Below are 47,879 nucleotides of genomic sequence, written 5' to 3'. Positions count from 1 at the left end.
CCGACGTGCCGAGCTCGAGGATCGGGAAGAGGTCGGTCAGGTAGTCGCGCAGGACGTTGCCGGTGACCGAGATGGTGTCCTCGCCCTTGCGGATGCGCTCGAGCGAGTAGGCGATGGCCTCGGCCGGCGCCATGATCTCGATGGTCAGGCCCTCGGTTTCGTGCTCGCCGAGGTACTCCTTGACCTTGGTGATGAGGTTGGCGTCGTGCGCGCGGTCGGCGTCGAGCCAGAACACGGCGGGCGTGCCGGTCGCGCGGGCGCGGTTGACCGCGAGCTTGACCCAGTCACGGATCGGCACGTCCTTGGTCTGGCAGGCGCGCCAGATGTCACCGGCCGAGACGCTGTGCTCGAGCAGGGTCGCGCCCGAGCCGTCGACGACGCGCACGGTGCCGGCCTCGGCGATCTCGAAGGTCTTGTCGTGGCTGCCGTACTCCTCGGCCTTCTGCGCCATGAGGCCGACGTTGGGGACCGAGCCCATCGTCGCCGGGTCGAAGGCGCCGTTGGCGCGGCAGTCGTCGAGGACGACCTGGTAGATCGGCGCGTAGGAGCTGTCCGGGAGGACGGCCAGGGTGTCCTGCTCGTTGCCCGCGGCGTTCCACATGTGACCGGAGGTGCGGATCATCGCCGGCATCGACGCGTCGACGATGACGTCGCTCGGCACGTGCAGGTTGGTGATGCCGCGGTTGCTGTCGACCATCGCGAGGTCCGGGCCCTGGGCGAGGCCGGCCCGGACGGCGTCCTGGACGGCGGCGCGCTGGTCGGCCGGGAGGGAGTCGATCGCCTTGAGCATCGCCCCGAGGCCGTCGTTCGGCGAGGCGCCGGCGGCCGCGAGCTCGGCGGCGTGCTCGGAGAACAGGGTCGGGAAGAAGGCACGGATGACGTGGCCGAAGATGATCGGGTCGGAGACCTTCATCATCGTCGCCTTGAGGTGCACCGAGAAGAGGACGCCCTCCTCCTTGGCGCGTGCGACCTGGGCGGCGAGGAAGCGCTCGAGCGCGGCGACGTCCATGTACGTGGCGTCGACGACCTCGCCGGCCAGCACCGGGAAGTCCGGCTTGAGGACGGTGACGGTCCCGTCGGCGGCGACGTGCTCGATGCGGATGGTGCCGTCGGCGTCGACGACGACGGACTTCTCGTTGTGGCGGAAGTCGCCGGCGTCCATCGTCGCGACGTTCGTCTTCGAGTCGGCGCTCCAGGCGCCCATCGAGTGCGGGTGCCTGCGCGCGTAGCTCTTGACCGACGCCGGAGCGCGACGGTCCGAGTTACCCTCGCGCAGAACGGGGTTCACGGCCGATCCCTTGACCTTGTCGTAGGCGGCGCGGGCGGCCTTCTCGAGGTCCGTGGTGGGGTTGTCCGGGTAGTCCGGCAGGGCGTAACCCTGCGCCTGCAGCTCGGCGACCGCCGCCTTGAGCTGCGGGATCGATGCCGAGATGTTCGGCAGCTTGATGATGTTGGCCTCGGGTGTCCGGGCGAGCGCGCCGAGCTCGGCCAGCGCGTCGTGCCCGACGCCGGTCGCGGCCTGCTCGGGCGTCAGCACGTCCGGGAAGGAGGCCAGGATGCGGCCCGACAGGGAGATGTCGCGCGTCTCGACGTCGACACCGGCCTGCTTGGCGAAGGCCGAGACGATGGGCAGCAGCGAGGCCGTGGCGAGCGCGGGGGCCTCGTCGGTGTGCGTGTAGATGATGGTCGAGTCCAACGCGGGTGCTCCGTTCGGTGTGCTCTGGTCGTGCCGGTGGGCCGTCCGTCCATGGAAACCTGAGCCGGTCCGGCTGAGGCGCTGGGGCCTCGGCGTGGACCGCGACCACCCACCGGCAAGAAATCTTGACATCAAGATATCCGATGCGGCGCGGCCGTGGGGCCGCCGTCCCATCCTGCCGGGGTGGCCTGCGCCACGCCAGACGCCCGCCCCGCCCGACCCTCCTGCCGGGCGGCGTCCGTCGGGGATACCGTCCGCTGACGACGCGCGGTTGCCTCAGGAGTGCGCGGTTCCCGCAGCGGTGCGGCCTGCAGGCCCCACCTCTCGAGGAACCGAGCACTCCTCGGGCGAAGCCGCATCGCGGCGTCCGTGGGCGACACCTAGGCTCGGGCGGGTGAGCGCGAACCGCCCCTACCCGGTCGACCCTGCCACCGACCGCCACCTGACCCACCTCCTGGCGACCGAGCAGCGGACCAAGCGCCTGCCCTCGGTGGCGGCCGGCATCGTCCGTGACGGCGAGCTCGTGTGGTCCCGGGCCGTGGGCACGCTCGACGGACGGCCCGGTGGCAGTCCCGCCGACGCCGACACCCAGTACCGGATGGGCTCGATCACCAAGACGTTCGTCGCGGTCGCCGTTCTGCGTCTGCGCGACGCCGGCCGCCTCGGGCTCGAGGACCGGTTCGAGGACCACGTGCCCGGCACGGCGTTCGGCCACGTGACGATCGCCCAGCTGCTCTCGCACGGGGCCGGGCTGCAGGCCGAGACGAACGGTCGCTGGTGGGAGCGGACCCCCGGCGGCAGCTGGGAGGAGCTCGTCGCCTCCCCCGTACGGCAGCGGTTCGCGCAGGGGCGGCGCTTCCACTACACGAACGTCGGCTATGCGGCCCTCGGCGAGCTCGTGGCCCGCGCCCACGGCACCGCCTGGTTCGAGGTGGTCCGGCGCGACCTGCTCGAGCCGCTCGGGATGGACCGCACGACGAGCCGCCCGACCGGAAAGGCGGCGCAGGGACTGGCGGTGCACCCGTTCGCCGACGTCCTGCTGCCCGAGCCGGAGCACGACGCCGGCGCCATGGCTCCCGCCGGGCAGCTGTGGTCGACGACGCGCGACCTCGCGCGCTGGGCCGCCTTCCTCGCCGGTGACACCGGGGACGTCCTGTCCGGTGACACCCTGGCCGAGATGTGCGAGCCGCGGACGCTCAACGACCTGCCCGGCCAGGCGTGGACGGCGGCCCACGGCCTCGGCTGGCAGGTCTGGAACGTCGACGGCGTCCGGTACGCCGGCCACGGCGGTTCGATGCCCGGCTTCCTCGCCGGCCTGCGGGTGCGCCTCGACTCCGGCGACGGGGTCGTCGTCACGGCGAACGCCACCACCGGCCTCGGGCCGTTGGGACCCGCGCTCCTCGACGCGTTCGTCGAGCGCGAGCCGAAGCCGGTGCAGCCGTGGCACGCCGACCCGACAGGGCCCGCCTCGGAGCACGCGCGCCACGCCGAGCTCGGGGGCATCTGGCACTGGGGCCCTGCCGTCGCGACGGCCCGGCTCGACGGGGAGCACCTCGTCCTCGGCGAGCCGGGTCAGGCGCGCGGCTCACGCTTCGCCCGCGCCGCGGCCGACGGGCCCGACGCATGGGTGGGCCTCGACGGCTACTACACGGGCGAGCCGCTGCGCGTCGTGCGTCGGCCCGACGGCACGGTGTCCCACCTCGACCTCGCCTCGTTCCGCTTCACCCGGACGCCGTACGACCCCTTCGGCGACGTGCCGGGCGGTGTCGACGAGGGCGGCTGGCGCTGATGTCGCCCCCGGACGTGCCACCATCCGACCTGTCGCCGCCCGACCTGTCGCGGCTCGTCTGGCCCCGGCGCACCGAGCGTCTCGTCCTGCGGCCGCTGCGTCTGGAGGACGTCGATCCGATCCACGCCTTCCGCAGCCTGCCCGAGGTCGTCGTGCACCTGAGCCACGACGTCCTCAGCCCGGACGAGGTGCGCGAGCGGGTCCTCACCCGGATGGCCGGTGGGCGCCCCGACGCCCTCGAACCGACGCTGGGCCTCGCCGTCGAGGAGCAGGCCACCGGGCGCGTCGTCGGTGACGTCATGCTCCGCCTCGAGCCCTCCCACTCCATCTCGCGCACGCCTTCCCCGGCCTGGGAGGGCACCATCGGCTACGCCCTGCACCCGGACGTCCACGGTCGCGGGTTCGCCACCGAAGCCGCGGCCGAGCTGCTGCGGATCGGGTTCGTCGACCTCGGGCTGCGCCGCATCACCGCCGACGCGTACGCCGAGAACGTCGCCTCCAACCGTGTGCTCCGTCGGATCGGCATGCGCCACGAGGCGACGATCCGGGCCAGGTCGCTCGGCAAGGACGGCACGTGGCTCGACGACAACCTCTGGGCCGTCCTCCGAGAGGAGTGGCCCGGCCTCCCGGAGCCGACGAACAACGCGCCCGGGCTCGACCCCTGACGCGGCGTCCGCCGGTCGACGGCACGCGGGAAGGCGGAGCGGAGGCGGCGAGGCCCCGATGCGGCGATCTCAGTGGGCGCCGTGGTGCTCGGCCCGTCGGGGCAGGAGGAAGACGAGCAGCCAGCCGACGGCGACCATCGCGAGCGCGACCCACAGCGAGGACTGCGTCGCCGCCGTGAACCGTTCGGAGGTCGAGCCCTTCGTGGGGTCCTCGATGCCGCTGAAGAAGACCGTGCCCAGCACCGCGATGCCGAGCGCGCCGCCGATCTGCTGCACCGCCGTCAGGGTGCCCGACGCCGAACCGGACTCCTCCGGCGAGACCCCCGCGAGCACGATGTCGAAGAACGGCGCCATGAGCATGCCCATGCCGGTTCCCATGAGGACGAGCGCGGGCGCCATCGCGAGGATCGTCACCGATGCCCCAGCCGAGCCGACGACGGCGACGAGCAGCACGAGGCCGCCGGCGAGGACGATGCCGCCGAGGTGCATGAGGTGCCGGCCGAGCCGCTCGTTGAGCCCCTGGGCGATGCCGAAGCCGACCGTCATGCCGATCGCCTGGGGCAGGCCGGCGAGACCGGCGTGGAGCGGGTCGAAGCCGAGGCCGAGCTGGACGAAGAGGGTGAGCACGAGCGAGCTGCCCATGAGGGAGCCGAAGAGGGCGAGCCCGGTCAGCAGCCCCGAGGTGAAGGCCCGCTTGCCGAAGAGCGAGGGCACGACGAGCGTCGCGCGTCCGACCCGGTCGCGTCGCCGCTCGAGCACGGCGAAGGTGACGAAGGCCCCGAGCGACATGGCGAGGAGGCCGAAGCACCACGCGGGCCAGTGCTGCTCGCGGCCCTGGATGAGAGGGACGACGAGGGCCACCATGCCCGTGGTCGCGAGCAGCGCGCCCGGCACGTCGATGCGCAGCGACCGGTCGGGCCGGGAGGCGGGCAGGTAGCGCAGGCCCGCCACGAACCCGGCCAGCCCGATCGGCACGTTGATCGCGAAGATGGCTCGCCAGCCCAGGCCGAGGAGGTCCGCGTCGACGAGCCAGCCGGCCAGCACGGGGCCGCCCACCGACGACAGGCCCATGACCGGCCCGAAGGCTCCGAACGCCCGACCCATCTCGGCGGGCGGGAACATCTCCTTGATGAGCCCGAGGCCCTGCGGGATCATCGCGGCCCCGAAGAACCCCTGGACGACCCGGGTCACGACGAGCATCTCGGGAGAGACGGCGGCTGCGCAGGCCAGAGAGGCGAGGGTGAAGCCGGCCATCCCGACGAGGAACAGCCGCCGCCGGCCGAACAGGTCGCCGAGACGTCCACCGAGCAGCAGGCCCGAGGCCATCGCCACGGTGTAGGCCGCCGTGAACCACTGGACGAGGGTGGCCGAGCCGCCGAGGTCGCGCACGACCGAGGGCCCGGCGATGACCGTGACGAGGGCGTCGAGCAGGTCCATCACCTCGGCGGCGAGGACGACGAAGAGCGCGGCCCAGCGGAACGGGTGCGCTGCGAGAGCGGGGACGGCGCCGGACGTCGGGCTGACGCCGCTCGCGGGCGGAGAGGTCGTGGTCGGGGTGCTCATGGGGCCCTCCTTGGGTCCGAAGAAGACGAACGCTGTTCGTGACGAACACCGTTCTACTAACGAACGATGTTCGCGTCAAGTACGATGTTCGTCAGGGCTCGGGACCCCGGGCCGGGTGCGAGACGAGGGAGCTGCATGAGGAATCCCGGAGCGGCCGACCTGCCCGAGGCGCCGTGGCGGCCTCGCCCGCGGACGACGCGGGCGCGCACCCCCATCTCGCTGGCGCGCATCGTCGACACCGCGCTGCGCATCGTCGACGCCGAAGGCACCGACGGCGTGACGATGCGGCGCGTCGCCACCGAGCTCGGCACCGGCCCGGCCTCGCTGTACGCCTATGTCGGTTCCCGCGAGGAGCTGCTCGTGCGGGTCCACGAGCGCGTCATCGAGGAGGTCGACTTCCCCGACTGGCGGGCGCTCGGCTGGCAGGAGGCGATGCGCGGGTTCGCCACGAGCATCCACGACGTCTACCGCCGTCACGCCGACATCGCACTGCTCAGCTTCGCCGACGTCCCGACGACCGAGCCGGCGCTGCGCGGGGCCGAGGACCTCCTGGCGGCCATGCTCGAGGGCGGCGTGCCGATGCGCGTGGCGGCCTGGTCGCTGGACCGGCTCTCGCTCTACATCGGTGCCGACGCCTACGAGGGCTGGCTCATGCAGCGCCGGTTCGGCGGTGCGACACCGGAGGAGTCCGAGAGGCGCGGGCGGGCCTACTTCGACCAGGTGGGGCAGTTCTTCGCGGCGCTGCCGCGCGACCGCTTCCCCGTCATGACGACGCACGTGGACGAGATGATGGACGGCGACGGGGAGGAGCGGTTCAGGTTCGGGATCGACATGTTCATCGCCGGCATCGCGAGCACGGTGCCGCCCGGCGCGAGTCCTCGGGCCGGGGGCAGGCAGCCCTGAGGTCCACCCGGACGTGTGAGCTCCTCCGAGCGAGTGCCGCGTGGGCCACGGGCCGGGGTGGCTCGTGGCCCACGCGGGTTCCCGTCGGGCGGGAGCGCAGGACGCCCGACGGAGCCGGTGGCGAGGGCGGCGGCGTGGCGCCGACCGGCGCTCAGGACGGCGTGGTCAGCACCAGGGGTAGACGAACAGGCTGGCGCTGCCTGCGCGGTGGTCGGCGAGCAGGAGGCGCAGCGGGATGGGGTCCGGCACGCCGCTGAGGTCGGCGCCCGAGCGGGGCGTGACGCCGACCGCGAGGGCCGTGGAGACCGGTAGCCCCTCCCGGGCGACCTGGGGGAGGACGCCGAGCGACCTCAGCGTGCCGAGCCCGGCTCGCATGCAGCCGGTGTCCTCGGCGGCGGCGGCCGACCCGGCGCTCGTGAGGGCCGCAGCGGCGACCAGGGCGAGGGTGGCGGTGGCGGTGGCGATTCTCATCGGTGACTCCTGTGTCTCCCCGAGCGTCCATGGTTTGTCAAAGGTTGACCGCCCCACTGTCGACCCGTCTCGGTAGCGTGTCAATGGTTTGTACAGGGTTTGTCGCGCCACCGCGCCGCGGCCACCAGAACCGGTCGCCGAGCGCGACCGCGATCGCCGGCACGAGCAGGGTCCGGACGACGAGCGTGTCGAGGAGCACCCCGAGGCAGATGATGACGCCGATCTGGGCGAGCACCACGAGAGGCAGCACGCCCAGCACGGCGAAGACGGCCGCCAGCAGGATGCCCGCGCTGGTGATGACGCCTCCCGTCGCCGCCAGACCGCGGAGCATGCCGAGCCTCGCCCCGTGCTGCCGCGTCTCCTCCCTGGCCCGGGTCACGAGGAAGATGTTGTAGTCGACGCCCAGGGCGACGAGGAAGACGAACGCGTAGAGCGGTGCGCTGTCATCGAGCGCCTCGAACCCGAACAGCGTCGTGAACAGCCACCATGACGCGCCGACGGCGGCCAGGTAGGTCGCGACGACGGTCGACACGAGCACGAGCGGTGCCACGACCGAGCGAAGCAGCAGCCCGAGGGCCACGAGCACGAGCGCGAGGACGATCGGCAGGATGACGAACCGGTCGCGCGCTGACGCCTCGGCCTGGTCGAGGGCCACCGCCTCGGTGCCGCCCACGTGGGTCTCGGCGATGGGGGCGACCGCGGCTCGGAGCGCTCGCACCGTCTCGGCAGCATCGGGCGTGCCCGGTGCCGCCGCGATGACGGCGTCGACCTCGGTGACGCCGTCGCCGCGCGCCGTGACACGCGCGCTGGAGACGCCCTCCACGCCGGCTGCGGCATCCCGCACGCGCTCGCCGTCGCCGGTGGTGACGACCACCGCCGGATCGGCGCTGCCGGCCGGGAACGACCGCGCGAGGCGCTCGCCGGCCGCGATGGCCTCGGGCTTGGTGAGGAACTGGTCGGACTGCTCGAGCCCGGTGTCGACCGCGAGCAGGCCGCTCGCCATCGCGGCGAGGACGACGAGCGTCACGGCGATGACCCGGCGGGGGTGCGCGGCGACGCGGTCGCCCACCCGCCGCCACAGCGAGCGCGCGTCGGCGAGGGACTCCTGCCCGACGCGCGGGACGCGGGGCCAGAAGACCCAGCGGCCGAGACAGACCAGGGCGGCCGGCAGGACCAGCAGGACGAACGCCGCCGCGACGACGACGCCCACGGCGCAGGCCAGCCCGAGCCCCCGAGTCGCGGGGAAGAGCGAGAGCAGGAGGGTCAGGAGGCCGACGACGACGGTGACCGCGCTCGACACCACGGCCTCCGCGGTGCGCCGCAGGGCGAGCGACATGGCATCGCGGCGGTCCTCGTGGTGACGCAGCTCGTCGCGGTACCGGGAGATCAGCAGGAGCGCGTAGTCGGTGCCCGCGCCGAAGACGAGGACCGACAGGATGCCGGTGGTCGACGCGTCCCAGGCCAGCCCGAAGGCGGAGAGCACGTGCGTCGCGAGCACGGTGGCGACGCGGTCGGCGACCCCGACGACGACGAGCGGCACGAGCCACAGCACCGGGCTGCGGTAGGTCAGCACGAGGAGCAGCGCCACGACCGACGCCGTCGCGACGAGCAGCCGTGTGTCGGCGCCGTCGAAGACCTGTGCGAGGTCCGCCTCGACGGCGGCCGGCCCGGTGACCTGGGCGGTGAGGCCCGGCGGCAGGTCGGCGCGGGCCGTGGTGCGGATGGCCGCGACGGCCCGGCCCGTGGCCGCGGCGTCGGTGGCGGAGACGGGCACGACCACGAGCGCCGCCGTGCCGTCGTCGCTGCGCTGCACCGGGACGCGTCCGCCTCCGGGCAGGGCGGCCGCGCGGTGCGAGACCGCGACGAGGTCGGCGTCGTCGAGACGGCCGTCGTCGCGGGAGAACACGACGACGGCGCTCGAGCCCCGGACCTCGGGCAGCCGCTCCCGCAGCGCAGCGGCCGCCGCGCTGTCGGAGCCGGTGGCCAGCGCGTCGGACGTCGACGCGGTCCGGGTCGCCTCGCCGACGGCGGCGACGACGCCCGCGGCCCCGGCAAGCGCGAGAATGACGATGGCGACGGCCCACCATCGCCGAGTGATCGTGTCGGTGAGACTCTGCACCGCACACCCTCCCGACCAAGGATGAGTAACTTGGTTACTCAGAAGATTACTAAGTTGGTGAGTGACATTAGCATGAAGCGACGCGTCGCCCCGTCGACCCCCGCCGCGGGAAACCCCGACGTACCCGAAGTGGGACTCGTGCCCGGCGTGCCGCAGTGGCGCACGACGCCGACCCTCGCGGCGCTCCAGGAGCTCGTCGAGGTGTCCGAGACCGTGCCCGGCGTCGTCGCGCGTCAGGCGGGCCTCTCGACCTCGGAGCTGCACTCCCTGCGCCACCTCATGCGTGGACCCCTGGGGCCGGTGGAGCTCTCGCGTCTGCTCGGGGTCACGTCGGCGGCGTCCTCGGGCGTCGTCGACCGGCTCGTCTCACGCGGGCACGCCGAGCGACGCTCGCACCCGGGCGACGGCCGGCGCACCGAGGTCGTCATCACCGACAGCGGGCGCGCCGAGGTGCTGGCCCGGATGCGGCCCATGTTCGAGTCGCTCGCCGCGCTCGACGCCTCGCTCGCCGACGACGAGCGCGTCGTCGTCGAGCGCTACCTCCGCGGCGCCATCGACGCCATGACGGCGCTGACCCGCTGACCGCTGACCCGCCGACTCGCCGACCGTCCGACCCGAGCGACGTCAGGACAGGTGCGCGTCGACGGCCTCGGCGGCCCGCTGGCCCGACACGAGCGCGCCCTGGATGGAGGCGGTGTCCCGGTGGTCGCCGCAGACGAACAGGCCGTCGCCGAGCTGGACGGGGGAGCGCACCTCGAGCGGGGGAGCCGTGAGCGGGAGTGCGGCGTCGACGCGGTGCCGGGTCACGGTGCGCCACCCGCTCGTGCCGCGACCGTAGATCTCGCCGACATGGCGCAGCACCTCGGCCTCGGACGCGTCGCCGTCGGGCCGGTCGAGCAGGCACGTGGCCTGGACGAGGTGGTGCGTCGGTGGCGCGTAGCTCGGGGCCGTGGCCGACAGGACGGCGGTGTTCCACACGGGCCCCGGCGACGTGTTGTCCTTCCGGCGGCCGTCGAGCGCGACGAGCGGAAGGTCCGTGGGCGGCTCGGGCGCCTCGAACCACCAGGTGACCAGCCCCCGGGTCGCCGGCTCGGGCAGCGGGGTCAGATGCGCCGCGCCACCCGGGTCGGTCGCGACGACGACCGCCCGTGACGCCAGCCGCGTGCCGTCGACGCGCACGTCGACGCCGCCACCGGCCGCGTCGATCGACTCGACGTGGCTGTGCAGCCGGACCCGGTCACCGAGCGGGCTCGCGAGCTGCCTGGGCAGCTCCTGCATCCCCGTCGCGGGGACCGCCGGACGCCCGAGCGCGAACATGCGCACCAGGAGCTTGGTGAAGTTGGCCGAGCTGATGCCGTGGCTGTCGACGAGGACCCCGGCGAGGAACGGGTCGATGACCTCGTGGCGCAGGCGTCCCGTGAGGCCGGCGTCGTCGAAGGACTGGGCCAGTGTGGTGTCGGGCTGGCGCAGGACGGTCTTCGGGTCGGCCATGACGCGGGCCGCCCACCGGGTCGCGCCGGCGAGCTCGCGCGGGTGCAGGTAGCCCGAGCGGATGGTGCGCGCGAGGAGCCTCGGCTCGCGGACGGGGTCGGCGACGACCTGCAGGCCGTCGGTGCGGCGCACGAGGACGCCGGAGCCGAACGGCTTGAGGTCGAGGGCGGCGACGTCGACCCAGCGGCGCACCGCCGGGTAGGCAGGGTTGAGCACCTGGAAGCCACGGTCGCAACGGAACCCGTCGACGACGTCGGTGCGGACGCGACCGCCCACGGCGTCGCTCGACTCGAGGACGATGACGTCGCGACCGAGCTCGGTCAGCCGCCGTGCGCACCTGAGGCCTGCGAGTCCAGCACCCACGACGACGACGTCTGCGTCCACGGAAGGATCACCCCACTGCTCGAGTCCGGTTCCCCGCTCGGCAGCCTAGACCTGCACGACGGGCGAGCCGAGGCCGGACCCGCTCGCCCGGTCGGCCCGGTCAGCCCGGTCGGCCCGGTCAGCCGCGGTCAGCCGCGGTCAGCCCGGTCGGCCCGGTAAGCCGGTCAGCCACGGTCAGCCCCGGAGGCGGACCGACAGGCAGGTGACGCAGCCCTCGAGCTTCTCGAACTCGGAGATGTCGACGACGGTGACGTCGAGCCCCCGCTCCTCGAGCTCGTGGGCGGTGCGCGGAGCGGCCGCCGACATGAGCACCGACTGGCCACCGAGCAGCACGACGTGGGCGCCGGCCTCCTCGCGGACGGGCACGAACGCGTCCCAGACCGAGGGGTCGTCGACGAGCGGGGGATAGCCGATGACGCTGCCGTCCGGCAGGGCGGTGACGGCCGACTTCAGGTGCAGGACGCGCGTCACCGGTACCGGCACCACCTCGACGCGGTTGCCGGCCAGCGCCGCCGCGAGCTGCCGGACACCCTCGTGGTTCGTCCGGCCGCCCACCCCGACCCACACGTACCGCCCGTGCTTGAGGACGTCGCCGCCGTCGAGCGTGCCCGGCGCCGTGACCTCGACGACCCGGTAGCCGTGCACCTCGACGGCCTCGCGGACCCCGAGGCGCTCGGCGCGTCGCTCGACGGCGCCCGAGCGGCACAGCACCGCGACGTCACCGTGGACGACCACCTGGTCCTCGACGAAGACGCCGTCCGGGGCATCGTCGACGGGCGCCACCTCCTCGAGGCGCCAGCCGCGCCGCCGCAGCACGTCGCAGTACTCCTGCCACTGGAGCAGCGCGAGCCCGGCATCGACGCGTGGTGCGCGCTCGATGTGCGTCACGAGGCCGTCCGCGAGTCGGGGCGAGGGACGGCGGACGAGCGCGAGGCGACGATGCACGCGCTCACCCTAGGGGGCGAGCGTCGGCTTCTCCTCGGACAGGGCGCTGCGCCACCACTCCTGCGTCTGGGCCGTGTGGGTCAGCTGCTCGCGGTAGGCCGACCCGGCGGCGCGTGCACAGCGCTCGACGTCGGGTTCGTCGAGGGCTCCCCGACGCCACCGCAGCACCCGCCGGGCGGTGATCGGCTGCCCGGTGAGGGGACGCAGCACGCCACCCGGAGGTGCCGACGCCGTCGGCACCGCGAACGAGACGGCCCGGCCGGCGACGACGGCCGGCCACAACGGGCCGAGGTCGTGGGGACCGTACGTCGAGCGCAGCCTCATGCCGAGGCGCGCGACGACGGCCGCCGTCGCCGCGCTGCCCGGGTCGATCTCCGAGGGCGGCAGGATCCAGTCCTCGTCGGCGAGGTCGGTGATGTCGACGCACCGTCGACCGGCGAGGGGGTGCGAGGCGGACAGTGCGACGAGCAGCGGCTCCCGCTCGACGACGGCACGCTGGCCGAGCATCGGCAGGTCCGACGGCGGCGCGGCCGCCAGCACGACGACGACGGCGACGTCGACGCGGCCGTCGACGAGGGCCTCGGTGGTCGTCGTGCCGGGCAGCGGCGGCACGGGCATGAGGGGGCGCTGGATGTCGGTGGCGTACGCCTGGCCGACGAAGGAGCTGAAGAAGCGCATCGAGTCCGAGGAGATGCGCAGCGGTCCCCGGGCCGACGCGCTGGAGCGGATGTCCTCGCGCAGCCCGGCCAGCTCGTCGAGGACGGCCCGCGCCCGTGCGACCACGCGCTCGCCGACCGCCGTGCACTCGACGCCGGACCCGGTCGCCCGGAAGACGGTGCAGCCGAGGAGCCGCTCGATGCGCAGCACCTCCGAGCCGAGCACCGACTCGGCGACCCCGAGAGACGCCGCCGCTGCGGGCACGCTGCCGTGCCGGGCGACCGTCGCGACGACGCGCAGGTGACGGACCTCGAGCTCCACGCCCCCGAGGGTAGGGCGCGCGCCGACCTCGTGGTCTTCAATGGAGTTGACCCTCACGTCACGTGAGGCACCACGCTCGACCCATGACCACGAGGACGAGGCAGGAGATGACCACCTGGACCGTGGGCCGGGTCGCCGACGTCTTCGGCGTGACGGTGCGCACCCTGCACCACTACGACGAGATCGGCCTGCTCGTGCCGAGCGAGCGGTCGGCGGCCGGATACCGGCTCTACACCGACGCGGACCTGACGCGCCTGCAGCAGGTCGTCGTCTACCGACGCCTGGAGCTGCCGCTCGAGGAGATCGCCGCGCTGCTCGACGGCGGCGAGGACGCGGTCACCCACCTGCGTCGTCAGCGCGACGCGGTCATGTCCCGGCTCGACGAGCTGTCCGGCATCGTCGCGGCCATCGACCGAGCACTGGAGAGAGAGATGAGCAACCAGCCCGCCACGCCCGAGGAGATGAAGGAGCTCTTCGGCGACGGCTTCAGGGACGAGTACCAGCAGGAGGCGCAGGAGCGCTGGGGCGAGACCGACGCGTGGAAGCAGTCGGCGGCCCGGACCAGGGGCTACACCAAGGCCGACTGGCAGCAGGTCAAGGCCGAGATGGACGCCGTCAACGCGGCCTTCGTCGCGGCCATGGCCGCCGGGGAGCCGGCGACGAGCGAGGCGGCGATGGACGCCGCCGAGCAGCACCGTCGGCACATCGCCGATCGCTTCTACGACCTCGACCACGACGTCCACCGCGGCCTGGCCGACATGTACGTGGCCGACGCGCGGTTCACGAGGACGTACGAGGACGTCGCGCCCGGCCTCGCGCAGTACGTCCACGACGCGATCCACGCCAACGCCGACCGGCACGCGTGACCGAGGAGTGAACGCGGCCCGGGCCCCGTGGGCCCGGGCCGTAGCCTTGTGACATGCGAGTCGGTGTCTTCGGTGCAACTGGTCAGGTCGGCGGGGTCATGCGCACCCTCCTCGAGGAGCGTGACTTCCCCCTCGACGACGTGCGGTTCTTCGCCTCGGCGCGTTCGGCCGGCACGACGCTGCCGTTCAAGGGCCGCGACGTCACCGTCGAGGACTCCGCCACGGCCGACTTCTCCGGCATCGACATCGCGCTGTTCTCCAACGGCGGCGCGGCGAGCAGGGAGCTCGCGCCGAAGGTGGCGGCGGCCGGCGCGGTCGTCGTCGACAACTCGAGCGCGTGGCGCAAGGACCCCGAGGTCCCCCTCGTCGTGTCCGAGGTCAACGCGTCCGACCTCGACACCATCCCGAAGGGCATCGTCGCCAACCCCAACTGCACGACGATGGCCGCGATGCCGGCCCTCAAGCCGCTGCACGACGCGGCCGGCCTCGTGCGCCTGCACGTGAGCAGCTACCAGGCCGTCAGCGGCTCCGGCGGCAAGGGCGTCCAGGAGCTCGACCGCCAGCTGCGGGGCGCCTACGCCGCCGGCGACCCGGCCGGGCTCGCGCTCGACGGCCGTGCCGTCGAGGTTCCCGAGGCGCAGGTCTACGCCGTGCCGGTGGGCTTCAACGTCGTGCCGCTCGCCGGGTCGGTCGTCGACGACGGGTCGCTGGAGACGGACGAGGAGCAGAAGCTGCGCAACGAGTCGCGCAAGATCCTCCACGCCCCGGAGCTCCGCGTGTCCGGCACCTGCGTCCGGGTTCCCGTCTTCACCGGCCACAGCCTGGCGATCCACGCCGAGTTCGAGCGCGACATCACCCCCGACGAGGCCCTCGACCTGCTCAAGAACGCGCCCGGCGTCGTCGTCACCGACGTGCCGAACCCGTTGGAGGCGGCCGGCCGGGACGAGGTCCTCGTCGGCCGCGTCCGCGCCGACCAGGCCGCGCCCGAGGGCAAGGGGCTGGTCCTGTTCGTCGTCGGCGACAACCTGCGCAAGGGTGCGGCCCTCAACGCGGTCCAGATCGCCGAGGAGCTCCTCGCGCGCCGCAGCTGAGGCCTGCGAGCCGCGGGGCACCGACCGGCCGGGTGTCCCCGGCCTCGCATAGGCTCGGGGCCGTGACGGAGAACCTCGCGGCCGCGACCCCGGTCGGCCCGGACGGCCCGCACGCTCGTCCGGACGGCACGGACGCCGGGCTCTTCGTCTGTTTCGAGGGTGGTGACGGGGCCGGCAAGTCGACCCAGGTCCGGCTGCTCACCGAGGCGCTCGAGCGACGCGGACGCCGGGTCGTCGTGACGCGACAGCCCGGCGGGACCCCGCTCGGGCAGCAGATCCGCGACCTCGTCCTGCACGGCGACCACATGTCGGCGCGGGCCGAGGCGCTGCTCTTCGCCGCCGACAAGGCGCAGCACGTCGAGACGCTCATCCGCCCGGCGCTCGCCGAGGGCGCCGTCGTCATCACCGACCGCTACGTCGACAGCTCGGTCAGCTACCAGGGTGCCGGCCGCGAGCTCGGTGCCGGTGAGATCCGCGACCTGCAGCACTGGGCGGTCGGTGGTGTCCTGCCCGACGTCACCATCGTCCTCGACGTCGCGCCCGAGGTCGGGCGTGCCCGACGCGGCGACGTCCACGACCGGCTCGAGTCCGAGGCCGACGCCTTCCACGCGGCCGTCCGCCAGGGCTACCTCGACCTCGCCGCGGCCGACCCGGCCCGGTACCTCGTCCTCGACGCGTCCGACCCGGTCGAGTCCCTGCACGCGGCCGTGATGGCCCGCGTCGACGTCCTGCTCGAGAGCCGCTCATGACCGTCTGGCGCGACCTCGTCGGCCAGGAGCCGACCATCGAGACGCTCTCGAGGGCGGTCCGCGACGAGTCGGCCATGACGCACGCGTGGCTCTTCACCGGGCCGCCCGGGTCCGGGCGGTCAACGGCCGCAAGGGCGTTCGCGGCCGCGCTCCAGTGCCCGCAGGGCGGCTGCGGTGAGTGCGTCGAGTGCCGCACGTCCCTCGACGGCACCCACGCCGACGTCAAGGTCGTCGCCACCGAGGGTCTGTCGATCAAGGTGGCCGAGGCGCGCGCCCTGGTCCAGGAGGCGGCCCTGCGCCCGTCGGTCGGGCGGTGGCGCATCATCATCATCGAGGACGCCGACCGGCTCACCGCGTACACCGACGCCCCGGCGGACGCCCTGCTCAAGGCCCTCGAGGAGCCGACGCCGCGCACGGTCTGGATGCTGTGCGCCCCGAGCCTCGAGGACGTCATCGTCACGATCCGCTCGCGCTCGCGACACGTGCGCCTGCGAACCCCGCCCGTCGAGGCCGTCGCCGAGCTGCTCGAGCGGCGTGACGGCGTCGAGCCGGCCATGGCCCTCTACGCGGCGCGTGCGGCGCAGAGCCACATCGGCCTGGCCCGCCGCCTCGCCCGCGACGAGCAGGCCCGCATCCGGCGTCGCGACGTCATCGGCATGGCCACCAGGATCGTCGGCGTGGGTGATGCCATCGGCGCCGCCGCCGACCTCGCGCAGATCGCCGAGGAGGAGTCGTCGGCCTCGAGCACCGAGCGTGACGCCGCCGAGCGCGCGCGGCTCATGGAGACCCTCGGCGCCGACCCCGGCGCCCGCGTCCAGCCGCCGCACATCCGCGCGCAGCTGGCCGCCCTCGAGCGAGAGCAGAAGACCCGCGCCACGCGGCACGGGCGCGATGTCATCGACCGCGCGCTCGTCGACCTCGCGTCGGTGTACCGCGACGCGCTCGTGACGCGGCTCGGCTCGGACGTCGGTCTGGTCAACCCCGACGCAGCCGACCGGGTCCGGGGTCTGGCCTCCGTCTTCACGGCTGAGCAGCTGCTCGGGGCGATGGACGCGATCAGCGAGGCGCGCGAGCGCATCAACGCCAACGTCCAACCGCTGCTGGCCCTCGAGGCGATGGCGCTGCGGCTGCGGCTGCCGCGCGACCTCGGCATGTGAGCCCTGCCACGACGGCGCGTCCGGCCCGCGCCCACGAGCCGGACGCGACCGCCGGTCGCTCCCGCGGGACCGGTTACCGTTTCGGGCATGACGACACGCCCTGCCGCCATCGCCCGAGCCCTCCTCGCGACGACGGTGGCCGCGGCGCTCGTCCTCACCTCGGCGGCGTGCGACCGGTCCGAGCCGCCGGTGCCGGGGTCGACCCGGTCCGGGCTGGCCGAGGCGACCGCCGCCCCGTCGCCGCAGCTCTCGCGCTACTACACGCAGAAACTCGACTGGACCACGTGCGGCTCGGCCCAGTGCGCCGACCTGACCGTCCCTCTCGACTACACGGCGCCCGACCCGTCGACCGACCTGCAGATCAAGGTCGTCCGGGTCCGGGCGCGTGACCAGCAGCACCGCATCGGCTCGCTGCTGGCCAACCCCGGCGGCCCCGGCGCCTCCGGCGTCGACTACGTGCAGCAGGGCGCCGACACCATCGTCGGCCCCGAGGTGCGCAAGTACTTCGACCTCGTCGGCTTCGACCCGCGCGGGGTCGCCCGGTCAGAGCCCATCGACTGCCTCAGCGACAGTGCCATGGACGCCTACCTCGGCACCGACACGACGCCGGACGACGCGGCGGAGGAGCAGGCCCTGCTCGAGCAGAACAAGGCGCTCGCCGCCGGGTGCGTCAAGGACAAGCCGCAGCTCGTCAAGCACATGTCGACCGCCGAGGTGGCCCGCGACATGGACGTGCTCCGCGCGGCCGTCGGCGACCGGCAGCTGAACTACCTCGGCAAGTCCTACGGCACCTTCATCGGCTCCACGTACGCCGACCTGTTCCCGCAGCGCGTCGGCCGCGTCGTCCTCGACGGCGTCGTGCCGCCAGACCTCACGGACAAGGAGCTGGCGGCCGGCCAGGCCAAGGGCTTCCAGATCGCGACGAACGCCTACCTCGCCAGCTGCGTCTCGGAGGGTGACTGCCCCCTCGGCGACACCGTGCCGGCCGCCGCCAAGGCCCTCGACGCGCTCTTCGCCCGGCTCGACCGCGACCCCCTGCCGACCGGCGACGCCACGGTCCCGCACCTCAACGAGGCGTGGGCCCGGCTCGGCGTGGCATACGCCCTCTACGACCAGGGAGCCTGGGGCATCCTCACCCAGGCGCTGCAGGAGGCAAGGTCGGGCTCGGGGCAGACCCTGATGCAGCTGGCCGACGGATACGCGAGCAGGCACCCGGGCGGCGGCTACGACGGCAACCTGCTCGAGGCCATCAACGCCGTCAACTGCCTCGACCGGCCCGACAGCCCCGACCTGTCGACCTACGAGGGCTACGCCAGGGAGTTCGAGAAGACGGCCCCGACGTGGGGCGCGTCGCTGGCCTGGGGCGCTCTGCCGTGCGGCATCTGGCCGGCGAGATCGGCCGACCAGCCGCACGAGGTGCGGGCGCCCGGCGCCGACCCCATCGTCGTCATCGGCACGACACGCGACCCCGCCACGATCTACGAGTGGAGCAAGCGCCTGGCCGACCAGCTGGAGAACGCGTCGCTCATCACCTTCGACGGCGACGGCCACACGGCCTACGGTCGGAGCAACGCGTGCGTCGACACGGCCGTCGACGCGTACTTCGTGCAGGGACGCGTTCCCGAGGACGGACTGAGATGCTGAGCGACACCCCCGGCGGGCCCGACGCGGCCGGTGCCCCGGTCCCCGAGGACCTACCGGAGGCTCCGTCGCGGCCCTTTGCGGCGCTGCCGGCGGCCTATGCGGCACCGCCACCCTCGGACGCACCGCCACCCGCAGACGCACCCGGTGGCCCCGGTGATGCGGGCGCGCCCCTGCTCGTGGGGCCGCCTGCCGCGGGCCGCTCGCGAGCCCGCGTCGCGGTGGCAGCGGTGGCCGTGGCCGCCCTCGTCGCCGTCGTCGGCCTCGTCGCCTGGCGCGTCGCCAACCCCGTGGCACCGAGCGCGCAGCAGGTCACCCCGCCCGTCGCTGCGGGGTCCGCCTCGCCGACGTCGGGAGCGCCGCCCGGCGCGACCCGACCGGCTCCGGGCAGCTACCCCGCCCGGCTCGCCGCGTTCTACACCCAGCAGGTCGCGTGGAAGGGCTGCAGCGACAACCCGCGTCAGCTGTGCGGGACGATCGAGGTGCCGGTCGACTACGCCAAGCCGCAGGGTGACCGCTTCACACTCGCGCTGCGCAAGGCCCCGGCGACCGACCCGAGCCGACGCGTCGGGTCCCTGCTCATCAACCCGGGCGGCCCCGGGGGCTCCGGCGTCGAGTACGCCCAGTACGCGTCGTTCGTCTTCTCCCCGAAGGTCCGGGCCGTCTACGACATCGTCGGGTTCGACCCGCGCGGCATCGGCCAGTCCGACGCGGTGTCGTGCCTGACCGACGCCGACATGGACCGGCTCTTCAGCACCGACCCCACGCCCGACACCCCGGCGGAGCAGAAGGCCATACGGACCACGGCCGACTCGGTGGCGCGCAGCTGCGTGGCCCGTGGTGGCGAGCACGCGCTGCACATGAGCAGCACCGAGGTGGCCCGTGACATGGACGTCATGCGCGTCGTCTTCGGCGACGCGAAGCTCAACTTCTTCGGCGGGTCCTACGGGACGTTCCTCGGTGCCATCTACGCCGACACGTTCCCGGACAAGGTCGGACGCATGGTCCTGGACTCGGCGGTGTCGCCCAACCAGACCGACGCCGAGGAGATGACCTACGACATCCAGGGCTTCGAGGCCTCGATCGACGCCTTCATCGACTGGTGCGTCGCCCGTCCCGACTGTGCCCTCGGCTCGGACAGGGCGGCGGCCCGCGGCCGGATCGCCGACCTGCTCGACGCGGTGGAGCGGCGCGGCCTGGCCACGAGCAAGCCGGGCCTGACCCGCATCGGCGAGGGTTGGGTCGGCTTCTCCATCTTCATGTGCCTCTACAGCGACTCGTCGTGGCCGACGCTGAACCGGGGTCTGGCGCAGGCGTTCTCGGGGCGTGGCGACATCCTGCTCGCCAAGGGCATGTCGGTCGTCGAGCGCAGCGCCACGGGCAGGTACGCGACGAGCAGTTACCTGCAGGCGATGCTGCCGGTGCGTTGCGCCGACTGGCCCCGCTCCAAGGACACGCCCGCGTCGCTCGCCGAGCAGACCCGGCTGAAGAAGGCCCATCCGCTCTGGGCGAAGATGACCGGCGCGATCTACGACAGCTGCGCCGCCTGGCCCACACCGGGTCGGACGCCGAAGGGGACGACGCTCGCGGTCGGCGCCGCGCCCATCCTCGTCATCGGCAACGAGCGCGACCCCGCCACCCCGATCGGCGGGACGAAGCAGCTCGCCAAGGACCTCGACTCGGGCGTTCTTCTCACTTCCGACCACGACGGACACGGCACCTACTACGCTGGCAACTCGTGCGTGGACCGGGCCGTGGACGGCTATCTCGTGCAGGGGACGGTGCCCAGGGACGGCACGACCTGCTGAGCCGACTCGTCGCCCCCCTCACCGCGGCCGCGGTGCTGGGGGCGATGTTCTGGTCGGCCACCGGCCCCCAGCCGCCGAAGCCAGCCCCGAAGGCCCCGAGCCAGGCGCACCCGGCAACGTCAGCATCGTCGACGAGCCGCCCCGCCGGTGCCGACGGTCCGGGGCCGGCCGCCGGCTCGGACGTGTCCCTCGGCGTCGGGACGGATCCGACGAGCACCCCCATCTCCTTCTCCGGCCCGGTCGACCCCGACCCCGCCGAGCTGGCGGCGTTCTACGGCAAGGCGGTGTCCTGGCGGCCGTGCCCGGACGACGAGGAGTTCGACTGCGGCACCGTGCGCGTCCCGGTCGACTACCGCAAGCCCGCCGGGGCGACGACGACGATCGCCCTGCGCCGCCTGCCCGCGGGTGACCCCGTCCGGCGCATCGGCTCGCTGTTCATCAACCCGGGCGGGCCGGGAGGCTCGGGCATCGACTTCGTCCGCGCCGCGCCGGACGTCTTCGGTGACGCCGTGCGCGAGCGCTATGACGTCGTCGGGTTCGACCCGCGGGGGATGGGGGAGTCCGATGCCGTGGACTGCCTGTCCGACGCCGACCTCGACGCCATGTACGGCTCCGACCCGACGCCCGACACGAAGGCCGAGCGCCGGGCGTGGCGGCGTGCGCCGGCCGAGCGGAACGCGCGATGCCTCGCCCGCGGTGGCGCCCTCGCCGCCAACATGGGCACCGAGGCGGTCGCGCGCGACCTCGACGTGCTGCGGTCGGCGGTCGGCGACGAGCGGCTCAACTACTACGGCGTCAGCTACGGCACGATGATCGGCGCGATGTACGCCGACTTCTTCACGAGCCGTGTCGGCTACATGGTCCTCGACTCGGCGGTGCTGCCCGATGCGCTGGCCGAGGAGGCCCCGACGCAGGATCAGGTCGACGACGCCGCCCGGTCCTGGGCGCACGACTTCGACCAGCTGGTCGACGACTTCGTCACGGACTGCGGCTCGAGCATCGCGTGCCCCCTGGGCGCCGACCGGGAAGCCGTCTCCGCCCACCTGGTCCGGTTCCTCGACCGGCTCGACCGCGCGCCGCTGCCCACCGACATCGACTCGCTGCCGCACCTGACGGAGGGCTGGGCGGTGACGGCACTCGAGTTCGGGCTGCGCGACAAGGACTCCTGGCCCGAGCTCGTCGACGCGCTCGACAGCGCCCTCAACGACCACGACGGCACCGACCTCGCGTGGCTCGCCATGGAGGAGGTCGAGCGTGACGAGGACGGCTCGTACCCCTCCGCGTCCATCAGCCGCTCACACCTGCTCGTCTGGTGCGCCGACTGGCCCGTGACGCCGTGGGACTCGGTGCTGCCGAGCCGCAGCGTCCTGGCGAACCACCCGCTGTGGGCGCGGGTCGAGCCGGCCACCCCGGCCCGGTGCGCGGGCTGGACCGGCCAGAAGCGGGAGACGATCCTCGTCGGGGCCGAGGTGGCGACGCCGGTGCTCGTCATCGGCAACGACGTCGACCGCACGACCCCCATCGAGGACACCGAGGCGCTCGCCGGTGAGATCGTGCGGTCGCGCTTCGTCCGCGTCGAGGCCGAGGGCCACGGCGCCTACGACTCGGGCAACGAGTGCGCGGCGCGCGTCGTGGACGAGTACCTCACCGAGGCCAAGGCGCCCGAGGACGACTACTACTGCACCGCGTCGTGACGACCCCGCGCGAGAGAGGTGCCGGGTCGGCGGCCGATTTCTCCCGGACCCGGGCGATGCGTATACTCAAGCACCGTGCCGGGCCACCTCGTGTGGCGCGACGCGACCTGCCGCTTTAGCTCAGTCGGCCAGAGCGATTCACTCGTAATGAATAGGTCGTCGGTTCGATTCCGACAAGCGGCTCCAGCAACGCCCCCGGCTTCTGCCGGGGGCGTTTCTGCAGGTCAGAGGCTTGAAACGCCTCATTGAGCAGGGTGCTGCCAGCCCGGCGCGGGGTCCCCTCGGTGGCGGATTGCCTCCGGGAGACCAACTATGTCGCTTGGCGCACTCCCGCCGCCGCGCACCACCAGCCGGGCCAGGTCTCCGAGACGACGTGAAGTCTGACCCGGGCTGGCGGACTGGGGGAGGCCGCCAGCATTCGTGAGCGTCCGGATCCGCCGATGTGCGGACGTGCGTTTCGATCGTCAGCAGCCGGTCTTGAAGCCGCCGTTGCTGTACAAGATCTGACCCGTGATCCAGGACCCGGCATCGGACAGGAGAAAGCGGACCAGGTCACCCGTGTCCTGCGGTGTGCCGAGCCGGCCGGCCGGGGTCTGCTTCGTTCCAAGGTCACGGATCTGTGGTGTCATCCAGCCGGTGTCGATGGGCCCGGGGTTGATTACGTTGGCTCGGATCCCGCGGGGGCCTAACTCGACCGCAGCGGCGATCACCAGGCGGTCGAGGGCGCCCTTGCTGGCGCCGTACGGGAGGTTGTGGGCCGTGTGGTCGCTGGTGAGCGCGACGATCCGCCCGGTCGCCTCGGTGGTCTGCCGGACGGGGAGCCGCTCCGCGAAGGCCTTGATGAGCAACCACGCAGCGCGGGCGTTCACGGCGAAGTGTCGTTCCCAGCTCTCGACGCTGGTGTCCAGGATGGAGCTGTTGACGCTCTCACAGTGGGACATCACCAAGCCCGCGAGGTCACGGCGTGCTGCCGCTGCCTGGACCAGCCGGCCCGGTTCCTCGATTGCTGCCAGGTCCCCGGGGTAGAGGTCGACGCGCCGCCCCAATGCCCGGCACTCGTCGGCGACCGCTTCGGGGTCGCCCTCCCGGCGTTCGAGGCCGACGCGCTCGTCGTAGGGCGCCCAGTAGCTGATCGCCAGATCCCATCCATCCTCGGCCAGGGCCAGCGCGATTCCGGCACCGATCGACCGCCGGCGCCCGACGCCGGTCAGCAAAACGGTCCCTCGTCCTTCCGACACAGCAGGCCCCCAATCTCTCGCCGGTGCTGCCACGGACAACCTCAGCCTCCGCCAGCCCATCCCTGCAACCGAGTTTTCCGATGCGTCAGTGCGCTCTAATGCTGCTGGCCGGGAGGCCGAGGCGCACACGGCCTGTCGGGCCAGCGGTAGGTCGCCTTGCGTGCTGGGATGCACGCATGGTCCATTCGCAAGCGCCCAGGTTGGAGATGCTGTGGGAGGCACATGATCCCCACGGCGTCCTCGTGGAGCGGTTCGGCTTCACAGACCCCGCATCGGCCGACAGCTGGGTCGCCGCGACCTTGGAGGAGCAGTGGGGTGTTCGGATCGAGTCCTGCGAACGCATCGTGATGAGCGACCGCAACGCGTTGGCTTGGATCACCACCCCCGCCGGTCGGCTACTTGCCAAGTGGTCGGTCGCCCCAGAGCGGTTCACCCGCCTATCGCAGACCGCCCGACTCACCCAGTGGCTTGACGGGAAAGGGTTGCCGGTGTCAGCGCCGATTCCGTCGCTAGCCGGGCAACTTCAGGTGGAGGTTGACCAGGTTTCGATGTGCCTCCAGCGTGTCATCCCGGGCGATCTCCTTGACGTTGACGACGATGATCAGGTGCGAGCCGCTGGCGCAACACTCGCCCAGCTTCACCAAGCGCTCCATGGGTATCCGGACGCCGATCGGGTGGCCCCGCGCGAGCCGCGACCGCAACCATTGGCGGCTCGTGTCACCGAGTGGATGGACACCGCTGGCCAGCGTGTCCCGAAGGCGGCCCGGGACTCCTTGATGCGGCTCGTCGCCGACGCGCCAGATGACGCGCTGCCCACGCAACTCGTCCACGGCGACTTCCGTTCATCGAACGTGCTGTGCGCCGGGCCCAAGGTCACGGCGGTCATCGACTTCGAGTCCGCACGGGTCGACCACTGCATCAACGAGATCGCTCGCTCGGCGGTCATGCTCGGGACACGCTTCCGGGGCTGGGGACCTGTATCTGCTGAGGTCCACGCCACGTTCCTATCCGGCTACCAGTCCATCCGGCATCTGACGCCCGTTGAGGTGAGCTGGTGGGACGTCCTCCTGCTCTGGCACACGTTCGCCCAAGTGCCACCCGGCGACGACCCGACAGGCTGGCGCGCATCAGCACTCCGCCAACTAGCCAAGCTGCGCGGGAGCGCTCCCGACTCCGCAACTCCGCCCTGCCTCTCGGAGGACCGTGCGAGCCTCAGGTAGACCAGCGGGTGCCATGTCGACGACCGCGAGTTCAGCGGACGCGATGTCTTGGCGGACAAGCTCAAGTGCATCGTCAACCTCCCGGACCCGAACTGGGGGATCGCTTTCCGATGTAGTGCCGACCAGAGCGGCGCCCACGGCCACCTCGACCGTCTCGACCACCGACCGCATGCTCATGTTGCTGATGATGCCCGACAAGACATCCGCCACATGCCGCTGAGCGCGCATCGGGCTGGGACGACGCAACGACTGCCGGACTACAGGCCGATCGCCGCAGCCGCAAACGCATACCGCTCGGCCTCGAGCAGCAGGTCGGCAGTGGGTGGACCGGAGCCGACACGCTCGTTCGTCGTGGCCATCCGGAAGAGCAGGGCGCGCGCCACCGCTGGAACCGACACGCCCGCCTGGACCAGCAGGCCGGCGTTCGCGCCGTGCCAGCAGAGGGCATCGGCAACGACAACGCCCTCGGCGTACGTGAGCGGGCGCCAGTACGGCGAGATGTCGATGACGGCCGGTGCCAGCGTGGGATGGAACAGGACATTGCCGGTCAGGTCCCCGTGAACGACCTGCGGGGAGCCCAGCGGCTCCAACGCCGCAGTGACCCGGCGGGCAGTTGCCGCGAGCTCCGGTCGGAACCGGAATGCTTGTTCGCCCCAGACGGCCCGGTCGGCGATCGCCCACCAGTCCTGGCGTGCATCAACACAGGCGGGGCGAGGCAGATGGGCGACCGCGCGGTGGAACTCCCGACCGGCTTCGAGGATCCGGACCCACGTTGATGTCGCCGACAGGTCGGGGTGGCGGCCGTCGACCCACCGAGTGGCCGACCACCCCGCGCAGGCCCAGGACCCGTGGAGCGTGCGCACCGGCGGCGCTATGCGCACCCTGTCTGGCATCACGTCGACCAGGGCTTCGCCGAGCCACGCGTGCACTGGCCCGCCACCGGGCTTGAACACGAGGTCCCCGGCCACCCACGAGGTGCCCTGACCCCCGGACAAGGGCCGCGGCGAATCTTCGACACCGAAGGCGCGCAGGACGCTCAACGGGGGCGGCTCGGACGGCATGGTTGCACGGTAGGCACTGCTGGCGGCGGTGTCGAAGCACTTCTGCGAGGCCCGGCGCTGCTCTTCGACTGAGTGGCGCATCGAGCCTGCCAACGGCTTCGGTCCCCGCTAGCGACGCCAGATCGCTTCGAACTGAAACCACTGCCTTGGCCCGTTCTTCCACCTCCTTGAATCGACCTCAGCCCCAACTCCTTCACTCGGGGACGGTCGGTGGCACAACTCGGCGGACCCTTGACCCGAGAAATTCAAACGGGATCACACGGCGCTTCCTGAGGTGCCAGACCAGCTCTAGAACGTCCGCTTCTGCCGCTCTGAGGGCGGCTACGATCGCCGACCATGCCCGGGTTGAGCATGTCGCCCGTACCGACTGGCAGTCCTGTTCGGGTCCGCCAATTACGTCCGGATTAGGCGCCCTCTAGGCGTGCCACCGGCCGACACACGAACCTCCTGACGCCGGCGGGTCACGCTCCCGGTCTGTTCGCCAACGCCGATAGCGAATGATGGCCCAGACGACCTGACCCACAGCAACAGCGAGCAGCACGACCACCCACAGCACTGGTGCCCCGTGGTTTAGCCACGTCTTTGCGAAGACCGCAAAGAACACGAGGATCCCCGCGCAGACCGCCAGTACGGTCCGCGGATCGTCCCTATCGGTCAACCACCTGACGTCGCGCATGGCGGCGAACCTACATTGGGACGTTCACACAAGGAGCTGCCCGTGCGTGTCCGCGGACAGGGACGCGCGACGCCCCGTGTCGTGAGTGTCGTTGGGTCTCCACGCTCATGCCGCCGCGCCTGCCCGTCCGGTGGGAGACGCCGTGCCACACTCGCCTGTGCCTACGACTCCTGCCGAATCCGCTGAGCAGACAGCAATGTCGCCGCGGAGGCGGCTGTTCAAGATCTGGGTTGCCCTCGCGTCAGCGGTCCTGATCGCGGCAGCCCTGTTCGGATGGAACGTCTGGACGGACCGCCAACCTACGGTCTACTCCGCCGTCGACGCATACGGCTCCGCCGTGGAGTCCGGTGAGCGCTCTGCTCTCGAAGCAATCATCGCTGAGGGTCCTGGACGAGATTCGCTCCTCGAGCGTCACGTAGGAAAGCCGAGCACGGTCACCGGCGTCACGATGGACATGACCGTCTCAGCCGTGTGGTGGGAGGTCGAGGTGACGTACGAACTACCCGGTCAGGAACGAGCCAGCGAACGTCTGTTGGTGCACCCGCGAGGTGATTCACCCGACCGGCTTATCGACTACGCCGTCAGCCCAGCACCCTGATGAACCGGCCTGTGGTGCGGTTCCGTGCGCGACGCGCCCTCATGCCGCCGACCGCTAGACCGTGCCGATGTGCTCGCATCCGGGTCAGCACGCCCCGTTGTCCGCGAACGGTGGAAAGACAGGCAGCCGATCGTGGCGGCGGTCCCGGCGAAGCGTTAGTAGACCTCGTCTGCCCAACCCACTCGCAAAAGGATCTCTGTAGCGACGTCGGCAGCGGCGCGGTCATTGGTCACCGTGAAATCCTCAGCAGCGGTCGTGGTCGACAGACGCTTGTGCTCATTCAACCCGGCGAGGTGCTGCTTCAGCTGGTGTCCCGTGTCTCGTTGACGCAGGCGCGTGCGTAGCGTGTCCTCGTCTGCGGTCAACCTAACGAGTCGGACCTCGCAGTCCGCGAGGCTCTCGGCATACAGCTCGCGCACGGGCAAGCTGTCGATGACCGCAGCGACCACAACGAACCGGGCGCCGGCGACCTTGAAGTTGGCCCATAGCGCTGCCAGGTTCGCGCACTTGAGCTGGTCATAGAACCCACCACCCGCAGGATGGGTTCCCGGGGCCGGTCCGAACTGGGCAAGCATGTCTGTGTCGACGACGGCGGTGACGTGGCCCGCAGCACTGAGAACACGCCCCGCCGCGTTGGCCACCGTGGATTTCCCGACCCCGGCGACCCCGGTGAGAAGCAGAGCCCGATGCACAGATACTCCTGAATGTTCCGTACGAGAGATCGCAGGCCGCGCTCAGCTCGTCTCGATTGCCACGGAACCAGATGCTAGGGCCACGTGAACAACTGCCTTACCCGAGCACGCTCGTGCCGAGGACGGGCAAAGCTCGGTCCGGCCGATGAGCGCGCTTCGCGGCTGGGTCTTCGACGGACTTCTGCCAAGAGAGCACGAGGTGGGAGTTACGCGTGCAACTTGAGGGCCAGAAAGATCGGCGCGGAGCGCAGGGCGTCGTAGCGGTCAGGCTCGACCTCACGAAGCGCTGGGAGGGGCTGGGGCTCGACCATCTGGTCCAGGATGAAGCCCTCCTCGAGGAGCTCGTTCACCAGAACGCTCATCGGCATCAACCGGTACTCGAACGAATGATCGTCCCCCAGGGAGCGAGTGATCCAACTCTGGTCGAAGTACGAGCGGCCGAACCGGCCCCAGTCCGCCGTCGGGTGCGTCGTTGAGACGACGAGCCAGCCACCCGGCCGCAGGATCCGCCGGCACTCGCGGAGGAACCCACGTCGGTTGCTGAGGTGGTGCAGCACCAGTGCCGACAGCACGCCATCTTGGCTGTGGTCGGGCAGGAACGACAACGGCTCTTCGAGGTTGTGTTGCACGATCCGGGCTCGGGAGCCGACGGCCGTCCTCGCGCGCTCGGCCAACGAGCCACTGCCCTCGACACCGATGACGTCCGCGCCCCGCCGTACCAGCTCGACGATGTAATCTCCAGCGCCGCAGCCGAGGTCAGCGACCCGCTGGCCCGCCACGTCACCAACCAGCTCGAGGACAGCCGGTCGATCGTGGAGCGAGTTCAGACCGGGCTTGGCTGCTCGGTCTGCGAAGACCTCTCCGGCACGACCATGGTACGAATGATCAACTGTGCTCATCGAGCGATCCTAGGATCCCCGTCAACATCTTTGGTTGCAGCAAGATCCGGCGTTGGACGTCGCCGTGGCAGTCACGCCGAGAGCACCATCCCGACCTGCGCGAGCCCTCCGGCGCGATGTGCCTGTCGCAACGTCCGCGGCTGCGGCTACTGGCGCAAGAGGTAGTGGTCCCGGAGGGCACCATCAGGGGCTGGCTCCGCGGGCCCGGCCGGTTCCATGCCGCACCGTTCGTACAGGCGTCGGGCGGCCTTTCCGCCCGGGGTGGCGGCGGTGAAGGTGACCACGTCGATGTCGCCTTCCGGCCACCGCTCGATGGCGGCACGCACGAGTGCGGCGCCGAACCCGCGGCCGCGTGCGACCTCGGCTACGGCCAGCCAGTGGATACGGTGCGGTTCGTCGTCGCGGCTCAGCAGCATCCCGCCGGTGATCGCGCCCGGCGGTCCGGTCACGAGGGCAGTTCCGCGCTGAATACCTCGTGTGATCGCCTGCTCGATGCCGGGCATCGGGCCGAAAAGCGGCTCGACCTCGCGAGCCAGTACTAGCCAGGCGGGGACGTCCTGCGCTGTGGCCCTGCGAACCGGGGGAAGCACGCGCGCGACACTAGCGCCCGAAGAGCAACGGCTCAGCATGACACGCCTACCGGGGCCGCCGGTCGTGCCCGGACGCGCGGCTGACCGTGTCTCCTCGCCAGATTGCGGCCTGAGGCCCAAACGTGCGCCGGCTCCGATTCATGTCATTTTCTGAGTGAGTTGGATGAGGGCGGCCACCCGGTGAGCTGCCTCGATGGGGTCAAGGCCATCGGTGTCGATCACATGATCGGCCGGGGTTGATTGAGCTTCCCCGTATCGAGCCCGGTAGAACTCGGTCGGCTCCGGCCGAGCCGTCGCGAAGCGTTGGCGCCACGTGTCGTCACGTGCGCGCAGTTGGACGGATATCGTCGTCGCCCCGGACGGGAGTAGGGCGGCGACGAGGTGATGCATTTCTGTGGACTGGAAAACCCAGGTGATCAGCAGGATGTCGACGTCCGCCTGAGCGGCGTGGCTGGCGACGGCACGCAGGTTCGCCTGCACCATCTTCTTCATTCGCTCGTCAACACGCCACGGCTGGTGAAGCCAGAGGTCGTCGACGTCGACCCACTGGACAAGATTTGGCCCGCTCTCCGCGAGAGTCAGTAGGTGTCTGGCCACGCTCGACTTGCCGACACCATGAGCTCCACCAAGCATCACCGTCCGCATCGGAGGATGGTACTTGCGAAGCAACCGCACGAGAATCTGAGGCCGCTGAACGGAACCCACATGAGGAACATCGTCATCGTCGCCCATCCGGAGGCGAGCCATCACACCGACGGTGTCGTCGGCGGGTGGTTCGACTCCCACCTCACCGAGCGGGGCGCACGCGATGCCCAGAGCATCGCGCGAGCGTTGAGCAGCCGGCTGGACGGCAGGAGCGCGGAGATCTTCTCCTCCGACCTGCTGCGCGCCCGGCAGACGGCCCACGTCATCGCGGGCGCCCTGGCGACCGGCGTGACCACCGACCCCGACCTGCGCGAGAAGTCCTTCGGCGTGGCGGAGGGCAAGCCCCAGAACTGGCTCCGGGTGCGCAGCATCCCGCTGCCCGACGACGGTGAGCGCCTTCGTCACGACGAGGGCATCCCGGGCGCCGAGACCCGGTGGGGCCTGGCCGAGCAGTCCTACCGCGCCATGGGCCGCATCCTGCAGTCCCCGGAGGAGAACCAGGTTGTGGTGACGCTCGGCGGTCCGATCACGCTGCTGATTGCGGCCTGGATCGGATGCCGATCGAGGCGTCCGGCCGCGTCCAGTTCCCCGTCGACTCCGGCAGCATCACCTGGCTGCGCAAAGACCCGCGCAACTTCAGTCACCAGCTGGCGCAGCTCAACGACGTCAACCACCTGCTGCGAGGCTGACCTCGTGTTCAGACGCGACAGCCGTGCGCCCGGACGCAGGAAGTGCGCGTGTCGTGCGCTGAATGACACTCACTCGCTGAACCGATGACAAAATGACAGCCCCGGCGACGAGCACCGGCTGACTCGAGCCTCAACATGAGGTCACCGGCCCCGCTTCTCCCTCTCGGACGCACCGAACCAACGAACATGAGGGCAATGCCGAGAACCATGACGACAGTTCCCATCGGCGTGACCGCAGCTTCCTCGGGGCGCATGGGCCAGCTGGCGGCCCAGTCGTCGTCGAGGCTCTGCGAGGCCGCTCACGCGATCGGTTTCACGGCCGAGACGGCCACCATGGTGGGGATGCTGGCGAACCACCGCTCATAGTCGCTCCATTGCTCCTCGGACCGGTCGTGGTGCGGGAGCGTGGGCGGTTCAACGAGGCGTCGCAGGAGCAGCCCGTGCCTGAAGAGCGCCTCGACGTACTGCTCGAGCGGGCGGTGGTAGTGGCGGTGACCGCCGAACGACTCGATCCACCACTCTTCCGGCTCCAGGTATCCGGTGACCCTGCGCGACCACGGCGACGGACTGTCCGGGCGCGAAGTTTCCTGGCGGAAGAACGCGGGGTGCAGGATCGTGAAGACGAACCGACCGCCTGGTCGAAGTGCTCGTGCGACTGCCGCCACCACTGGCTCAAGGGCTGGGAGATCCATCAAGACCATGTGGCAGACGACGGCGTCGTAGGAGTCGCGCTTAACCGGGATGTCGACCGCAAGGTCGCGGACCTCGAATCGGATCTCCGGGTAGGTGCGACGCGCGGTGCTGATCAGTTCCAGGCTCCCATCGACGCCTGTGACACGCGCACCGCCGGCGGCAAGCAGCCCGGACAGCCACCCGTGCCCGCACCCGAGGTCCCAGACGTCCATCCCGGCGGGGTCACCGAGTTCCTCGTCGAGGAAGGGCGCGACGCGCCGAAAGAACGAGTCTGTCGGGCCCCCGACGAGGGCGGCGTACGACGCGGCCGCCGCATCCCATCGGTCGCGGTCGACCCTCGATCGATCGGCGGCGCTCATCGGCTCAGTCTCCTGTGCTGACGATTCAGCAGGGTATGGCGGCGGCTCTGGACCGTGCTCCGAGAGGCCATCAGCGAGGAGGATCGGCCGAACTGTCGGCACCACGTGGTTCTGGCCGCGGTGCCCTGTCCCTCGACTGCCACGATCACCAGACCAACGCTAGCGCCAGCCAACGTGCAGCCCTCATCCGATCGCGCTCGGACAGGCGAACAACGGGCGCATCGAGTCCGGGCACACACGGATGGTCCGTGCGCTCAGACGGCTCGAGTCACTCCCACACGGCACTGCTGCGTTCTGGTGAGGGTTTGGGAACTCGCTCGACGAGTGCTTCCGAGTGATCACCAGTGTGATCAGGTGTGGCAGGTGGCGTCTCTGGAGCGGTCGCTCGAGCGGGTGTACGGCGGTGTCTAGGCTGAGCCGGTGCGCACCCTCGAAGTCGTTCGGCATTCGCTCACACGCAAGGGTGCGGACAAGAGCAAGGCGTCGCAGCTGTCCCCCGAGGGCGTGCGCATGGCTCGGCGGTTGGGCGCCCGTCTTGCTGAGCCGTCGTACGTGGCGGTGGGAGACCAGCCCCGGCATCTGGAGACAGCGATCGCCATGGGGTTCGCCGTCGACGAGCAGACGTCATGGCCCTCCGGATATGTCGACGGAGCGGTCAAGCATCACGACCAGTGGAGGTGGCCTGAACCCTTCGTTCGCTACGGCGAGCTCCTGGGGCGTGAGTCCCGGCTTGCACGAGTAGCAGAGGCCCACTTGGCGCACTGGCGGCGGATCCTCGATCACGTCCCCGAGGGTGGGTCTGGCCTGATCGTGTCCTCGGGCGGATCCATCGAACCGGTGCTCGTCGCCGCCTTTCCTGACGCCGATCATGCGTCGTGGGGTGGGGCGTTCCACCAGCTCGAGGGCGCCACCCTTGTTGCCGATGGCTCGGCGTTCACAGGCATCACTCTCCGCCGACGAGACGCCGGCACAGGTCCGATGTGAGCCGCCTGCGACCCGCCGGAAGGGACTCGTCTGAGACGAGCCATAGGAGCGTGAGTAGGCCGGATCGTCCGACGTGCGGATACAGCTCCACCTGTGGACGACTGGTAGGAACGGGAGAGTTGCTGAGCCGGGAGTTCACGCGCTCCCGACGAGTTTGGCCAGACGGACCCCAGCTGATGACGCCGACCAATCAACCGTCGCCGTAGCACAGATGGAATCGGATGCACCGGTCTCGCGCGGAGTGGAAGAGTCGGCAGCGTGAGTTGGCTGGACGCACACGCTGCTGCCACCCGGTGAGGTCCCGCAACCCGCGGACCCCTCGCAGCCCGCGCTTGTCCCCTCGCGCGTGGCGGGGTTACATGGTTGGTGCGCCTGTAAGGGGTCGCAGCGCCTGGGCTCCGGGCGATCGCGAGGAGGGCGCACCGCTCGGAGCCCTGTTCTCTGTCCACCCGACGTGCGCTCGGTCGAGCGATGCGGTGGGACCGCCCTTCTTACCCGTGTGCAAGCGCGTGCAGCCGCGTACAGTCAAGGAGATGGAAGCGGTGCAGCCACACGCCGCCACGACCTATCGGCTCCAAAGGACCACAGTGGGCGACAACGCCGTCGTACCGAGCCACATCTGGGGAGAGGCCGGACCAGATCCGGCCGGCCTCGCGGCCCAGCTCGCGGCGGAACGCAGGGAGTCCGAGAACCTGCGCCTGGCCCTCCGGAACAGCCGGACGATCGGCATGGCCATGGGCATCGTCATCGAGCGCGAGAAGTGCACTCCCGACTGCGCCTTCGCCATCCTGCGCCGGATCAGCCAGCACGAGAACCGCAAGCTCCACCTGGTCGCCGCGGAGGTCGTCGCCACCGGGGTGATCCCCGAGCACGGCTGAACCCGTCGGGAGCAGCGACACCGGTGTCCGCCGACCTGTGGAGTTGGCCGATTCCGAGGACACCGGCCTCGACGCCTGCCAGCGTGGGATGCGGTTCTATCGACCGGTCGAGTCCGCGGCGGTGGTGTGTTGAGCATCCAGCGCGCGCCGCCGGGCTCGGCATCGACCGCCCTACGGACGCCGGAGGGCAAGAGACCTGCGCGCATCGGCTGCAGTCTCCCGAGCCGATGAGTCCCCGCCGCCCGGGCAGCGCGGCGGGGACTCGTCACTCCACGCGACGGCCACGCGGCATCGGCCGGGCAGATTGATGGGGCTCCCGCACGTGGGAGGCGGCGGGAGCCCCGAGCGCGCCTGGGAGGTGCGCAGGGCGGAGGGCCGTCGCCGGGCAGGGGTTCCCGGCGCGACCCTCCGTTGGCGCCCATGGTGTCAAAGGGTGGTGTCGTCGCGTGGGGAAATCGGCAAACCCCGGGCCGTATGACCGATGCCACCGGCCCGGACCCCGGACCGCGGGGCCGGCCGGCGGCGCTCGTCTCGGATCGGGCTGCCGAAGAAGTTGTCGATCTCGCGCAGAAAACGTGTCATGAACGGCGAGCCCGGTCGTCTCACAGGAGACGGCGGCGCGCCCCCGAACGCGCCGCCGTCGCCCGGGGCTTCGGACGGTCGTGGAGGGAACGTCCGAAGCCCCACCCCCGGTCGACGGGACCGGGGAGAGGGTGGCACGTCAGCCCGCCGAGGGGGCGGGCGACGGGCCGCTCCCCGAGGGGCGGGACGTCGTCGGGGACGCAGCAGCCGGTCAGGGCCTGGTGCGTCCCCGACGCCACACCATCGCGTGCGAGGCTGGACCCGTGCGCCCGTTCCGCTTCCACCACACGTGGCACGTGCCGGCCGACGCCGCGACGACGTTCGCGGCACTCGCCGACGTCGACGCCTACCCGCGCTGGTGGCCCCAGGTCCGAGCCGTGGCGCGCATCGACGCCGACAGCGGCCATGCCTACGTGCGCAGCCTCCTGCCCTACACGCTCGACCTCGTCCTGACCCGCGAGGTCGAGGACGCCGACGCCGGGCTGCTGCGCGTGCGCATCGACGGGGACCTCGAGGGGTGGAGCCAGTTCCGCCTCGAGCCGGGGACTCCTGTCGGCCCTGACCGCACGGCGGTGGCGCCGCGCCCCGTACCGCTCACCCGCGCCTCGTACTCGCAGGAGGCGACGGTCACCACGCGCGGGCTCGATCGGCTCGCGCCGGTGGCGGCCCCGGTGCTGCGGCTCAACCACGCCTTGATGATGCGTGCGGGCGAGCGCGGCCTGGCCGCCTGGGTCCGCGACGCCGCCGACGCTGCCGACCCCGGCACGGTGTCCCGGTGACCGATCCGACCCCCGACCTCGTCGCCGAGACGCTCGAGGTGGCCGGTCGCCTGCTCGGGGCCGCTCTCGCGGCCGACGGCGACATCTTCCCGGGCAGCCGCCGCACCCTCGTGGTCCGGGCCCGTGAGGCGTCCGGTCGTCGGGTCGTCGTCAAGCGCTACCTCACCGACCAGGTGGAGGCACCTTATGCCCGAGAGGCCGCCGCGCTCGCGGCGCTGACCACCGTGCCGGGGGCGCCGGCGCCGCGGCTGCTGGCCGAGTGTGGTGACCCGCGGGTCGTCGTGCTGTCCGACCTCGGCGACGCGCCGCACCTGGCCTCGCACCTGCTCGGGTCCGACGCCCACGCGGCCGCGGCCTCGCTCGCCGACTGGGCCGAGGGGCTCGCCCGTCTCCACGTCGCCGGCCGCGGCCTGAGGGACGCCTTCGTCGACGGTGTGCGAGCACGGGCGGGTGACTCCGTGGTCGTCGACTACCTCCCCGCCCACCTCGCGGGGGCCGCCCGGGCGTGGCCGGGGCTCGCGCGGGCGCTGGGCGTCGAGGTGCCCGACGACGCGTGGCAGGTGCTGCGCGAAGTGCCGTCACGCTTTCGCGTCGACGCCGCCAGCCTGTCGGCGGCCGACATGTGCCCCGACAACAACCTCCTCGACGACGCCGGCGTGCGCCTGCTCGACTTCGAGTTCGCGATCTGGCGGCCCGTCGCGTGGGACGTCGCCTACCTGCACGTCCCGTGGCCGACGTGCTGGTGCGCGTGGTCCCTCGACGCGTCCGCCGCGGATGCCGCGCTCGACCGGTGGCGCGGCGTCGCGGCGACGGCCTGGCCCGGCGTCGCGACGCCTGCCTTCGACGTCGACCTCGCCCTCGCGCGGGAGGCGTGGGCGTGGCTCGCCGGGTCGTGGTGCGTCGCCGAGGTCGTCGAGGGCCGCCGCCGGACGCCCAACCCCGCCAAGCCGATGCCGCGGATGCCCGACCGGAGCCTGCGCCTGCTGCGAACCGCAGCCGAGGGGGTGGCGCTGCCCGAGCTCGCCGACGTCGCGCGTCGGCTCGCGGACGCCGTCGCCGACGCGCACGGGGCGGTCGCGGTGCCCCTTGCCCCGGCCTTCGCGGCGGGGGCCTCGTGAGCGGGCGGGCCGACGGCTGGACGACGCGTCGGGCCGGTCGAGGCGACATCGAGGCGGTCCTCGACCTGCGAGCCCTCATGTTCTCGGCCATGGGCGTACCCGGTGTCGGTGACCCCGGGTGGCGCGCTGCGGCCCGCGAGTGGTTCGAGGCCGAGATCGAGGGGCCGCGCTGCTGCGTCGTCGTGGCCGTCGACGCGGCCGGGCGGGTCGGGGCCGGCGCCATGGGCGGGCTGCGCCTCGAGGTCCCGTCGCCGGTCAACCCGAACGGTGTGTGGGGACTGGTCAACAACGTCGCGACGCACCCCGACGCGCGGCGCCGCGGACTCGCCCGCGCGTGCGTGGAAGGCGTGCTCGCGTGGCTCCGGGACGACACCGAGGCCTGCGTCGTCGAGCTCTTCGCGACAGGGGAGGGCGCCGGTCTCTACACCGAGCTGGGCTTCGCCCCGACGGCGTGGCCGGCGATGCGCCTGCGCATCGACCGGGGCTGACCTCGCCGGGTCAGGGCTCAGGCCGGCGTCAGGGCCCGCGTCAGGGCACGCGTCAGGACTCGGTGGGCACCCCAGGCGAGCAGCACCGCGAGGCCGCCGGCGACGACGGTGACGGCGTAGGCCGGGGTGTGGCCGCCCCAGTCGGCGAGGCGGCCGGCCACGGCCGCACCGATGGCGTACCCGAGCCCCGTGGCCGCGGCCAGCGCGGTCATCGCGGCACCTGTGCGCGAGGCTGGTGCGACGCGCTCGGCGAGGGTGAAGGTCGTGATCATGTACGGCGCGACCGTGAACCCCAGGACGACGAGCACCGGCGCGAGCCCGGCGAGCGAGCCGACCGCGAGCAGTGGCACCGACAGCGCGAGGAGGCCGCCGGCGAACCAGCGCAGCCGTCGGGGCAGGCCGACGCGCGGTGGGAGCATCGCCACGGCCAGCCCGGCGACGACGCTGCCGACGCCGAGCAGCGCGTGGAGGTAGCCGGTGAGCCCGGGCGACCCGGCAGCCGTCGCCAGCACCGACGTGCCGGTCTGCACCGAGCCGAACACCGACCCGATGAGCAGCTGTGCGACACCGAGGACGACGAGGGCCGGAGTCAGCAGGCGGCCGCCCGCCGCGTCGGCGCGGGCGGTCGTGCGGTGGGTGACCACCGCGGTCTCGTGCAGGGCGAACCACGTGCCGAACACGGCCAGGGCGACCGCGGCGAAGGCCAGGGCGGCCGTCGGGCTCGCGACCGAGACACCGAGACCGACGATGGCCGGACCGAGGACGAACGACGCCTCGTCGGCGGCTCCCTCGTAGGAGAACGCGGCATCGACCAGACGCGGCTGGTGCCCGCCGGCCGATGCCGTGATCGGCCGCCAGCGGACCCGTGCGAGCGGACCGACCTGCGGCAGAAGCAGGCCCGCGACGCCGCTGACGAAGGCGGCCACGCCCCAAGGCAGCCCGGTCTCGACGACGACGAGGACGGCACCCACCGCGGCCGCACCGGCGAGCGACTGTGTGGCGACGACCCGACGCTGCCCGAGGCGGTCGGCGCGGGCACCCCAGAACGGCGCACCGACGGCGTTGGCGACGGCGAGCGCTCCGGCGCAGAAGCCGCCCGCACCGTAGCTGCCGGTGGCCCCGGCGACGAGCAGGAGGGTGCCGAGCTGGGCCATGGCCAGCGGCAGCCGGGCGAGGAAGGCGACGACGATGTACGTGGCGCCGGTGAGGCCGAACAGGCGTCGGTACGACTCGATGGGTGACACAGGGCGACTCCGGTGGTGGGCGCGCGGGTAGCGCGCAGCGGGTGCGCGACCTACCCGCCCATCAGGCCGCGCGGAGTCCCTGAGCAGCCTCCAGTGTACGGGCGCGGGCGAGGGTGGCCGGACGCCGCCCGGGGACCCCCGTTACTGGCCGGTCCTCGGACGGTGGTGAAGCGGCTTCTCGGATCGTGGGACGATTGGCCGGTGACTGAGTCGATCCAACGTGCCCGCGCCACCACCGCCTCCTACTCGATCACCATGCGAATCCACACCGGCACCGACCCGGCCGTCATCGGCACGCTGGCGGTCAAGGTGGCCGAGAGCGGCGGCATCACCACCGCCCTCGACATCGTCGACTCGCACCCGGACCGGCTCGTCATCGACCTCACGTGCTCCGCGAGCAACGCCGAGCACTCGACCGAGATCGTCGCCGCCGTCGAGACGCTCGAGGGTGTGCGGGTGCACAAGGTCTCCGACCGCGTCTTCCTGCTCCACCTCGGGGGCAAGATCTCCGTCGAGTCCAAGGTGAACCTGCGCAACCGCCAGGACCTCGCGATGGCCTACACCCCCGGCGTCGGCCGCGTCAGCCAGGCGCTCGCCGACCACCCCGAGGACGTGCCCAAGCTGACGATCAAGGGCAACTCGGTCGCCGTCGTCACCGACGGGTCAGCGGTGCTGGGCCTCGGCAACATCGGCCCGATGGCCGCGCTGCCGGTCATGGAGGGCAAGGCCGCGCTGTTCAAGCGCTTCGCCGACATCGACGCGTGGCCCATCTGCATCGACACGACCGACGTCGACGAGATCGTGCGCACCGTCGAGCTCATCGCACCCGGCTTCGGCGGCATCAACCTCGAGGACATCGCCGCGCCGCGCTGCTTCGAGATCGAGGCCAAGCTGCGCGAGCGGCTCGCGATCCCCGTCTTCCACGACGACCAGCACGGCACGGCCATCGTCGTGCTCGCGGCGCTCAAGAACGCGCTTCGCATCATCGACAAGAAGCTGCCCGACGCCCGCATCCTCGTCTCGGGTGGTGGCGCCGCCGGCTCGGCCATCGTCCAGCTGCTCCTCGCCGCCGGGGCCACCGACGTGACCGTGAGCGACCGGCCGGGCCTGCTCAACAAGGCCGACGAGTCGCTGACGCCGGCGTGGCGCGAGCTCGCCGAGAAGACCAACCCGCGCGGCCTCACCGGCACGCTCCGCGACGGCCTGCAGGGCGCCGACGTCTTCATCGGCGTGAGCGCGCCGCGCATCCTGCACCCCGAGTGGATCGACGAGATGGCCGACAAGCGCATCGTGTTCGCGCTCGCCAACCCCGACCCCGAGGTCGACATCCACGAGGCGACGCAGCGCGCCACGGTCGTGGCCTCGGGCCGCAGCGACTACCCGAACCAGATCAACAACGTCCTCGCCTTCCCCGGCGTCTTCCGGGGCCTGCTCGACGCGCGCGCCACCGACGTCACCACCGAGATGCTCATCAAGGCCGCAGACGCCATCGCCTCGGTCGTCACCGACGAGCAGCTCAACCCGAACTACATCATCCCGAGCGTCTTCCAGCCGGACATGAGCAAGACGGTCGCCAAGGCGATCGTCGACTGCGTCCCCAAGGCGCCGGCGGCGTCGATCCCGATGACGGGAGCCAGCTGACGGCATGAGCGGCACGCCCCCCTCCGGTCTCCGGTTCCCGCTCGACGGGCGTCGCGCCTGGGCGGTGTGGGCGGCTGCCATCGCGGTCTACGTCCTCGCCGTCTTCCACCGGACCTCGCTCGGTGTGGCCGGCCTCGAGGCCGCGCACCGGTTCGGCGTCAGCAGCTCGCAGCTGTCGACCTTCACGATCCTGCAGGTGCTCGTCTACGCGGCGATGCAGCTGCCGGTCGGGGCGCTGCTCGACCGGTTCGGCTCGAAGCGGCTCCTCGCCGTCGGGCTGACGATGCTCACGGGCGCCCAGCTCGGCTTCGCCTTCGTCCACTCCTTCCCGGCCGCGCTCGCGTGCCGGGTGCTGCTCGGCATGGGCGACGCCATGGTCTTCATCTCGGTGCTGCGCCTCGTCGCCGTGTGGTTCTCCTCGCGGCGCACGCCGATGGTCACCCAGCTGACTGGCCTGTTCGGCCAGCTGGGTGCGCTCGCCGCCGCCGGGCCGCTCGCGGCCGCCCTCGACCGCTTCGGGTGGACGCCCTCGTACACCGTCGCGGCGTCCATCGGCGTCCTGACCGGCATCGCCCTCGTCGTGCTCGTGCGCGACTCGCCGTACGCCGACCACCACCGCGAGGACCTGCGGATGCGCGCCCTGGCCAGGGCGCTCCGCGAGGCCTGGCTCGTCCCCGGCACCCGCCTCGGCCTGTGGTCGCACTTCACCGCGCAGTTCGCGGCGAACATGTTCACGATGCTGTGGGGCTTCCCGTTCCTCGTTGCCGGAGAAGGGCTCTCGCCCGGGACCGCCAGCACGCTGCTCATGGTCATGGTCGCAACGACCATGACCACCAGCCCACTCGTCGGCTCGCTGACGATGCGGTACCCGTTCTCGCGCAGCACCCTCGTCCTGTGCATCGTCGGCGGCGCCGTGGCGGCCTGGACCGCCGTCCTGCTCTGGCCCGGTCCCGCGCCGCTCTGGCTCCTCGTGCTCCTCGTCGTGGTCATCGCCGTCGGCGGGCCGGGGTCGATGATCGGCTTCGACCTCGCGCGCACCTTCAACCCGCCGACCCGCCTCGGCAGCGCGTCCGGCATCGTCAACACCGGCGGTTTCGTCGCCACCCTGACCGCGGTCGCGCTCGTCGGCGTCGTCCTCGACCGCGTGGCACCGGCCGGCCCCTCGACCTGGGACCTCGACGCCTTCCGCGCCGCCATGGCGGTCCAGTACCCCGTGTGGGCGCTCGGTGTCGTCCAGGTGCTGCGCTACCGGCACCGGGCCCGCCGCGCGGCGCTCGAGTCCGACCCCGAGGCGTACGCCGCGATGCGCGCCGGTCGGTCGGTCACCTTCCACTGACCTGCCGCCGGAAGGAGGCTGTGATGGCGACGTGGTCCGACGTGGACGAGCTGGCCGGACGGCTGCCCGGCGCCGAGCCCATCCGGACCCGCGAGGGCGAACCCGCCTGGTACGCCGGCCGCCACCCGTTCGCCCGGCTGCGTCGGGACGACGCGGGTCGCGAGCTGGTCCAGGTGTGGACCGGCGAGATGGACACCGAGCCTGCCCTGGCGGCCCGACGCGACACCTTCGTGCGCGTCGACACGTTCCGGTTCCGCGTCACGATGTGGGCCCGGCTCGACCGCCTCGACCGGGCCGAGCTGGCCGAGCTGCTCCTCGACTCCTACGACGTGCGCGGCGGACCCCGACGCCGGGGCGCCACCGGGCTGGCCGACCTGCTGCGCTGAGGGCCGCGGAGGCGCCGTACGACGACGCTCAGGGTTTTCCCAGACGCCAGGTATGTGGTCGAAGACGGCACGACGGAGACCCCGCCGTCCCTCGACCACAGGGAGGACCAGATGGCTGCCCACGCACCGACCCGCACGCGACTCACGTCGGACCAGCGCAACTCGTTCGTCGCCGCCTACCTCGGGTGGGCGATGGACGCGTTCGACTACTTCCTCGTCGTCCTCATCTACGCCGACATCGCGAAGGACTTCCACAAGTCCCTGCCCGAGATGGCCTTCATCACCACGATGACCCTCGTCATGCGTCCCGTCGGCGCGTTCGTCTTCGGCTTCTGGGCCGACCGACGCGGCCGCCGCGTCCCGCTCATGACGTGCGTCGCCTTCTACAGCGTCGTGGGGTTCGTGTGCGCCTTCGCGCCGAACTTCGGCGTCCTCATGGTGCTGCGGATGCTGTACGGCATCGGCATGGGCGGTGAGTGGGGACTGGGTGCGGCGCTCGCCATGGAGAAGCTGCCGACCGACCGCCGGGGGTTCTTCTCGGGCATCCTCCAGGGCGGCTACTCGATGGGGTACCTGCTCGCCTCGCTCGCCTTCCTCGTCGTCAACACGTGGCTCGGCCTGTCGTGGCGCTGGATGTTCGCGCTGTCCATCATCCCGGCCGCGATCACGTTCATCATCCGCTCGCGCGTCGTGGAGTCGGAGGTGTGGCGCGGTGCCGACGAGCGCATCCGGCAGACGAGCACGTCGGTGCGCCAGCTGCTCGCGAACCGGGCCATCTGGCGTCGGTTCGTCTTCCTCGTGCTGCTCATGACGGCGTTCAACTGGATGAGCCACGGCACGCAGGACGTCTACCCGACCTTCCTCAAGGCGACCGACGAGGGCGGCGCGGCGCTCGCGAAGAGCACCGCGTCGTGGATCGCCGTCATCTACAACGTCGGCGCCATCGCGGGTGGCGTCGTCGCCGGGACGCTGTCCGAGCGGTACGGGCGCAAGGTCGTCATCATCGTGTGCGCCGTGCTCGGCCTGCCGATCGTCCCGCTCTTCGCGTACTCGCACACGGCCGGCATGCTCGCGCTCGGCTCGTTCCTCATGCAGGTGATGGTCCAGGGCGCCTGGGGCGTCATCCCGGCGCACCTGACCGAGCTGTCGCCGGACGAGATCCGCGGGTTCTACCCGGGCGTCACCTACCAGCTCGGCAACTGCCTCGCGGCCTTCAACCTGCCGATCCAGGAGGCGCTCGCGACCTCGCACGGGTACCCGTTCGCCCTCGCCGTGACGATCGTGCCGGTGTTCGTCGCGGTCATCGTGCTCACGGCACTCGGCAAGGAGCGCCGCGGCGTCCGGTTCGGCACCAGGGAGACGAGTCTCCTCGAGTCCGGCGCCGCCAGTCTCGCGGCGGCCCGGTAGCGGTCCCCGCCGCCACGTGTCGCTCAGGCGTCACCGATGGTGAGGGCCTGTGCCTCCGTCTGGGACGTCACCGGCTCGGCGCCGTGGCCGGGCGCCTCGTCGAGGGTGCCGATGATCCGGCGGGCCGTCGACAGCACGAGGACGGCGAGGACCACGGCCACCGAGCCGACCCAGAACGGCAGGTGGATCGACCGCTCGCCGAGGGTGCCGGCCAGCCACGGGGCGACGGCGCCGCCGCTGAAACGCACGAAGCTGTAGGCCGCCGAGGCGACGCCGCGCTCGACCGGGGCCACCTTCATGACGGTCTCCGTGATGAGCGTGTTGTTCACGCCGAGGAAGGCGCCGGCGAGGACGACACCGACGACCAGGACGGTCCGGTTGCTCGTCGCCACCGCCATGACGGCGAGGATCACGGCGAAGCCGAGCAGCGCGCCGACGATTCCCGTCATGGTGCCGAAGCGTCGCTGGATCATCGGCGCGACGAAGACCGACGTGATGGCGAGCAGCAGGCCCCAGCCGAAGAAGATGAAGCCGATCTCGTGGGCGCCCATCGCGAGCGGGAACGGCGTGAAGGCGAGCAGCGTGAAGAAGCCGAAGTTGTAGAGGAGCGCGGTGAGACCGACGGTCAGCAGGCCGCGGTGGCCGAGGGCCCGCAGCGGCGCGGTGATCGACGTGGCGCGTCCCGCTGCTGGTGTCGCCGGCAGCGTCGTGACGGTGGCGAGGAAGGCCACCGCCATGAGGATCGCGACGCCGTAGAACGGCCAACGCCACGAGATGCCCCCGAGCCAGCCGCCGAGCAGCGGGCCCGTGGCGATGCCGACGCCGAGGGCGGCCTCGTAGAGGATGATCGCCTGCTTGACCGAACCCGATGCCGCGTTGACGATCGTCGCGAGCGCGGTGGCGATGAACAGCGCGTTGCCGAGCCCCCACAGCGCGCGGAAGGCGACGATGCCACCGACGGTGTCCTGGCTGCCGGCGAGGGCCGAGCCGACGATGATGAGCGCGAGGCCGAGCAGCAGCGTCCGCTTGGCGCCCACCCGGCTGCTGACCCAGCCGGTGCCGAGCATGGCGACGCCCATGACGGCGAGGTAGCTGGTGAACAGGAGCGAGACCTGCGAGGGCCCGGCGCCGAGCTCGTCGGCGATGGGCTTGAGGATGGGGTCGACGAGGCCGATGCCCATGAAGGAGATCACGCAGGCGAAGGCGATCGACCAGACGGTCTTGGGTTGGCGCCACATGGCGGTGGTCATCCGTCCTCTCGGGTGGGGTGGGTGTCGGTGGCGGCCGCAGCGGCGGCCAGCAGCTCGTCCATGACGTCGATGGCGACGCGGACGCGGTCCAGGGCGGGGCCGTCGAGCTGGTCGAGGGCAGGGGACAGGACGGCCAGCCTGGCGCGGCGCACGCTCTCGAGGGCCCCACGGCCCTCCTCGCTGAGGGAGACGACCGTGGCTCGGGCGTCGCCGGGGTCGGGGGTGCGGTGCACCCACCCCGACGCCTCGAGGCGCTGCAGCTGGCTCGTGATCGTCGGCTGGCTGCTGTGGTCGGCGGCGGCGAGGGCGCTGACCCGCGAGGGTCCGAGCTCGTCGAGGAGCGCGAGCAGGCGGGCCTGCGCGAAGGGCACGTCGAACGACGCGTGCCGGCTGGCCCAGCGCGAGAGCCGGGCGGCCGAGCGCAGCAGGTCGTTGCCCAGCGAGGTCGGTTCGGTCACCCGGACCAAGTTACATAGATAACCTATGCAAATCAAGCCGGGTTGGTGACACCGGCCGACGATGGGTCGGGTGCCCTCAGGACAGCTGTGAGACGACCGTGGCTGCGACCTCGGACAGGTGGTCGAGGTCCGCGAGGTCGAGGACCTGCAGGTGGAGATGACCGCGAGCTGCTCCTCGAGCCGGTCGAAGCGCTTGCCGACGGGCGGAAGGGGATGCCCTAGGCGGTGTGCTCGGCCTCGAACCACCCGGCGCCCAGGCCGAGCTCGACGCGTCCGCCGCTCATCTGGTCCACGCCGGCGACCTGTACGGACAGCGGCCCGGGCAGGCGGAAGGTGGCCGACGTGACGAGCGGGGCTCGGAGGTTGCGCAGGTCGAGGCCCATGACCCTGCAATCACCGGTCAGTCGCGAACGATCCCGTCGACGATGACCTCGAGCATCGGGCGGACGTCGAGGTCGGCGTGGCTCGTGTCGGCGACGCTCGCGACCCCGCTCACGAGCCGCATGACGTTCGCGGCGTCAACGCCGTCGCGCAGCTCGCCGCGCTCGCGCAGGAAGTCGACGACGCGTCCGTTGGCCTCGCCCATGACGCGGCACTTGCGGTACATCGGCGACCGGGGGTCGTCCATGGCGGCACAGATCTTGCTCGCGGCGCCTCGATGCAACGTGATGTGGTCGATGAAGTGCTCGAACCAGCCGAGCAGCATCTCGTGGGCAGGGGCACCCGTGGCGATCGCGCGGTCCGCATCCGCGGCGACGCGGTCGGTCCAGTCCTGCATGAGGGCGTCGACGAGCGCGTCCCGGTTGGGGAAATGGCGGTAGAGCGTGCCCGGACCGACGCCGGCACGCTTGGCGATCTCGTCGAGGGAGCAGTCGGTCCCGCGCTCGGTGAAGACGATGCGGGCCGTCGCGAGGATCTTGTCGTAGTTGCGACGGGCGTCGGCGCGCTTCGGGCGGACGGGTTTCGCGCGGGTCTCGGGCGTGGTCGTCGTGTCCGGATCGGGCTGGGCCCCAATGGAGCCCGGCGACGGAGCGAGCGTCGCCTGACCGGTGTCGGCAGGCGTCACGGGAAAACCCCCTTGCGAAAACGGAGACTGTCTCCGTATTGTGGGTCGAGCAGAACCGGAGTGGTTCTCCGCTAATAGTAGCGCCGACTGACGTCCCAGAGGAGTCCGGCCGCATGACGACCACGATCCGACCCACCCGCCAGGCCCTGCGCCTGCACCAGTCCCACCTCGCGACGACGCACCGAGCCCCGCTCGTGACGCGCAGCGAGGGCAGGGAGGGCAGCGTCCGTACCCGCGCCACGGCCTTCACGCCGCTGCGCCGCGACCCGCTCAGCATCGAGCGCCACCCGTCCTTCCACCCGTCCTCCCACCCGTCCTCCCACCCCGACGAAGCCTGAGGTCCTGATGTCGACCGTCACCAACACCACACCCCCGACCACGACACCCACGACACCCACGACACCCGCCGCCCCAGCAGCGGGCACGGCGGCCCGGCGTGCCTCCATCGGCATCGGCATCGTGCTCGTCGCGCAGCTGATGCTCGTGCTCGACGCCACCGTCGTCAACGTGGCGCTTCCGCACATCGCGACCGACCTGGGCTTCACGCCGGCGGGCCTGTCGTGGGTGCTCAACGCGTACACGCTCGCCTTCGGCGGCCTGCTCCTGCTCGGTGGACGCCTCGGCGACATCCTCGGGCGCCTGCGCACCTTCGAGATCGGCCTGGCGGTCTTCACCGTGGCGAGCCTCCTCGGGGGCCTGGCCACGACGCCGGGCTGGCTCATCGCCGCGCGGACGCTGCAGGGCGTCGGCGCCGCCTTCGCCGCCCCCGGCGTCCTCGCCCTCGTCACGACGAGCGCCCCGGACGAGGCCGCCCGCAACCGCGGCCTGGCCCTGTTCACCGCCGTGTCGTCGGCGGGGGCGTCGATCGGCCTGCTGCTCGGCGGCGTCCTCACCGACTTCGTCAGCTGGCACTGGACCCTGTTCGTCAACGTGCCGATCGGCGCCGTCGTCCTCGTCCTGGCCCGCCGGTTCGTCACCGAGACCCCGCGGGTCCGGGGCCGCTTCGACGTCGTCGGTGCCGTCACCGCCACGCTCGGCTCGGTGGCCGTCGTCAACGGGTTCATCAGCGCCCCGGACCACGGCTGGACCTCGCCGCTGACGCTCGGCTCCTTCGCCCTCGGGCTCGCGCTGCTCGCCCTCTTCGTCCGGACCGAGCGACGCGTCGCGAACCCGCTGCTCCCGCTCGGGCTCGTCCGTTCGCGCTCGCGGGCCGGGGCGCTCGTGCTCATGGCTCTCGTCGTGGGCGCGCAGTTCTCGACGTTCTTCCTCGTGACGCAGTACCTGCAGCTCGTCCTCGGCTTCAGCCCGGTGGCGACGGGTGCGGCGTTCCTGCCCCTGAGCCTCGCGATCTTCGCGACGTCGCGGGTCAGCGCCCGGCTCGTGGCCAGGGTCGGTCCGAGGCCGCTCATGCTCGTCGGCACCATCGGCCTGACGGCCAGCTTCGTGTGGCTGAGCGGGATCTCGGAGTCGAGCACGTACGCCGCGCACCTGCTCGGCGCCCTCGTGCTCAACGGCGTCTCGGCGGCCCTGGTCTTCATGCCGGTGACCGTCGTCGTCCTCGGCGGTGTCGACCGCGCCCAGGCCGGCACCGTCTCGGGTCTGCTGCAGACCGCGCAGCAGCTCGGCGGGGCCGTCGGCCTCGCGGCCATCGTCAGCGTCTACGCCTCGCAGGCCGTCCCCGGACGCTTCGTCCCCGGGGTCGAGCCCGCGTTCTTCACCTCGGCGGCCTTCACGCTCGTCGCGCTGCTCGTCGCCGCTGTCCTGCTGCGGACGCGTCGGGCTCCGGAGCCGTCGCGCGAGACGGTGGCCGTCGCGGTAGCCGACCGCGCCGAGACCGCCTGACGGACGCCCGGCCTCGGCGGCTCGAGGCGCCCGACATGGCCGACCCCCGGTCCCTCCAGCGAGGTGACCGGGGGTCGCGCGGTGGCCGCGGGTCGAGCCTGCGGCTCAGTGGCGTCGAGCCTGCGGCTCAGTGGCGTCGAGCCTGCGGCTCAGTGGCCCTGCGGCATGGCCCAGCGGGCCGTCGAGACGCCCTGCTCCTTGGCGCGCTCCAGGGCCTCCGTGATGATCTTCTCGGCGTCCGCGCGGTTGCCCCAGTCCGAGGCCTCGACGTGCTTGCCCGGCTCGAGGTCCTTGTAGCGCTCGAAGAAGTGCTGGATCTCCTTGAGCGTGAACTCGTTGACGTCCTCGATGTCCTGGAGGTGGGCGTTGCGGGGGTCGACCGGCACGCAGAGCACCTTGTCGTCGCCGCCGGCCTCGTCGGTCATGTGGAAGATGCCGATCGGGCGGGCCTCGACGACGACGCCGGGGAACAGCGGCTCGGGCAGCAGCACGAGGGCGTCGAGCGGGTCGCCGTCCTCGCCGAGCGAGTCCTCGATGTAGCCGTAGTCGGCCGGGTAGGCCATGGGCGTGAAGAGGTAGCGGTCGAGGCGGACGCGGCCCGTCTCGTGGTCGATCTCGTACTTGTTGCGCTGTCCGCGCGGGATCTCGATGGTGACGTCGAACTCCACGTCTTCCCCTTCACACGGTGGTGGGCGGCCGGACCGCACCGGCTGGCGCGGGAGCCGCGGTGCCGGCGTGGGAGCCGGCGGCTGACAGAATCTTCCGCGACAGTCTGGCAGCAACAGCGGCCCGCGCGCGAAACCGGTGACCCGCGCGAGACGGGCACTCGGGACGAGGCACGAGAAGGGGTGGGCGTGATCCGCGGGATGACCTACACGATGGCCGCGATCTGCTCGGCCGTCGCCATCGTCCTCGGCTACGCGGTGCTCGACGTCGCCGGCGCCGCACCCGGCATCCTCACGACCGCGCCCGTGCCGCCCCCGCCGCCGACCGAGACTCCCGGTACCCGCACCCTGTCTCTTATACACATCTGACGCTGCCGACGACGGA

Annotated in this window: 44 protein-coding genes, 1 tRNA gene and 1 pseudogene; 26 read left to right on the top strand and 20 right to left on the bottom strand. The window is 71.9% G+C overall.

Annotation, left to right across the window (positions count from 1 at the left end; all coding sequences use genetic code 11):
• Positions 1–1,696: NADP-dependent isocitrate dehydrogenase (locus tag ACPYOM_RS03120; protein WP_481344853.1), on the bottom strand; the 1,696-nt coding region annotated here is incomplete at its 3' end.
• Between the two features lie 394 nt (positions 1,697–2,090).
• Between ACPYOM_RS03120 and ACPYOM_RS03115 the strand changes: the two genes are divergently transcribed.
• Both ACPYOM_RS03115 and ACPYOM_RS03110 read left to right on the top strand, forming a co-directional pair.
• Positions 2,091–3,485, top strand: a complete 1,395-nt coding sequence (locus ACPYOM_RS03115) for a serine hydrolase domain-containing protein (RefSeq protein WP_481344852.1) — start codon at positions 2,091–2,093, stop codon at positions 3,483–3,485.
• Positions 3,485–4,150, top strand: coding sequence for a GNAT family N-acetyltransferase (locus ACPYOM_RS03110; protein WP_481344851.1), 666 nt, complete (start codon positions 3,485–3,487; stop codon positions 4,148–4,150). The genes ACPYOM_RS03115 and ACPYOM_RS03110 overlap by 1 nt, the downstream gene beginning before the upstream one ends.
• A gap of 69 nt (positions 4,151–4,219) precedes the next feature.
• On the opposite strand, the gene ACPYOM_RS03105 is transcribed toward ACPYOM_RS03110, so the two are convergent.
• The gene (locus ACPYOM_RS03105; RefSeq protein WP_481344850.1) at positions 4,220–5,713 is read right to left on the bottom strand and encodes an MFS transporter; all 1,494 of its coding nucleotides are present in this window, start codon (positions 5,711–5,713) and stop codon (positions 4,220–4,222) included.
• 135 nt (positions 5,714–5,848) lie between these two features.
• Between ACPYOM_RS03105 and ACPYOM_RS03100 the strand changes: the two genes are divergently transcribed.
• Positions 5,849–6,616 carry a TetR/AcrR family transcriptional regulator gene (locus ACPYOM_RS03100; protein WP_481344849.1) on the top strand — a complete coding sequence of 256 codons (768 nt, stop codon included), beginning with the start codon at positions 5,849–5,851 and terminating at the stop codon, positions 6,614–6,616.
• Positions 6,617–6,781: 165 nt separating this feature from the next.
• Here ACPYOM_RS03100 and ACPYOM_RS03095 read toward each other — a convergent pair whose 3' ends face one another.
• Together ACPYOM_RS03095 and ACPYOM_RS03090 are read right to left on the bottom strand one after the other, a co-directional pair.
• Complete coding sequence (locus ACPYOM_RS03095) at positions 6,782–7,087, bottom strand: hypothetical protein (RefSeq protein WP_481344848.1); 306 nt, start codon at positions 7,085–7,087, stop codon at positions 6,782–6,784.
• A 37-nt stretch (positions 7,088–7,124) separates the two neighbouring features.
• Complete coding sequence (locus tag ACPYOM_RS03090; RefSeq protein ID WP_481344847.1) at positions 7,125–9,206, bottom strand: MMPL family transporter; 2,082 nt, start codon at positions 9,204–9,206, stop codon at positions 7,125–7,127.
• A gap of 57 nt (positions 9,207–9,263) precedes the next feature.
• Here ACPYOM_RS03090 and ACPYOM_RS03085 point away from each other — a divergent pair, with 57 nt between their 5' ends.
• Positions 9,264–9,788: a MarR family winged helix-turn-helix transcriptional regulator gene (locus ACPYOM_RS03085; RefSeq protein ID WP_481344846.1), complete on the top strand. Its 525-nt coding sequence runs from the start codon at positions 9,264–9,266 to the stop codon at positions 9,786–9,788.
• Positions 9,789–9,830: 42 nt separating this feature from the next.
• Here ACPYOM_RS03085 and ACPYOM_RS03080 read toward each other — a convergent pair whose 3' ends face one another.
• The 3 genes from ACPYOM_RS03080 to ACPYOM_RS03070 all read right to left on the bottom strand — a co-directional run bounded on the left by ACPYOM_RS03080 (position 9,831) and on the right by ACPYOM_RS03070 (position 13,004).
• The gene (locus ACPYOM_RS03080) at positions 9,831–11,081 is read right to left on the bottom strand and encodes an NAD(P)/FAD-dependent oxidoreductase (RefSeq protein ID WP_481344845.1); all 1,251 of its coding nucleotides are present in this window, start codon (positions 11,079–11,081) and stop codon (positions 9,831–9,833) included.
• A 174-nt stretch (positions 11,082–11,255) separates the two neighbouring features.
• Complete coding sequence (gene ddaH / locus ACPYOM_RS03075; RefSeq protein ID WP_481341557.1) at positions 11,256–12,026, bottom strand: dimethylargininase; 771 nt, start codon at positions 12,024–12,026, stop codon at positions 11,256–11,258.
• Positions 12,027–12,035: 9 nt separating this feature from the next.
• Positions 12,036–13,004, bottom strand: coding sequence for a LysR substrate-binding domain-containing protein (locus ACPYOM_RS03070; protein ID WP_481341556.1), 969 nt, complete (start codon positions 13,002–13,004; stop codon positions 12,036–12,038).
• 83 nt (positions 13,005–13,087) lie between these two features.
• Here ACPYOM_RS03070 and ACPYOM_RS03065 point away from each other — a divergent pair, with 83 nt between their 5' ends.
• From ACPYOM_RS03065 to ACPYOM_RS03030, 8 genes are all read left to right on the top strand, one after another.
• A complete protein-coding gene (locus ACPYOM_RS03065; protein ID WP_481341555.1) occupies positions 13,088–13,870 on the top strand; it encodes a MerR family transcriptional regulator in 783 nt (260 codons plus the stop codon).
• A gap of 53 nt (positions 13,871–13,923) precedes the next feature.
• A complete protein-coding gene (locus ACPYOM_RS03060; RefSeq protein WP_481341554.1) occupies positions 13,924–14,961 on the top strand; it encodes an aspartate-semialdehyde dehydrogenase in 1,038 nt (345 codons plus the stop codon).
• Between the two features lie 62 nt (positions 14,962–15,023).
• Positions 15,024–15,710: a dTMP kinase gene (tmk, locus tag ACPYOM_RS03055; protein ID WP_481341553.1), complete on the top strand. Its 687-nt coding sequence runs from the start codon at positions 15,024–15,026 to the stop codon at positions 15,708–15,710.
• Complete coding sequence (locus ACPYOM_RS03050) at positions 15,707–16,867, top strand: DNA polymerase III subunit delta' (RefSeq protein WP_481341552.1); 1,161 nt, start codon at positions 15,707–15,709, stop codon at positions 16,865–16,867. Before tmk ends, ACPYOM_RS03050 begins: the two co-directional genes overlap by 4 nt.
• A gap of 87 nt (positions 16,868–16,954) precedes the next feature.
• Positions 16,955–18,511, top strand: coding sequence for an alpha/beta hydrolase (locus tag ACPYOM_RS03045; protein WP_481344844.1), 1,557 nt, complete (start codon positions 16,955–16,957; stop codon positions 18,509–18,511).
• Entirely contained in the window at positions 18,505–20,316 is a 1,812-nt protein-coding gene (locus ACPYOM_RS03040; RefSeq protein ID WP_481344843.1) for an alpha/beta hydrolase, read from the top strand. The genes ACPYOM_RS03045 and ACPYOM_RS03040 overlap by 7 nt, the downstream gene beginning before the upstream one ends.
• A complete protein-coding gene (locus tag ACPYOM_RS03035) occupies positions 20,247–22,010 on the top strand; it encodes an alpha/beta hydrolase (protein WP_481344842.1) in 1,764 nt (587 codons plus the stop codon). Before ACPYOM_RS03040 ends, ACPYOM_RS03035 begins: the two co-directional genes overlap by 70 nt.
• Positions 22,011–22,119: 109 nt before the next feature.
• Positions 22,120–22,196: transfer RNA gene (locus tag ACPYOM_RS03030), tRNA-Thr, on the top strand.
• Positions 22,197–22,474: 278 nt separating this feature from the next.
• Here the strand turns inward: ACPYOM_RS03030 and ACPYOM_RS03025 are convergent.
• Positions 22,475–23,224: an SDR family oxidoreductase gene (locus ACPYOM_RS03025; protein WP_481344841.1), complete on the bottom strand. Its 750-nt coding sequence runs from the start codon at positions 23,222–23,224 to the stop codon at positions 22,475–22,477.
• A gap of 230 nt (positions 23,225–23,454) precedes the next feature.
• Between ACPYOM_RS03025 and ACPYOM_RS03020 the strand changes: the two genes are divergently transcribed.
• Positions 23,455–24,468, top strand: coding sequence for a phosphotransferase enzyme family protein (locus ACPYOM_RS03020; RefSeq protein ID WP_481344840.1), 1,014 nt, complete (start codon positions 23,455–23,457; stop codon positions 24,466–24,468).
• Positions 24,469–24,725: 257 nt separating this feature from the next.
• On the opposite strand, the gene ACPYOM_RS03015 is transcribed toward ACPYOM_RS03020, so the two are convergent.
• The 5 genes from ACPYOM_RS03015 to ACPYOM_RS02995 all read right to left on the bottom strand — a co-directional run bounded on the left by ACPYOM_RS03015 (position 24,726) and on the right by ACPYOM_RS02995 (position 29,629).
• Positions 24,726–25,529 (bottom strand): TIGR02569 family protein, encoded by an 804-nt coding sequence (locus ACPYOM_RS03015; protein ID WP_481344839.1) that lies wholly within the window; start codon positions 25,527–25,529, stop codon positions 24,726–24,728.
• A 1,429-nt stretch (positions 25,530–26,958) separates the two neighbouring features.
• Positions 26,959–27,495 (bottom strand): AAA family ATPase, encoded by a 537-nt coding sequence (locus tag ACPYOM_RS03010; protein WP_481344838.1) that lies wholly within the window; start codon positions 27,493–27,495, stop codon positions 26,959–26,961.
• 206 nt (positions 27,496–27,701) lie between these two features.
• On the bottom strand, positions 27,702–28,394 hold the full coding sequence (locus ACPYOM_RS03005) for a class I SAM-dependent methyltransferase (protein WP_481344837.1): 693 nt from the start codon (positions 28,392–28,394) through the stop codon (positions 27,702–27,704).
• 146 nt (positions 28,395–28,540) lie between these two features.
• A complete protein-coding gene (locus ACPYOM_RS03000; RefSeq protein ID WP_481344836.1) occupies positions 28,541–28,897 on the bottom strand; it encodes a GNAT family N-acetyltransferase in 357 nt (118 codons plus the stop codon).
• 225 nt (positions 28,898–29,122) lie between these two features.
• Entirely contained in the window at positions 29,123–29,629 is a 507-nt protein-coding gene (locus ACPYOM_RS02995; RefSeq protein WP_481344835.1) for an AAA family ATPase, read from the bottom strand.
• A gap of 60 nt (positions 29,630–29,689) precedes the next feature.
• Between ACPYOM_RS02995 and ACPYOM_RS02990 the strand changes: the two genes are divergently transcribed.
• Positions 29,690–30,406: a histidine phosphatase family protein gene (locus ACPYOM_RS02990; protein WP_481344834.1), complete on the top strand. Its 717-nt coding sequence runs from the start codon at positions 29,690–29,692 to the stop codon at positions 30,404–30,406.
• Positions 30,407–30,617: 211 nt separating this feature from the next.
• On the opposite strand, the gene ACPYOM_RS02985 is transcribed toward ACPYOM_RS02990, so the two are convergent.
• Positions 30,618–31,370, bottom strand: coding sequence for a class I SAM-dependent methyltransferase (locus tag ACPYOM_RS02985; protein ID WP_481344833.1), 753 nt, complete (start codon positions 31,368–31,370; stop codon positions 30,618–30,620).
• Positions 31,371–31,790: 420 nt separating this feature from the next.
• Here ACPYOM_RS02985 and ACPYOM_RS02980 point away from each other — a divergent pair, with 420 nt between their 5' ends.
• From ACPYOM_RS02980 to ACPYOM_RS02960, 5 genes are all read left to right on the top strand, one after another.
• Positions 31,791–32,354, top strand: coding sequence for a phosphoglycerate mutase family protein (locus tag ACPYOM_RS02980; protein ID WP_481344832.1), 564 nt, complete (start codon positions 31,791–31,793; stop codon positions 32,352–32,354).
• 587 nt (positions 32,355–32,941) lie between these two features.
• Positions 32,942–33,232 (top strand): ANTAR domain-containing protein, encoded by a 291-nt coding sequence (locus ACPYOM_RS02975; RefSeq protein WP_481344831.1) that lies wholly within the window; start codon positions 32,942–32,944, stop codon positions 33,230–33,232.
• 713 nt (positions 33,233–33,945) lie between these two features.
• Entirely contained in the window at positions 33,946–34,593 is a 648-nt protein-coding gene (locus tag ACPYOM_RS02970; protein ID WP_481344830.1) for an SRPBCC family protein, read from the top strand.
• A complete protein-coding gene (locus tag ACPYOM_RS02965) occupies positions 34,590–35,711 on the top strand; it encodes a phosphotransferase (RefSeq protein WP_481344829.1) in 1,122 nt (373 codons plus the stop codon). The genes ACPYOM_RS02970 and ACPYOM_RS02965 overlap by 4 nt, the downstream gene beginning before the upstream one ends.
• A complete protein-coding gene (locus tag ACPYOM_RS02960; protein ID WP_481344828.1) occupies positions 35,708–36,199 on the top strand; it encodes a GNAT family N-acetyltransferase in 492 nt (163 codons plus the stop codon). Before ACPYOM_RS02965 ends, ACPYOM_RS02960 begins: the two co-directional genes overlap by 4 nt.
• 17 nt (positions 36,200–36,216) lie before the next feature.
• Here ACPYOM_RS02960 and ACPYOM_RS02955 read toward each other — a convergent pair whose 3' ends face one another.
• A complete protein-coding gene (locus tag ACPYOM_RS02955; protein ID WP_481341365.1) occupies positions 36,217–37,443 on the bottom strand; it encodes an MFS transporter in 1,227 nt (408 codons plus the stop codon).
• Between the two features lie 201 nt (positions 37,444–37,644).
• Between ACPYOM_RS02955 and ACPYOM_RS02950 the strand changes: the two genes are divergently transcribed.
• The 4 genes from ACPYOM_RS02950 to ACPYOM_RS02935 all read left to right on the top strand — a co-directional run bounded on the left by ACPYOM_RS02950 (position 37,645) and on the right by ACPYOM_RS02935 (position 42,213).
• On the top strand, positions 37,645–39,084 hold the full coding sequence (locus ACPYOM_RS02950) for an NAD-dependent malic enzyme (protein WP_481341364.1): 1,440 nt from the start codon (positions 37,645–37,647) through the stop codon (positions 39,082–39,084).
• A gap of 4 nt (positions 39,085–39,088) precedes the next feature.
• A complete protein-coding gene (locus tag ACPYOM_RS02945; RefSeq protein ID WP_481344827.1) occupies positions 39,089–40,420 on the top strand; it encodes an MFS transporter in 1,332 nt (443 codons plus the stop codon).
• Between the two features lie 23 nt (positions 40,421–40,443).
• Positions 40,444–40,806 (top strand): hypothetical protein, encoded by a 363-nt coding sequence (locus ACPYOM_RS02940; RefSeq protein ID WP_481341362.1) that lies wholly within the window; start codon positions 40,444–40,446, stop codon positions 40,804–40,806.
• 111 nt (positions 40,807–40,917) lie between these two features.
• Positions 40,918–42,213: an MFS transporter gene (locus ACPYOM_RS02935; protein ID WP_481341361.1), complete on the top strand. Its 1,296-nt coding sequence runs from the start codon at positions 40,918–40,920 to the stop codon at positions 42,211–42,213.
• Between the two features lie 23 nt (positions 42,214–42,236).
• Here the strand turns inward: ACPYOM_RS02935 and ACPYOM_RS02930 are convergent, their stop codons facing one another.
• The 4 genes and pseudogenes from ACPYOM_RS02930 to ACPYOM_RS02915 form a co-directional block, all read right to left on the bottom strand.
• Positions 42,237–43,463 carry an MFS transporter gene (locus tag ACPYOM_RS02930; protein ID WP_481344826.1) on the bottom strand — a complete coding sequence of 409 codons (1,227 nt, stop codon included), beginning with the start codon at positions 43,461–43,463 and terminating at the stop codon, positions 42,237–42,239.
• Positions 43,460–43,921, bottom strand: coding sequence for a MarR family winged helix-turn-helix transcriptional regulator (locus ACPYOM_RS02925; RefSeq protein WP_481341359.1), 462 nt, complete (start codon positions 43,919–43,921; stop codon positions 43,460–43,462). Before ACPYOM_RS02925 ends, ACPYOM_RS02930 begins: the two co-directional genes overlap by 4 nt.
• Before the next feature lie 153 nt (positions 43,922–44,074).
• Positions 44,075–44,271: pseudogene (locus ACPYOM_RS02920) on the bottom strand (LLM class flavin-dependent oxidoreductase); the annotation flags it as partial.
• A gap of 50 nt (positions 44,272–44,321) precedes the next feature.
• Entirely contained in the window at positions 44,322–44,987 is a 666-nt protein-coding gene (locus ACPYOM_RS02915; protein WP_481341358.1) for a TetR/AcrR family transcriptional regulator, read from the bottom strand.
• Positions 44,988–45,100: 113 nt separating this feature from the next.
• Here ACPYOM_RS02915 and ACPYOM_RS02910 point away from each other — a divergent pair, with 113 nt between their 5' ends.
• On the top strand, positions 45,101–45,325 hold the full coding sequence (locus ACPYOM_RS02910; RefSeq protein ID WP_481344825.1) for a hypothetical protein: 225 nt from the start codon (positions 45,101–45,103) through the stop codon (positions 45,323–45,325).
• Positions 45,326–45,332: 7 nt separating this feature from the next.
• On the top strand, positions 45,333–46,829 hold the full coding sequence (locus tag ACPYOM_RS02905; protein WP_481344824.1) for an MFS transporter: 1,497 nt from the start codon (positions 45,333–45,335) through the stop codon (positions 46,827–46,829).
• A gap of 149 nt (positions 46,830–46,978) precedes the next feature.
• Here the strand turns inward: ACPYOM_RS02905 and ACPYOM_RS02900 are convergent, their stop codons facing one another.
• On the bottom strand, positions 46,979–47,497 hold the full coding sequence (locus ACPYOM_RS02900; RefSeq protein WP_481341355.1) for an inorganic diphosphatase: 519 nt from the start codon (positions 47,495–47,497) through the stop codon (positions 46,979–46,981).
• Positions 47,498–47,683: 186 nt separating this feature from the next.
• Between ACPYOM_RS02900 and ACPYOM_RS02895 the strand changes: the two genes are divergently transcribed.
• Positions 47,684–47,863, top strand: coding sequence for a hypothetical protein (locus ACPYOM_RS02895; protein WP_481344823.1), 180 nt, complete (start codon positions 47,684–47,686; stop codon positions 47,861–47,863).
• Positions 47,864–47,879 lie beyond the last annotated feature (16 nt).

This window comes from Monashia sp. HAY1-2A, assembly GCF_056755315.1.
The sequence above is the reverse complement of the archived record's forward strand: the minus strand, read 5'-3'. Positions and strand labels throughout refer to the sequence as shown.

Excerpts from the sequence above, each read along its gene's own strand:
- ACPYOM_RS03000 (WP_481344836.1), bottom strand. The coding sequence starts at position 28,897 with ATGCCCGGCATCGAGCAGGCGATCACACGAGGTATTCAGCGCGGAACT.
- ACPYOM_RS02945 (WP_481344827.1), top strand. The coding sequence starts at position 39,089 with ATGAGCGGCACGCCCCCCTCCGGTCTCCGGTTCCCGCTCGACGGGCGT.
- ACPYOM_RS02935 (WP_481341361.1), top strand. The coding sequence starts at position 40,918 with ATGGCTGCCCACGCACCGACCCGCACGCGACTCACGTCGGACCAGCGC.
- ACPYOM_RS03005 (WP_481344837.1), bottom strand. The coding sequence starts at position 28,394 with ATGAGCACAGTTGATCATTCGTACCATGGTCGTGCCGGAGAGGTCTTC.
- ACPYOM_RS03045 (WP_481344844.1), top strand. The coding sequence starts at position 16,955 with ATGACGACACGCCCTGCCGCCATCGCCCGAGCCCTCCTCGCGACGACG.
- ACPYOM_RS02930 (WP_481344826.1), bottom strand. The coding sequence starts at position 43,463 with ATGACCACCGCCATGTGGCGCCAACCCAAGACCGTCTGGTCGATCGCC.
- ACPYOM_RS02905 (WP_481344824.1), top strand. The coding sequence starts at position 45,333 with ATGTCGACCGTCACCAACACCACACCCCCGACCACGACACCCACGACA.
- ACPYOM_RS03060 (WP_481341554.1), top strand. The coding sequence starts at position 13,924 with ATGCGAGTCGGTGTCTTCGGTGCAACTGGTCAGGTCGGCGGGGTCATG.
- ACPYOM_RS02985 (WP_481344833.1), bottom strand. The coding sequence starts at position 31,370 with ATGAGCGCCGCCGATCGATCGAGGGTCGACCGCGACCGATGGGATGCG.
- ACPYOM_RS03065 (WP_481341555.1), top strand. The coding sequence starts at position 13,088 with ATGACCACGAGGACGAGGCAGGAGATGACCACCTGGACCGTGGGCCGG.
- ACPYOM_RS03095 (WP_481344848.1), bottom strand. The coding sequence starts at position 7,087 with ATGAGAATCGCCACCGCCACCGCCACCCTCGCCCTGGTCGCCGCTGCG.
- ACPYOM_RS02940 (WP_481341362.1), top strand. The coding sequence starts at position 40,444 with ATGGCGACGTGGTCCGACGTGGACGAGCTGGCCGGACGGCTGCCCGGC.
- ACPYOM_RS03020 (WP_481344840.1), top strand. The coding sequence starts at position 23,455 with ATGCTGTGGGAGGCACATGATCCCCACGGCGTCCTCGTGGAGCGGTTC.
- ACPYOM_RS03100 (WP_481344849.1), top strand. The coding sequence starts at position 5,849 with ATGAGGAATCCCGGAGCGGCCGACCTGCCCGAGGCGCCGTGGCGGCCT.
- ACPYOM_RS03040 (WP_481344843.1), top strand. The coding sequence starts at position 18,505 with ATGCTGAGCGACACCCCCGGCGGGCCCGACGCGGCCGGTGCCCCGGTC.
- ACPYOM_RS02910 (WP_481344825.1), top strand. The coding sequence starts at position 45,101 with ATGACGACCACGATCCGACCCACCCGCCAGGCCCTGCGCCTGCACCAG.
- ACPYOM_RS02995 (WP_481344835.1), bottom strand. The coding sequence starts at position 29,629 with ATGCGGACGGTGATGCTTGGTGGAGCTCATGGTGTCGGCAAGTCGAGC.
- ACPYOM_RS03110 (WP_481344851.1), top strand. The coding sequence starts at position 3,485 with ATGTCGCCCCCGGACGTGCCACCATCCGACCTGTCGCCGCCCGACCTG.
- ACPYOM_RS03015 (WP_481344839.1), bottom strand. The coding sequence starts at position 25,529 with ATGCCGTCCGAGCCGCCCCCGTTGAGCGTCCTGCGCGCCTTCGGTGTC.
- ACPYOM_RS03050 (WP_481341552.1), top strand. The coding sequence starts at position 15,707 with ATGACCGTCTGGCGCGACCTCGTCGGCCAGGAGCCGACCATCGAGACG.
- ACPYOM_RS03105 (WP_481344850.1), bottom strand. The coding sequence starts at position 5,713 with ATGAGCACCCCGACCACGACCTCTCCGCCCGCGAGCGGCGTCAGCCCG.
- ACPYOM_RS02990 (WP_481344834.1), top strand. The coding sequence starts at position 29,690 with ATGAGGAACATCGTCATCGTCGCCCATCCGGAGGCGAGCCATCACACC.